Here is a 45,273-nt window from a genome sequence, read left to right as displayed (position 1 = left end):
AGGCGCAACGGACGGCACCCTCCTATGGCGGCGGCCGAAACGGCTACACGCCCACCTACCGGCCATCCGCCAACAAAGGCGGCGGTGGAGGGGGATCCGCGCCCGCGCCCGCTCCTGCGGCTCCGCAAGGCGGCGGCAACAGTGGAGGCATCGATTGGGACAAGTTGATACAGGATCAAAAGCCGATTGGAAATCATGGCTGCAATCCAGATGGATCTTGTGGCATCGGCTGACTGATTAGAAAATTGAAGAATTTGCCAGCGGGACCGGTTGCTTGGCAGGTCTCCTATCCCGCTGGCGTTACTTGTGGGCGGCCATGAGGCCGTCCCCTTCATAGTAGTGGAAGGGAAACATCAATGATGACACCAGGAAAGATCGGACGCTGGGCCGGAAGGCTCCTGCGCCTGGGTTCCCGCTGGGCGTGCAGGGCGGTGGCCATGACCGCCAGGGCCACGTAGTTGTTGAGTCGCCAGCGTGTTTTTCGCAGTAGGATTTCAACCATTCTTTACTGCATTGGCCGGAGAATGCGATGTGGCCCGGCTTAGGTGCAAATGTTGTAGGTAAGGATTCTTTACACTTCACTGGTTCTTCAGGTTCTGTCTGCTTTCTACTAAAAGCTGCAATCCGGAAAAGCCTGGTTAAAGCCAACCGATCGGCCTATGAATCAGAAAAGACCGGACGAAAGACGATTCGTTACTTATGGAGGCACTTACTGATAGGAGTCGAGCGATTAATGCCGGAATTGACTCGCCGTTTGAGTGTGGAAAGGCCATAACCGGAATTATGCAGCCTGCTTTGGCAAGCTTCGAACGTGGGGATCGAGCAATGCGATCAATTTGACACCATTGGGCTGGTCGCATGTGAGCTTGTGCGGATTGCCCTGCTTAATGTCGATTTTCGCAAAGGGGAAGAAGTTCTGCCCGTCGCCTGCTGGATAATTCAAGTTTGAAGAAGAGTGCTGCATGGCTTGTCCATTCACCTTGCACTGCGCGGCCTCTGTCTGCTTAAGGCCGGCCCGTTTTGCAAGTACATACAGGGTTCCCGATTTGTCCGCAGAGATGGTTTTGACGGTGCCGTCACCAGAAACGTCGTATTTGGTCAAAGATGAAAGATAATTGGAGACCTGTTCCACGGACGGCTCTGAACGGTTCGATCCCTGGCAGCCCGAGAACAGGGCCACACTCATCAATACTGCTACGAGGGCAATTATCTGTTTCTTCCAGATAGCCCCAGCCGTTCTTGCCTCGCTACGGAACGGGGCTGACAATGCCGTGAGCCGTCCCATGTGTCCCTGGGGATCCCGCTGATGCGCCTCTGCCGGATCAAAGTCCGTCTGTCCAAAAGCCTTTGTCTTCTTCATCAGTGCTCCTTAGGTAGGTGGGGAGAGTTCACGACGCTGTTGATTAGATTTAAGTTTCATAACCCAGAATAGCGGTTGTTGGTTCAAGCAAGTTTAGCTCTTTATTTAAGATATACAAATATTTGCCGATCGGTATCTGCAGTGGTCGAATGCTGGCCACATTTACCTGGTTGGCCGTCGCTCTTAGCATCACGAGCGCGGTCTCTAACCTCAGTAGGCCTGAAAGCACAACAGGAATTGTGCTCTGCTTTGGGGAAGTCTTTGAAGGTGTGCCATTGCCACAACGTTGTCTTACCGGCCATTTACCGTACAGAAACAGCGGCTGGAAAATTAATATGAGTCTGCCTGCATTCCTGGGTTCTGCGACAAGCTCAGTGAATGTCTTCTGCCCTCTGGCCATTTCTTGCATCCAGCAATACATGCCATTGCGCATCGGCTTGTCCGAATCGTTGATATCCAATTCGATACCCATTTTGAAGAGAAAAAGAAAGTGAAGTGCGCATGGCAGTTCTTTTGTTACCATCACCGAAAATATGGTCCTTTGCCAACATTTCTGCCAACCTGCTTACCTGATTGAAAATGTCAGTGAATTCATATCGCACAGCAGGGCTGATGCCAAAGCAAATGCAGAAGAAAGCAAATGCAGAAGACTATGTAAACAGGAATCAGCAATTTGCTCTCAACTACTAGGTGTTGTTTCTGTTTGCCCCGAATATCAGTTTTACCAAAACCTCCAGTTTGCAGTATTTCCAGCTTGTGCAAATCAAATATTCTGCTGGTTTGTTCTTTGCAACCAACTTCTCATTCTTCATGAGTCCTTCAACAGTTTCAGCGCATTGGGGAATCGCTCATTCACTGCACGAACACCACCTGCCAAGGTCCTTCGCAAATCGGGATGACCGATGCTATCGTGAGAGCTGCGTACGGCTTTTTCAGCGATTGCGTTGTTCTTGCGGGGCTCATTCACCGCGTTCCAAGCTGAACCGTTGCGATGTGAATAGTCCACAAGTTCGAAAGCTGCCAATGGTCCGTATAAATCGACAACCTTTTGAACCACATCCTTTGTGTCTTGGAAGTCCGCTAAGGAATTGGCCTGATGGTTGTCCTCGATACGGCTGGGGCAGTGATTCGATCTGAACCATACTTTTTGAATGCTGTATAAACGCACGGTTCCGCGGGACCGTACTCCCATGTTTGCATAGGTCCATCGAACAGCCTATGCCCATGTGTTCGGAGGCATTCAACCTGTGCGAAGTAAACCAACTTGTTGATTTTTATATTGGTCAGATACAGGTGTGACCGACGATAGTTGATCAGCATGTTGACGATAGTCAATGCATACATGTAATTCTTACCTCCTGTCTTATTGATTTTCGCGTTTAGGCTAGCTGGTTCATATGCCCGCTGTAGTCAAGGTTGACCGGGTTGGTGTTCCAGAGGTAGGTCAGTATACGGATGGATGTCCGCCGCAGGTCGTAGCCGGTCGGATCGTGTTCGCGCAGCTCATTCCTGGTGTTGAGCGGGCCTCGGATGATGTCCCTGTTGTCGTCGGCGCCCTCAGTGGTGTGTTCGATGCTGGCGGCGGAGATGGAAGTGTTCGAGTCGCCAATAATGCCTCCATTGCCTTCGACAGGCCGATCCATGATCTGGGCGCCTCCGCAGTCAGCCGCAGCATGGTCAAACTGCGGGGTGCCTGCCTGGCGAGAGTCTGCAGAGTTGGCTGATGCTGCTCCGTTTTACCGCCAATGGCAACCTGTTCGTCACCTGCCAACCACGGCCACTTTGATTCCTCATTTTGTTATTTCGTTTGGTCCAACCGTGGCGAAAACGAGATAAGGGTTTTCCTGGACGTGGACTGAAGGTCGCCGTCTCTCAAGCGCGCTGCGTTTTCTGAGAACGGTGCAGGGCGGCCAGGATCAGCAGAACCTCCAGGGCGCCGACAATCAATAACAGGGTCAGGGCATGCTGTGAGCCGTTGATGGTGCCCAGCCGTCTGTCTGCGACTGCGGTCTGACCTGCTGCGACGATGGTGGCCGCCAGGCTGCTGCCGATGGCTGCGGCGAACTGCTGGACAGTGTTGAAGATGGCGTTACCGTCGGCCTGTTGCTCCTGGCTCAACCGGTGCAGGCCGTTGGTCATGATGTTGCCGAAGCTCAGCCCGATGCCCAGCATGAAGAAAATATAGACAATCAGGATGGTCAAGGCTGTCAGCTGACGGGCCATCAGGGCAAATCCCAGAAGACCGATCAGGGCGACACAGCTGCCGCTGATGATGGGAATTCGTGGGCCAAGCTGATCGTAGAGCCTGCCGGAGAGCGGGGCCAGAACAGCTCCGATTGCCGCGCCCGGCAGCACCACTAGTCCGGCCTGCAGCGAGGTGCAGCCATCAACCAGCTGCAGGTGGTTGGGCAGGCTGAAAGAGAGGGCCAGGGCGCTGATCTCAATGAGAATATAAGCGCCGACATGCAGGGAGAAGCGGATGTCCGTGAACAAGCGCACGTCGATGATTGGTTGGGTCTGATGCCGGGCGCGAAGGGTGAACGCTGCCAGGGCGATAAGCCCCAGGACCAGGGCACCGCCGAATCTCCAGGAGAGCCATCCTGCCGAGGCGTTGCTGATGCCGAAGATCATACCGGCAAAGCCCAGGACCATAAGGAATATGTCAAGTGGCTCCAGTCCGGCCTGGTTACCATCTGCCGCCACCGGAACCGAGGGTATGCATGCCAGGCCGGTCACCAGTGAGATCAGCAATACGGGGATCAGGATGATGAAGACAAAACGCCATCCGATGGTGGTCGCTATCAGCCCGCCGAAGGTGGGGCCGACGGCTGGTCCGATGGCCGTGATCAGGGTGCCCACGCCCATCATGGTGCCGATGCGCTTTGTCGGAACCTCCTGAAGGATGATGTTGAACATCAGGGGGAGGGCGATGCTGGTGCCCAGACCCTGTATGGCCCTGCCCAGCCGCAGGAGGGGGAAGACCGGAGCCAGCGCGTCGATGACCAGGCCTGCCAGGAAGAGCAGGTTGGCGCACAGAAAGAGGGTCCGGCTGCGGAATCGGCGTTTGAGGGCCGCTGAGAGCGGGGTGATGGAGGCGACGACCAGCAGGTAGAGGGTGGTCATCCATTGCACGCTGGAGGTCCCGATACCGAAATGGCTCATGAGGGCCGGGAATGTGATGTTCATGGCCGTCTCCACAATCACGCCGCAGAAGGACATGATGCCAGTGGCTACCACCGCGCCGATGACCTTGTGGGGGATTGCTGTGCTTTGTGCTTGCGCTGCTCGAGTTGCGCTCATGAGCGAGATTCCTTTCCGGACTGGGAGGAATCATCGGAATTCAAGGCGATGAAATAGGCCAACACGCGGTCAAAGGCACCCAGATCATGCTGATCGAACCGGCGCTCCATGGCTGTTTGTTGGTCGTCTATGTAGGACCGAACCGCTGTCTGCAGGCCACGGGCCTTGGCGGTCAGGGCAATGATGCGTTGGCGGCCGTCCCTGGGGTCGCGTTTGGCGGCGACCAGTCCACCGGCTTCCATTCGCTGCAAAATTTTTGTCGTTGTGGACGGGCGAATGTCGAATTCCATCTCAATGTCCCGCTGGGTGTGGTCCTGGGACTCTCCAAGGTAGTCGATGATGGACATTTGAGTGCCGGTCAGCCCGTACTGGGCCGCATAGACATCCATGGATCGTGACATGAGGTTGGCTGCCCGTTTGATCCGCTTGCCATAGTCTTCGCTAAAGGGCCCTCTTCGGTTAGATTGTTAGCTACCTAATGAATAGTCTCCCAAGTATGGACAAGCCTGCGTATATAGGTCGTCGATGCAATCTCCTGAGGCTCTGCGTTTCTTCCTCGTATTTGCGAAATTCTGTCGGACAGGATCTTTTGTGGACCGAGGTCAAGTTCAATTCGTCTTCAGTTTTGAGTCTCGATGATTATTGCTCCTTATTTGAGCATCAGCAGGCTTTTACAAGCCACGCTGTATTTAGAGCTATCATCGAAATGATCGGTAATTCAGCGGCCGTCATCAGGCCGGTGCAAGGCGGCAAACGATGTGATCCCAGGTCAGGCCAAGCTACCCTTCGAAGTCTACGCTCGGACCGTATTTGCCGACGATGTCGGTTCTGCCTAAACCGACAAGAAGACAGTCCGAAGCAGGGTGTGGATGCCTGGCAGAAGCACCTGAAGAATATGGTGAGCAGCAGGGCTTCAACGTACACTGATTCTATAAAGTAATAGAAATGCTGACGTTGCCTTGTATTGTTTGAGTATGCGGTAACGCATTGCTGTATCGGCAAGGACGATGCCTATAACTGATTTATGCCTTATCTTGTGGTTTCATGTGCAAGGTCGGAGCTGCCGTTTGCTTTCTTTATGGTCCTGAGTTCGTTTGGAGGTCGTCAGGAGCGGCCGTCGTGATTCGTGGGGGAAGTGGTTTGTGCGGAAAGGAGGGTGCATCGTGGCGAAGCCTGCCGAGCACGGCATCGATGCCAATACTTCTGACTTTTTGATTCACACCCCTTCGGCTATTGCGCGAACAACATTTTTCTATCCGCTGCGGGTGGGCAAATTCTCCTATGAACCCGGCTATAGGCTGGAGCGACGATCCTTTGACAGCTATCTGATTATTCATATCGATAGCGGCAGACTGACGCTGAATCTGCCTGAAGGTTCGTTCGTGGCTGAGGAGGGCCGGTTTGCGTTGGTCAACTGCTACGCACGCCATGCCTACGGTACCGATGTCCCGACGACCGCCCAATGGCTTCATTTCGACGGCGTTATGGCCCGGCCCTACTACGACTACATCATCAGGAAGCTGGGCAATGTCTTCATGCTCTCCTCCGAGACCTACGCCTTGGAGCGGATGCGGACCATTACCTCCTGGATGACGGCGGAAAACGGCTATTCGGAAGCTAGGATGTCCAAATACATCACCGACCTGCTCACCGAGTTTGCCGATGAGCAGCCGCGCTCCTTCAAGCGAAAGCAGGAGGAGGTGGTTGAAGACACGATCGCTTATGTGTCCTCCCACTTGTACGAGCCGCTCACCGTCTCCGAGCTGGCCAAGCGGGTCTTTCTCAGCGAGTATCACTTTATTCGTTTGTTTAAGCAGGAAACCGGCATCACGCCCCATGCTTATCTGGTGGATTCCCGTATCCATGCTGTGCAGTATTTGCTGGTAAACACAGGGATGTCCATACGACAGATTTGTCAGCAGTGCGGTTTCACATCCGAATCTTCGCTGTGTGCCTCTTTCAAGAAGCGCACGGGAATGACACCCATGAAGTATCGCAGACTCAAGCAGGGCGGGTGACTGACAGGTATTGATTTGCCTGTCAGCTCCAGAGGCGTATCTGAATAAATTTATCTCTACGATGCGCGCTTTACACATTCACAAAGCCGTCTTTCATCGATTCGTCCCCTGACATTGGCGGAATCGAAGGTGAACGATAATTCGCTATCGCAATTGGGTCTGAGATCCTGCTGTTAGTTTCGTTGTGTAACATATGCTTGGGCGGAATAAGAACAGCAGCAAATCCGCTGGACGGGCTGCCGGGCTAAGCCAGACCATGTCTAAGCCAGACCACGCTCGAACTTACCCTGTCAGGCTTTCTTTCTGGCTACCATCGAGAATGTCAGGGGAATCTGAGGCTGATTTCGGGGCATAATCCAGCCCTTGAGATCAGGGCTGTACTCAAGCATCGGCAGTGACTGCCAGTCATCCACATTATGCTCGCCGATGGCCTCTATAGTCAGTCCCGCACCCAACAGGGCACTGCTTATTTCCTGGAAGTCGTGAGCCCAATTGTGATTGGTGGTGTGCGTAATTCTGGGTGTTGTACCATCTTCGAGCGAGTCGGTTGCCGACGTGTAGCTTTGATCCGTCTCATAAGTCGTTTCTGTCCCGCCAAAATAATCTTGGACTATCGACAAGCCCTCGTTGTTCAATGCGAAAAGCAGGGGATGGTTGTCGCGGATCATGAATATTCCGCCGTCTGCTAGCAGGGAGGCGATTGAACGAGCCCAGTCCTTCAGATCGGGAAGCCAGGTGATGGTTCCGCAGCTGGTGACGATGACATCGAACGAGCCTTTCTGCTCGGGCATGGCATCGGCAGCGCAACGGGCGTCGCTTTGAACATAGGTTATCGTTGCTCCGGCCCTTTCGGATAGCTTCCTGGCATAATCCAGCGAGGTGGGAGAGAAATCCAGGCCATATACGTCTCGTGCTCCCAAGCGCCACCACGAGATGGTATCAGAGCCTATATGGCATTGCAGATGTAAAAGGCGTAACCCTTTAACGCTGTGCTCGGGCAGATGAGGCTTCAAAACCTCCAGATCGCGCACAGTCACGGGCGACAGAGCCGATGGGTCATCCGCAAAAGCGTCCAGGTCTCCATAGCCACCATTGGCATGCACAACTGCTCTGTCATTCCAGTTGAGGAGATTATCCTCTACATCCTCGTTCTGGTGCAAACCTTGAGGCAAGGTGCTCCTTTCTGATGAGGCTTATCAACAGTGATCGAGTTGGACAGTGTCCAAAACAGGTTTTTCAACTGCAGATTTGTGCAGACTCGTAAGTCATGCGCGAATATGCAACTTTTATTATTCTGAATATCAACTTCGTTGGCAAATACAGGGTGCCCCGGATGCGATTCGAACGCACGACACCTTCTTTAGGAGAGAAGTGCTCTATCCCCTGAGCTACCGGGGCAACGGAAACTACTGTACCACGAAGTGAGACTTGGACAGGTCGCTGGTGTGCAGACCAAGGGAAGGCCTTGGTACCGTGCTCTTCTTGGGGAAGTCAGCCTCTTATAGCGGCTCGCTATACTGTCATGGTTTACAATTGCTCAACGGCCGAGCTGACTGTGCATTCCTCGGAAGGGGGACCGGGTTGGCGATGATTTGCTGGAGGAGACCATGGCGAAATTCAGACAGTCCTTCCTGGTGAAGCATGTCTTTGGGTGGACGGCCAGGCTGCTGGCGTTGGCCAGTTTGTTGGCTCTAGCGGCGCGTGCTTGCCCGGAATGGCTGTCGTCGATACCATACCTGCCGGATTTGGCCGCTCTGACGCCCTGGTTCATCCTTTTGAGTCTGCTGGCCCTGATTCTGGCCCTGATGGCTTCAAGATGGTTCACAGCTTTGGTGCTTATCGCCGCCCTGGCTTTGAATGTCTACTGGCAGTATCCCTTCTATCAGGAAGGATCCGAGCTCAACGGGCAGGCTGATCAGCTCATGGCCCTCGAGCATCCCGACCGGTACGACGATGTGGCCCGGGTCATGACGCTGAACGTCTACAAGGGTCAGGCCGATGCCGATCAGGTAGTCAAGACTGTCAGCGACAACCGGGTGGAGGTGCTGGCTCTGCAGGAGGTCAGCAATGATTTTGTGGACCGTCTGCACAAGGCAGGCATCGACCGCTACCTGCCACACGAGCAGCTTTCCACATCTTCGAAGGAATACGGCAACGGTCTTTGGACGGCCGCCCCGATGCAGTCGCCTTCAAGGGACGACGTGGGTTCTCGCTCCTCCATGATGCCGGCGGCCAGCATCGACTTCGGCAGGGGCCAGACCAGTGTCAGATTCGTCTCGGTCCATACCACCTCGCCGCAACCGGGCAGTTGGAATGCCTGGCGACGCAGCGTGTCCGACCTGGGGAAGCTGCGGAAACACGAGCACACTCGATACGTGCTGATGGGCGACTTCAATGCCACCTATGATCATGCCGTTTTTCGAGACATGCTGGGGGAGCGATTCAGCGATGGGGCCCGTCAGGCCGGGCATGGCATGAGCATGACCTGGCCGGCAAACCGAGCCCCATTGCCCAGGTTGGTGGCCATCGATCATGTTGTGGTGGACCGTGACATCAGGGCCAACCGGCTGCAGACCATACCTATCTCGGGGTCGGATCATGCGGCCCTGCTGGCCACGGTGATGGTGGGGTAGGGGACTTCAGGCATCCAAGTTGGATTGTGTTCCGGCCTGGGCCCCGGCGCTGGCCTGCTCCTGCTGGGCGGCATCGAGCTTGGCCCTCACCTGACCGAGGAGTTCCTGGGCGCGCTTGGCCAAAGCCTCGCCAATCTCCCACTGCCGCATGGACGCATCCAGATCCAGCCCGCCGGCCTCCAGCGCCTGAACCGCCTGGATCAGCTGATCGCGGGCTTGCTCATAAGGCAGTTTGGCGATGGCCTCGCGTTCCTTCTGGCTTAGGGCCGAAGCCAGAACTGGCTGTTCCTTGGTCTGCTCCTCGTCGGTGTCGCTCATGCCTGCTCCTCTTTTGTCTGATTCTTATTTGGCGCGTTATCAAATTGCAGATGATGCTGATGATCATCGCGAATGATTATATGTGGCTGACCACGTGGGATTGGTCACTGCCCGCTGACGACCTTGGTCTCGATCCGGCCCTCTTTGACAGTCAGGGTCAGATTCTGATCGACCCGAACCTGCTGGGGGCTGACGACCACCTTCCCGTCCAAGGCCTGCACGACCGCATATCCGCGGTCCAGCGTGGACTGGGGAGAGAGGGCGGTAAGCGAGGATTGGAGCTTTTCCACGGTCAGGGAGGCGTCGTCCACAATCCGCCGAAGGGCGATGTCCAGGCGGACCAAAGACTCGTCGACCAGCCGCTGGGGCTTGTCCAGCATGGTCTGCGGCTTGGTCAGGCTGGGGCGGTTGGCATATCCCTCAATCAAACGTGTCTCGCCTTCGACCATATTTTCGATACGCGCGTTTATGCGCATCCGGGCCTCCTGGATGATTCCCTCCTGCTCGACCAGGTCGGGCACCACCCGCTTGGCTGCGTCGGTAGGAGTGGAGGCGCGCAGATCCGCCGCCAGATCAATCAGGGTCCAGTCGTCTTCGTGGCCGATGGCCGAAACAATGGGGGTGACACAGGCCGCCGTGGCCCGAACCACGGACTCGTCAGAGAATCCCAGCAGATCCTCGAAGCTGCCGCCGCCCCTGGCCACGACGATCACATCCACGGCAGGATCCGCATCCAGCTTCTGGATGGCCTCAACCACCTCGGGCGGGCATTGAGGCCCCTGGACGTGTGCATGTACAACGGAGAATTCGATGGTGGGCCAGCGCAGACGGGCGTTGGTGATTACATCCCCTTCGGCTCTGGCCTTGGGCGCGCAGATCAGGCCGATGCGCCGGGGGAATTCGGGCAGGGGAACCTTGTTCTCCGCATCAAAGAGGCCCTCGCCCTTGAGCTTGCGCCTGAGCTGGTCGATCTGCTCCTTGAGGTCGCCGGTGCCCACACGCTTGATCCGGTCGGCCATGAAGCTCAGACGGGTCTGTTTGATCCACAGGTCGGGTCGCCCGTGTACCACCACCCGGTCGCCCTGGCGGAATTCCCTGGCCTGGGTGGCGAAGGCCCGGAATCCCATGACGTTGATGGAGATGTCCTCGAAGTTGTCGCGCAGGGTCAAATATGCTGAACCGGTCCGGCGGGTGTTGATCTCCACTATCTGACCCTCCACCCAGGCTCCCGGCCAGCGGGCCACCGCGTCGTGGTACTTCTGGCTGAGCACGCTGACCGGCCAGGGGTCTTCCTCGGTGGTATCCCGTGCCAGTCGGGGCAGCTGGTCCAAGGGTTTGGGGGCCAGTTCGGACGAGGCTGAGCCAGCCGGTGCACCCATCGACCCCTGCATGTTCGAACCCATGTATGCTCGCACCTGATGCCTCCTGACCATCGGTTCCGCCAGCCCGACCAACTCATCTGGCATAGCCTGTACAGGATGGTATTCGGGTTGGTCAGCGAAGGAAACGTCCTTTCAGGGTCTCTCAATACGGGGACAATTTCATATGCTCTGCAAATTCCCTACAGGCCCTCTGCCGGCTGCTCCTGAGCCGATTTCGCCGAGGGCACAGCGGCCTTTCTCCCGCCAGCTAGGAGGTTGGGAATGAGGTGAAAGTTGGAGGACAAGGGTTGCAACCAAGGCCTTGATGCACTTGCCCTGGTCTGCGGCTTGCCTGCAACAGAGGCAGTTTTGCCGGCGGCTGTGTCAAAGGAGACAGTCTTGATTCCCTGATATCGCAGAAGTTGTTTACGTTCCGGCGGTAGCATAAATAGAGTAAGCCGGATATGATGTGGTGTCTGCTTTTCGAACCCATCATGCGGCGGTCTCACGGATTGAGGTAGTTTCATGTCTGATGGCGTCGACATAGCGGGTCGATTTAAGGGCACAGGACCGCGGGATCTCCTGCGTGTGGGTTTGGACATCGGTTCCACCACAGTCAAGGCCGTGGTTCTTGGCACAGGGGACAGGCTGGATCAGGCGCTTTTCAGCGACTATCGCCGCCATCACGCCAACGTGCGTCAGTGCGTGGCGGAACTGGTCACCGACATCAAGCTTTCACTGTCCAGGGTCGGTCTGGCCGGCAATCCCATCAGCCTGGTGATCACCGGCTCGGGTGGGCTGGAACTGGCCAGCCAGCTTCAGGCTGAGTTCGCTCAGGAGGTCATTGCCGAGACCGAGGCCATCAACGCCACCTATCCCGAGGGGGATGTGATCATCGAGCTGGGCGGCGAGGATGCCAAGATCACCTATCTGAAGCCCACTCCGGAGCAGCGGATGAATGGATCCTGCGCTGGCGGAACCGGAGCCTTCATCGATCAGATGGCGACCCTGCTCAACACCGATGCTTCAGGCCTGAACGATATGGCTTCCAAGTACAAGACCATTTATCCCATCGCTTCACGTTGCGGGGTCTTCGCCAAATCCGACCTCCAGCCTCTGATCAACGACGGAGCCGCCAAGGAGGATCTGGCTGCATCCATCTTCAATGCCGTTGCCACACAGACCATTTCCGGTCTGGCCTGCGGACGCCCCATCCGCGGCAACGTGATCTTCTTGGGCGGGCCCCTCTTCTTCATGAGCGAGCTCAGGGAGGCTTTTAAGCGGATCCTCCAGGACAGGGTCAGTCGCTACATCATCCCTGAGAACGCGCACCTCTATGTGGCCTATGGCGCCGCCATCATGGCTGGCCGCCACAACCAGGACGATCAGGACAGTGCTGCGCAGGTCAAGACCGACTACTCGCCTGAGTCTGATGTCAACGATCCCTTCGGCCCGGCTTGGGGACTGGACCAGGAGGAGGTCGACCGGGCGCGGTCCGAGAAGGCTTCGAACCTGGACAAGATGGCTCTGCAGGATGCCATGCAGGACGGCCGCACAACCACCTTGGTCGACGGCGAGAAAAAGGTTCCCGCAACGGAAACCGCCAAGGATGCACGCCACGATCAAGACATGCACTTTGATCTGACTTCCTTGGAGGGCGTCCTCTCCGCCCTGAAGGGCCTGGAGAACATGCCCTCGACGGCCAGAACCATCCGGCCGCTCTTCCTGAACGAGGAGGAGCGCAAGGAGTTCAATGACCGTCATGGGGCTCAGATCATCCCCACCGGAGACCTGTCCGGGGCCAAGGGGCCGCACTTCCTGGGCATCGATGCGGGCAGCACCACCATCAAGGCCGTGCTGGTCAACGACGACAAGACCATCGTCTGGTCCACCTACGGGGTGCATAAGGACAGCCCTCTGATCGCAGCCGCCAACATCGTCAAGGAAGTCAGGAAGTCCCTGCCCGAGGGCGCCTACATCGCCCGTGCCTGCGCTACCGGCTATGGTGAGGGTCTGGTCAAGGCAGGCTTGCATGTTGACGAGGGTGTGGTCGAGACCATGGCCCATTACCGGGCCGCCGAGGAGATCAGCCCCGGGGTCACCTCGGTCATCGACATCGGCGGACAGGATATGAAGTACATCGCCGTCAACGACGGGGTCATCGATTCAATCTGTGTCAACGAGGCCTGCTCGGCAGGCTGTGGGTCCTTCCTGCAGACCTTCGCCCAGTCCATGGGCATAAGCATCCAGGAGTTCACCAGGCAGGCGTTGGCCTCCGAGGCCCCGACCGATCTGGGCTCCCGTTGCACGGTCTTCATGAACTCCTCGGTCAAGCAGGCTCAGAAGGAGGGCGCCTCCCCCGAGGACATCGCCGCCGGGCTCTGCTATTCGGTGGTCAGGAACGCCCTCTACAAGGTCATCAAGCTGCGTGATGCCAATGCCCTGGGGCCGGTGGTCGTGGTCCAGGGAGGCACCTTCCTCAACGATGCCGTTCTGCGGGCCTTTGAACTCCTGACCGGTCGCAAGGTGACCAGGCCCAACATCGCCGGGCTCATGGGGGCCTACGGTGCCGCGCTGACGGCCCGCATGCACTGCCCGCAGAATGAAGAGGTCGAGGATCTTACTGCAGCCAACTCCAACATGGCCCACCCTTCACTGAACGTGGTCGACGGGGCGAAGTCCGTGGGCGGCACGCCCACCACCCCCAATTCGGTCCCGGCTTCCACCAAGCCAAAGTTGTCACCGGCCGCCGTCAACAAGATTGCCTCCAAGAATGACCAGGAGTTCAAGACGACTCTGCCCGATCTGAGGGTGGAAGACGGCCATGTGGTCAGCTCCATCCTGGCAGGGGATGATCTGGACAACCTCTCCATGACCACCACCCACGATGTCTGCAAGCTCTGCCAGAACCACTGCAAGCTGACCATCACCGAATTCGAGGACGGCGGCCGCTATGTGACCGGGAACCGCTGCGAGCGTGGTGGAGACAAGAACCGGCAGCGCTCCGACAGGCCAAACCTCTACGATTTCAAGTACAAGCGGGCCTTCGCCTACCGCCGTCTGACCCCGGAAAGGGCCACCAGGGGCGATATCGGCATTCCACGTGTGCTCAACATGTATGAGGACTATCCCTTCTGGTTCACCCTCCTGACCTCTCTGGGCTTCCGGGTCATGATCTCCGGGCGATCCAACCATGAGCTCTTCGAAAGTGGTATGGAATCCATCGCCTCCGAGAACATCTGCTACCCGGCCAAGCTGGTTCACGGTCACATCCACTCCCTGGTCGACAAGGGCATCAAGACCATCTTCTACCCCTGCGTCACCTATGAGCAGGAGCTGGTTCCCGATACGGACAACCATTACAACTGCCCCATCGTGGCCAACTACCCGGTGGTGATCGAGGCCAACATGGCCGAGCTCAAGGAGAACGGCGTCCGCTTCATGCGGCCCTACTTCAACCTCTCCAACAAGGAGAAGATGGTCGAGCGGATCGTCAAGGTCTTCGACTGGGCCAATGTGAGCGAGGATGAGGCCCGGACGGCCGTCCAGGAGGCCTACCGTGAGGATGCCCGGTTCAAGGAGGATGTCCGCCAGGAGGGGCTTCGTGCCCTGGCCTACATGCAGGAGTACGGAGTCAAGGGCGTGGTTCTGTCGGGACGACCCTACCATGTGGATCCCGAGGTCAACCACGGCATTCCCGAGACCATCTGCTCCCTGGGTATGGCCGTGCTCTCCGAGGACTCCATCTGCGAGCTGGACGTGCATAAGCTGCCCAAGCTGAGCGACTACATCATTCCGGCGGCGGGGGAGCGTGCCCTGGCCTCCAACAACCCCACGGCAGCCAAGTTCCGCAAGACTGTGCCGGGCTTCGGCGACGACCATCAGAAGATGCCTCTGAGGGTGACCGACCAGTGGGCCTACCACTCCAGGCTCTATTCCGCCGCCAGGTTCGTTTCAGAGTATCCCGACCTGCAGCTGGTCCAGCTGGTCAGCTTCGGATGCGGCGTGGATGCCATCACCACCGACCAGGTTCAGGAGATCCTGGCCGACAAGGGCGATGTCTACACGCAGCTGAAGATCGACGAGGTCTCCAACCTGGGTGCAGCCAAGATTCGTCTGCGCTCGCTGAAGGCCGCCATGGACGAACGCCACCAGCGGGATCTGGCCCAGGAGGGCAGCGAAGATCAGAAGGAAGCCCCCGTCAAGGTGCAGGTACAAGCGCAGGATTCATCCGACTCTCAGGATTCGCTAGACCTTGCCAGCCATATTGAAGCAGTGGATGCAGATGCGTCTGACAAGCCGAAATCGGAAGGATTCCGGTCCACCAACGCGCAGAAGGTCAACCTGTCCCAGCGCAAGGCCGACATTGTGGCTCTGGCCCGGTTCGTGGCTCTGCACGACAAGAGCGATCAGGGTCTGATAGGCCTTCATCCCATGGGCATCAGGCCCATCCGGGAGACCATGGCATCGCAGCAAAAGCGGCAGGAAGCCGACAATCAGGGCAAGGATGACCAGCCCAGCGGGGCCGCTGCCAAGCCGACCCTGTCCAAGTACGCCACCGAGCATCGCTTCACCAAGGAGATGGGGCACAAATTTACAGTGGTAGCGCCGCAGATGTCCCCCGTGCATTTCTCCCTCCTGGAGGCGGTCTTCTCCAGCGCGGACTATCACTTCGAGCTCCTGAAGCATGCCACGGCGGAAGACATCAACACCGGGGTCAAGTACGTCAACAACGATGCCTGCTTCCCGGCCATCATCGTGGTGGGGCAGCTGGTCAACGCCTTCTTGTCCGGCAGGTTCGACCCGCACAAGTGCGCGGTCATCGTCACCCAGACCGGCGGCATGTGCAGGGCCACCAACTACTATGGCCTTCTGCGCAAGGCCATGGCTGATGCAGGCTATGGCTACGTCCCGATCATTACGCTGAGCGTCCAGGGATTCCGGGCCAACCCAGGTCTTCAGGTAACCCCAGCCTTGCTGCACCGCGCCGTCAAGGCCTTCTACCTGGGCGATGCCATGATCGAGTGCCTGCTCAGGGTCCGTCCCTACGAGCAGGAGCCTGGATCAGCCAACAGGCTCTACAAGCTCTGGGACACGATCTGCAAGGAGACCATCGAGCACCACGGGTACTCCAAGACCGCCAAGAAGGTCTATGGCCACGGCTATCTGCCCTATGGCACCCTGATGAAGCGGATGATCCGTGCCTTCGACCAGCTGCCTTTGCGCAATATTCCCCGCAAGCCGCGAGTTGGCGTAGTCGGGGAGATCCTGGTCAAGTACCATCCCGATGCCAACAACCACGTGGTCGACCTGATTGAGAGCCAGGGCTGCGAGGCCGTGCTCCCCGGTGTCTGCGACTTCATGGTCAACGGCATCTCCAACGCCGAATGGAACGAGGAGATGCTGGGCACCGGCGGCCAGGTGGGTGTCAAGAAGATCGTCCTCAAGGCTGCGGATGTCTACCGTGCCCCCATGATCGCCGGCTTCAAGGCCTCCCATGGAAAGTTCGACATTCCCGCCCACATCAGCGAATTGAGGGACAAGGCCGCATCGGTCACCTCCCTGGGTGTTCAGGCGGGAGAGGGTTGGCTCCTGACCGGCGAAATCATCGAACTGATTCAGTCCGGCGCCCCCAACATCGTGTGTGCACAGCCCTTTGCCTGCCTGCCCAACCATGTAACCGGACGTGGCATGTTCGGCAAGATCCGCAGGACCTACCCCGAGGCCAACATCGTCTCGATCGACTATGATCCCGGCGCCTCGGAGGCCAACCAGCTCAACAGGATCAAGTTGATGATCGCCGCTGCCAAGAAGCCGGGCGACCAGCAAAAGCCCGGCCAGGACCGTAAGATTGGCGCCGGATTCCAAGCAGCGGAATCGACCGGTCTGGATGCGGGGCAGGCAGCACCCGTCCAGGACGAGGAGAAGGTTCTGGAGAGCCTGTAGCCGCCAGGCCGAGGCCGGTGTCCGGAGCCAACGCGCCGGCCTCGGAATTGCTGAACCACGAGGATCAAGGAAAGAGGGGGTTTCCCATGACCAGCCGCGAAGAGATCGAGGCTCTGCTGGACACCGACCAGATCTACATTGCCGATACGCCTGAAATGAAGCAGGTCCAGGATGCTCAGCAGGATCTGGTCTTCGAATTCAACGCCTGCCGTCCTACTCAGGTGGAGAAAAAGCAGGACCTCTGCAGGCGGATGTTCGGGTCATTCGGTCAAGGCAGCTGGATTGAGGGACCGGTGCGGGCAAACTGGGCCTGCAACACCTACTGGGGGAGCAAATGCTATGCCAACTTCAACCTGGTTCTGGTCGACGATGGACGCATTGACATAGGCGACCACACCATGTTCGGCCCCAATGTCACCATCGTGACCACCGGGCACGCCATTCGCCCCGATATACGTGCCTATGGAACGCCCCAGTTCACGGTTCCGGTCAGCATCGGCAGGAATGTATGGATCGGAGCAGGCGCCATCATCATGCCGGGAGTGACCATCGGCGACAATACGGTCATCGGGGCAGGTTCCCTGGTCACCAAGGACATCCCCTCCGACGTGGTCGCCTACGGCCACCCCTGCAAGGTCGTCCGCCCCATCGACGAGCACGATTATGAATACTTCTGGAAGGATCGCCGGTTTCAGCCGCCTTATGATGCCCGGCCCTTCAGGATGGATTAGGCGGGTTGATTGAGGGCTGACTCCCTTGATTCCTCTGCAGGCGGTTTCCGGCATCCGATTGCTGGTTTAACTCCGGTGGGCGTGGTTTTGAATGTTGAACTGTTGATGTGCCTGATTTGATCAGCAATATCCATCCCAGAGCGGAGAGGGGAAGATCAGCGCCTTGAACCGGTCCCACTCTCGGACGTAGTCGATTCTCGGCTCACGCAGCAACCGTATCTGTATGCCGTCCATGACTTCCAGGCTCATTCTCACCTTGCCCTGCATGTCTGTCGCCCACTCTATGCCATCAGGAAGTAGCCAGGGGAATTTGGAATAGTGTTCCCAGACATCTGAAGGCCTGCGGATGAAGTAATCGTGCAGGGGGTGGCTGGTGGAGATGGCCTCGGTTTCCAGGACCGTATACAGCTGAGTGAGTTCAGGCTGTCCCGCGTTGTGGGCGACCAGATAGTCAAAATAGGCAGGAAGATGTGGATGATCGGGGTCGGACCCGGGCAGGCCTGTCTGCACGAATTCCTCCGGGGTGCCATTGACGTCATAGATATCGGTGACCAGGAGGGAGAGCAGGCCTTCCTTGCTGCCGACATAATGGAGGACCCCCGGCTGGGACATCCCCACCATGTCGGCGACGTCTTTGAGCGATATGCCGTTGTACCCATGCTGGCTGATGAGGTGGGCGGCGGCCTCTGTGATTTCAGCCCGCCTCACCTCTGGTGATTTTCTGGTTCGACTCGCCATTGTCTGGTCTTGCGGCTCCTTCTCACTATTTTTGAGCGCCTGGGTGCTGCTGATCTTTTGATACCCATGGTACATGGGGACAAATTCATAAAAGCGTCGGATGTATGGCCCAATAAGGTTTCGTCTCTTACTGGTAAAGGGAAAACAAGCACTGGGTACTAGCTGATCTGCATCGAGTCAATGATTTGACAAAGCTATCGAATAACTGCTAGATATATGATTATCTAATGGATGGTAGATATGGTTGGCTGCCAAACATTGGATGTGTCAGAGAAGACTAGTTGAAAGAGGTCGACACCATGAGCGACTCAACAACCCCGACATCGAAAGATTCTGAACTTCTGCAGGCGCATGAGGCCGCCCTTGCTGCAGCCCAGCGGGATCCGCTCCTATCGCCCGAGACGGGCAAACCGGTTCCAAAAAAGACCCTGTTTCGGTTTGGGGCAAGCTTCCTGGCCTTCGGCATTCTGTGGATGTCAGGCCTGGGCATCGTCAGTATCGTGCTGCTTCCCGAGCACCTCAAGCAGGTCCCGGGCATCGCGCCCGAGGCGCTGATGGGCATAGTCAATGCCTGTACGGCTGTGGCTTCGTTGGTCTCCAACCTGCTCTTTGGCAACTTTTCCGATCGCAGCCGCTCCCGCTACGGACGTCGAACCCCATGGGTCCTGGGCGGTGCAGTCCTGGGCGGCGTAACCCTGTTCCTGACCGGTATGACCACCAACCCGGTCCTGCTGACAATCGTCTACTGCCTCTGCATGTTCGGTCTGAACTGCATGATCGCCCCTATGGTTGCCATCCTGTCCGACCGCGTGCCATCCGGTGTGCGCGGAACCCTGTCCGCTTTCTATGGGGCAGGCTCTACCATCGGTTCGCCCATCGGCTCCCTGATCGGCGCGGCCCTGGTGACTCATATGTTCACCGGCTTTGTTCTCGCCGGCGTACTCATGTTCCTGGGTGGTGTCGTGGCCATTCTGATCATGCCCAAGGAAGGCTCGGCTGCATACCTGCCCAAGGACGAGGGCACCCTCATGGATGTCCTCAAGTCTTTCCAGCCACCGCGCTTCCATGGGGCCCATGACTTCTATAAGGCCTTCGCAGGAAGGCTCTGCATGTTGCTGAGCTATCAGATGATCTCCGCTTATCAGCTCTACATCATCGAAAAGTATGTGGGTCAAACCGTAACCCAGGCTGCCGCCACCATTTCGGTCATGTCCGTCATCACCATGGTGGTTTCCCTGCTGGGTTCGTTGGTCTCCGGGCCTGTCTCCGACCTGATCGGACGGCGCAAGGTGCCGGTGGTCGTCGCCTCCGTCCTCTTCGCCATCGGCATCGCCATGCCCTGGATCAGCCCCACGGTCATGGGCATGTATCTGTATGCCGGCATCGCCGGGTTCGGTTACGGGGTCTATTCGTCCGTCGACCAGGCGCTCAACGTCGATGTCCTGCCCAGCAAGGAGGAGGCCGGCAAGGATCTAGGCATCCTGAACCTGGCCACCACGCTGGGGCAGATGGCCGGTCCTCTGGTCATGTCCTTCATCACGCTGAACTGGGGTTATGCGGCGGCCTTCCCGACTGCTATCGTTTTCGCACTGTTGGGATGCGTCTTTATCCTGATGATCAGAAACGTCAAGTGATCCCGGCCTATGCGGGCATACAGGAAAACTATACAAAGGAGCAGAAGATCCATGAATAGGAATACAGGACCGATTTGGGTTGCAACCACTCGGCGGCAGGCCATGCAGGAGCAGCACTTGGCTGTCTCCGACCTGGAGGCGTCAACCGATCTGGAATGCACCGGTGCCGAATTGCAGGCTCTGCGAGGGTTTGGCGGCTGCTTCAATGAGTTGGGGTGGCTGCCCTTGCAGGAGCTGGGGGAGGAGAAACGTGAGGGGGTCATCCGTGAGCTCTTCAGTCCGGACGAGCTGAATCTGACCTTCAACAGGACGCCGGTGGGTGCCAACGACTTCGCCGCGAGTTGGTACAGCTACGACGAGACCGACGGCGATTATGACCTGGAGCATTTCAGCGTCGACCACGACGAGCGGACCCTGATTCCGTATATCCGCCAGGCTCAGAAGTATCAGCCGAACATGGGACTGTTCGCCAGCCCCTGGAGTCCGCCCACCTGGATGAAACGGCCCAAGGTCTACAATTTCGGGCGGATCGACATGAGCGAGCGCAATCTCACTGCATATGCTCGCTACCTTCTGGAATATGTGCGCGAATATGACCGTCGCGGCATCCACATCGACCAGCTGCATGTACAGAACGAGGTCTTCGCGGACCAGAAGTTCCCCTCCTGCCTCTGGTCCAGCGAGGACATGCGCATCTTCATCCGTGATTATCTGGGGCCCCTCTTCGCCAAAGAGGCACCGGATACGGCCATCTTCCTGGGGACCCTCAATGGTCCCGAGGATATGAAATTCGGCCCCGAAGGCATGATCCTGGAGAACTACAACCGGTACGTGGACAACATCCTCTTCGACGAGGACTGCCGCAGGTATATTGCCGGCATCGGTTACCAGTGGGCCGGCCAGCATGACATCGAGCGCACCCATCAGTCCTGGCCTGAGGTTGAGTTGGAGCAGACCGAGTCCGAATGTGGCATGGGCGGCAACACCTGGGAGTACGCCGAATATATCTTCTCGCTGGTCAACCGTTATCTGCGGGCCGGAGCTACCTGCTACACCTACTGGAACATGGTCCTGGGCCAAGGCATATCCACCTGGGGCTGGCGGCAGAACTCCCTCTTCTCCATCGACACCACCACCGGCCGGGTCAGTCGGAATCCCGAGTACTACGTCATGCGCCACTACTCGCACTATGTACGCCCGGGCGCTCGGCTGCTGGATACTCGCGGTCATTTCAGCTCCATGGCCACAGCCTTCGAAAATCCGGATGGATCGGTTGTTGTCGTGGTCCAGAACGCCCTGGATCGCGCCATGCCCTTCTCCTTCTCCGGGCCGGGAGGGGATAGCGAAAGGAGCCAAGGTTTCCAGGCAACCTTGGAGCCGCGATCCTTCAACACCTTCGTCCTATGAATGTAGACCTGTAGATCGAGATTGGAGTTCATCATGACAGACAATGCAGTCCGAACCAAGGACCATTCGGTTTCGCAGGGCATCACGCGCCTGCCGGACAGGCTCATCTTCGGCTGTGCCTACTACGACGAATACATGCCCTATGAGCGGGTGGACAAGGATATGTCCATGATGAAGTCCGCCGGCATCACCACCATTCGTATCGCCGAATCCACCTGGAGCACTCTGGAGCCCCAGCCTGGCGTATTCGACTTCAGCCATGTGGACCGTGTGCTGGATGCTGCTGAACGCTTCGGCATTCAGGTCATCGTGGGCACACCCACCTATGCCGTCCCCTCCTGGCTGGTCGCCATGCATCCGGATGTCCTGGCGGACACCCCCAAGGGCCACAACCGGTATGGGGCTCGCCAGATCATGGACATCGTCAATCCTTCCTACCGGTACTATGGCGAGCGCGTCATACGCAGGCTGATAAGCCATGTGGCCGACAACCCCCAGGTGATCGGCTACCAGGTCGACAACGAGACCAAGTACTACGACTGCGTATCCCCCGACATACAGCGCCTCTTCGTCAAGGATCTGCGGCGGCGCTTTGACGATGATCTGGACCGTCTCAATGCGGCCTTTGGCCTGGACTACTGGTCAAACAGGATCGACTCCTGGGAGGACTTTCCCGATCTGACCGGGACCATCAATGCATCGCTGGGTTCGGCTTTCGACCGCTTCCGTCGAAGCCAGGTCAGCCGCTACCTGGCCTGGCAGGCTGGCATTGTGCGCGAATATGCCCGCGAGGACCAGTTCGTCACCCACAACTTCGATTTCGATTGGGGTCCTGGCTGGTCATACGGTGTTCAGCCAGCCGTCGATCATTTCGAAGCGGCCGGATGCCTGGACGTGGCCGGTGTGGACATCTACCATCCCACCGAGGACTACCTGACCGGCAAGGAGATTGCCTTCGGCGGGGACATGACCCGCAGTCTGAAGGGTGGCGCCAACTACCTGGTTCTGGAAACCGAGGCCCAGGGGCAGAACGGCTGGCTGCCCTACCCAGGGCAGTTGCGGCTGCAGGCATACAGCCATCTGGCCTCGGGGGCTGACGGGGTCATGTACTGGCACTGGCATTCCATCCACAACTCTTTTGAGACCTACTGGAAGGGGCTGCTTTCGCAGGATATGGAACCCAACCCCACCTATGAGGAGGCCGGCCGGTTCGGCAGGCAGATAGCGCAGAAGGGTGTGGGGGAGCGTCTGATCAACCTCCAAAAGCGCAACAAGGTCGCCATCATGGTGGGCAACGATTCCCTGACCGCCCTGGACTGGTTCTCCCTGGAGACCGGCTTCCCCCGTAAGCAGGGGCAGATCTCCTACAACGATGTGGTCAGACGGGTCTACGACGCCCTCTTCGAGCTCAACATCGAGTGTGATTTCATCAGCGACAAGGCCGACCAGTCCCGGCTGGGCCACTATGCCATGGTCGTGGTTCCCGCCTTGTACAGCACCAATGAGGATACGCTGAAGGCACTGGCCGATTATGTCCGTCAGGGAGGTCACCTGGTGGCCACGCTGCGCTCCTTTGTGGCGGACGAGAACCTCAAGGTCTGGCATGACAAGGCTCCGCACCTGCTGACCGACGTGTTCGGCATCGACTATAACCAGTTCACCCGTCCCGGCAAGGATCTGAGCCTGGATCTGCGTGGGGCCGACCAGGCCGGACCTGCCTGCCAGGGGCTGATTGAGCTGCTGAATCCGCGCCCCGGCACTCAGGTCCTGGCCTCCTATGACCATCCGGTCTGGGGACGGTATGCGGCTGTGACCCGTAATGATTACGGCAACGGGATCGCGGAGTGGATCGGCACCCTGCCCTCGGCCCAGGGCATGCGGATGCTGCTTTCGGATGCGGCGGATGCGGCTGGCTTGAGCGGTCCTGCCCGGGACCTGGCTGGCCTGGTCACCGTGCGGGAGGGCATCAACGCCCGGGGAGAGCGGGTCGCTTACCTGCTCAATTATTCATCCAAGGAGGTCAGGCTGGACACGCCCTACGGGGGGCATCTGCTGGTGGCTGACGGGCAGGCTGATCCTCAAGCGCATGTGGATCAGGGCCAGTCCATGACCATTGGACCCTGGGATCTGGCGGTCATCGTTCGATAGACCGGCTTCAGTCTGACCGGTTTCAGACTGACCGGACGCCAATATGAGCGGATCAGTGCTCAGTAAGAAAGGAAGGTGCCCAGATGGCATCAAGAAAGTTGACGGAGGACCTGCCCTACCGCGATCCCGACCTGAGCGTGGATGAGCGAGTGGCCGACCTGCTGGGCCGGATGACCCGCGAGGAGAAGGTGGGCCAGATGATGCAGGTGGATGCCCGCCAGGGGGTCGACAAGGAGGTGGTGGATCAGCACGCCGGGTCCCTGCTGCATGTCTCTCCGAAGAACATGATCAATGCTGACAAAGCGGTCCACCGCACTCGTCTGGGCATTCCCCTGCTGATCGGCGACGACTGCATCCATGGCCATTCCTTCTTCCGAGGGGCCACCATTTTCCCCGAGCAGTTGGGCATGGCAGCCTCTTTCGACCCTGGACTGATTCAGCGGATGGGGAGGGCCACAGCCCAGGAGGTCGCCACAACAGGCGTCCACTGGACCTTCTCTCCGGTGCTTTGCATAGCCAGGGACACCCGCTGGGGCCGGGTGGATGAAACCTTCGGTGAGGATCCCTTCCTGATCGGCGAGATGGCCTCGGCCATGGTGCGCGGCTACCAGGGCGGATCAGCCATGACCGGAACCCTGCCCAAGGATGCTGTTCTGGCCACGGCCAAGCACTTTGCCGGCTACTCCGAGACCCAGGGCGGGCGTGATGCCTCCGAGGCCGACCTTTCGCACCGCAAGCTGCTCTCCTGGTTCCTGCCGCCTTTCGAGCGCCTGGCCAAGGAGGGAGTAGCCACCTTCATGCTGGGCTACGAGTCCATCGACGGGGTTCCGGTCACCATCAACAACTGGCTGCTCAACGACGTGCTTCGAGGGGAGTGGGGATACCAGGGCACTCTGATCACCGACTGGGACAACGTTGGCCGGATGGTCTGGGAGCAGAAGGTGCAGCCCGACTACACCAGGGCTGCTGCAGCCGCCGTCAAGGCAGGCAACGACCTGATCATGACCACGCCCGGCTTCTACCAGGGAGCCTTGGATGCACTGGATGCCGGGCTTCTGCACGAGGAGGACCTTGACCGGGCGGTCAAGCACATCCTGGCTCTGAAATTCCGCATGGGACTCTTCGAGGATCCGCGGTTGCCCAACCCCGAGGCCCAGAAGGCGGTCATCAATTCACCGGAGCACCAGGAGCTCAATCTTCAGGTGGCCCAGGAGTCGGCGGTTCTTTTGAAGAACGACGGCATCCTACCCCTGTTCGGTGGGGTGGGTGCCGATGGCCGTCCTGGTGATGATTCAGCACATAGCATCGCCTTGGTGGGTCCGCTGATCGATGATGCCCAGAACCAGCTTGGGGACTGGGCCGGCGGCTCGGGTCAGTGCGACTGGATCAAGGACCAGCCGCGGGAGATGATCTCGACCGTGGCCGACGGTCTGCGCCAGGAGTTGCCGGAAAACTGGCAGCTCAGCTGCGAGCAGGGCGTCGACGTGCTCCGTCTGGTTGACGACCCGGCGGGCAAGCTCTTCCCCGACGGCCAGCCCAGGCCCAAGGTGGCGGCCCCGGCAAAAATCGATCAGGCCCGTTTCGACAGGGCTCTGGACCTGGCCGGACAGAGCGACCTGGTGGTTGCCGTGGTCGGCGACGTGGTCCAGCTGGTGGGCGAGGGCCGTTCGACTGCCACACTGGAACTCTACGGTCCTCAGCGCGATCTGCTGGATGCCCTGGCGCAGACGGGCAAGCCCATGGTCATCGTGCTCATGTCCTCCAAGCCGCTGATCCTGCCCCCGTCCGCACAGTCGGCCAGGGCTCTGATCTGGCAGCCCGACCCGGGCATGCAGGGCGGTCGTGCCTTGGCCAGGATACTCACCGGCAAGGTTGAACCCACAGGCAGACTGCCCATCACCTTCCCCAGGCATGCCGGGCAGCTGCCGGTCTACTACAACCAGATCCGGGGCCAGCATGGAGACCGCTATGCAGATCTGACGCAGGATCCGGCCTTCGCCTTCGGTCAGGGTATGGGCTACACCACCTTTGCCTACGGAAAGCCACAGGTCGATGGACCGGATACCGTTGGACCCGAGGATACGGTCAGGGTGACTGTAGACCTGACCAACACCGGCAAGCGGCCAGGCACCGAGGTGGTCCAGGCCTATATCAGCGACCTGGTGACATCAGTCAGCTGGGCTGACCGCGAGCTCAAGGCCTTCCAAAGGATTCAGCTGGATCCAGGGCAGACCCGGAAGGTGGTCTTCGATCTACCGGTGTCCGAGTGGATCCTGGTCGATGCCGACTGCAACCGCAGGGTCGAGCCTGGTCAGTTCCAGGTGCTGGTGGGATCCTCCTCGCGCAGGGAGGACCTGCAGGCCGTGACGGTGACCGTGGACTGACCACCATCCGATAGCGGAACTCCTCGCGTGTTGGTTGCCCAGGGCCCTCGACCGCTCCTACCATGACAGCATGAGGAAAAGCGTAGGCGCTGGGTATGCGCACCTGTTGACGGTTCCAAATCCGCGGCATGTGGACAGCCTGGTCGACTACTTTAGACGAGGATCCAAACCACGTTCCCAGTGGCGTTTCGGTATTGAGATCGAGCATCTGCCGGTCCGCAACGACGGGTCCGATGCCCCGGTTCCCTATGAGGGGGAGCAGGGCATCGAGGCCCTGCTATCGGCCTTGGAGCCTTGCTACGACGGCGATAAGGAATATCGGGAGGACGGTCACCTGGTAGGACTGAGTCGTCAGGGCTGCGTGGTCTCACTGGAGCCCGGGAGCCAGGTGGAGTGCTCCCTGGGTGTGGTGCGGGACAGCCGGGAATTCGAAGACCTCTACCGTCGCTTCCGTGCCGAGGTCGACCCCATCGCCGAGCGGCTGGGGTTCCGGTTGGTCGAGTACGGGTACCGTCCGGCCGGGTCATACGCGGATGTGGGCGTCAATCCCAAGGAACGCTATGCGGTCATGAACACCTACTTGGGTCGCATCGGCCAGTGCGGGCCCATGATGATGCGCAGCACCGCCTCCACCCAGATCAGCATCGACTACCAGGACGAGGACGATGCCATCGGCAAGATTCGTCTGGGCACGGCCATCGGGCCTATCCTGGCCTACTTCTTCCGCAACACTCCAATCTTTGAGGGCAAGCCCAACCGCATGCCCCTGAGGCGTCAGCGGATCTGGGATTGGCTCGACACCCAGCGCACGGGTCTGATTCCTGGGCTGTTCGAGGATGGCTTCGGCTGGGAGGACTATGCCGTGGACATGCTCTCCACTCCGCTCATGGTGGCCGATGTCTCCCACACCCCGGAGGTGGAGGGGCCGCAGGGACAGCAGGTCTTCATAGCCTGGCATGAAAACGCCGGGGAGATCTATCCGGATCGGCGGCTCAATGATGCCGAGATAGCGCACATTTTGACCACGCACTTCAATGACGTCCGCCTGAAGAATTACATCGAGCTCAGGCACTGGGATTCACTGCCCATGAAACGTGCCAGCCGACTTCTTGAGGTCGTTGGTGGCATCTTCTATGACTCGGATCGATTCGCCGGACTTGCCACGCTCTTGGACGGGGTGAGCGATGAGGATGTGCTTGCAGCCAAGGCCGACCTGCAGGTTCGCGGCGGCAAGGCCAGCCCCTATGGTCGTTCCCTGGACTTCTGGCGGCAGGCGCTGGGCGCCGAGGACACCCTTGAAGATCTGCCGGGCGATCCGCGCCATCCCGATCTTTTCCAGTCCTGACGACTGTTTCGTTATGCGAACGGGCGAGACCGGTTTCCTGAGGATGGTATAATCTGGTCACCAATGGGCCTTGATCCGTCATCAGCGGGGAGCCCTCGGAAGAACAGGATCGCCTGCGGCGGTCCTCAGTAGAACCGACGGGTGGGCCCGCATAGCCCAGATCAAGCGGTCCGGCGCGGGTCATTGGCCGGGCAAGCGAGGTGGTACCGCGGTGGGCCCCATGTGTCCCTCGTCCTCGACATGGCGATATGAACGACCAGCGAGGAGCGTGAACGGTGAATCAGACCACTGATACCTCAGATGCGACAAGTCGGGATGGCGAAGTCTATCCCAAGGCGGTGGTGGACCCGGCTCTGGCCAAGGTGACGCCCAATCCCTCCTTCCCCCACATGGAGGAGTCCGTGCTGGACTACTGGGATCATGACGACACCTTCAACAAGTCGGTGGATCGTCGCCCGTCCGGTGATCACGCCGACAACGAGTTCGTCTTCTTCGACGGCCCGCCCTTCGCCAACGGCCTGCCCCACTACGGGCACCTGCTGACCGGCTACGTCAAGGATGTCATTCCCCGCTATCAGACCATGAAGGGCCACAAGGTCAACAGGGTCTTCGGCTGGGACACCCACGGTCTGCCCGCCGAGCTGGAGGCCCAGCGCGAGCTCGGCATCGACAGCGTGGATCAGATCGAACAGATGGGCATCGAGAAGTTCAATGACGCCTGTCGCGCCTCGGTGCTCAAGTACACCAGCGAGTGGAAGGACTACGTCCACCGTCAGGCTCGCTGGGTGGACTTCGACCATGGCTACAAAACCCTGAATGTCTCTTATATGGAGTCGGTCATGTGGGCCTTCAAGACCCTGTATGAGAAGGGCCTGGCCTACGAAGGCTACCGGGTGCTGCCCTACTGCTGGAAGGACCAGACGCCGCTGTCCAACCACGAGCTGCGCATGGATGCCGATGTCTATCAGGACCGGCAGGACACCACTGTTTCCGTGGCCGTCAAGCTCAGGGACGAGGATGCCTATGCGGTCTTCTGGACCACTACTCCCTGGACCGTGCCCACCAACCTTGCCATCGTTGTCGGCGCTGACATCGAGTACTCGGAGGTCAGTCCGGTGTCCGGACCATTTGCCGGCAAGCGCTTCTACATCGCCACGGCCCGTCTGGGCGACTACGCCAAGCAGCTGGGGGAGGACTACCAGGTGGTCCGCACCCTCAAGGGGTCACAGATGGAGGGCTGGCGGTACTGGCCGGTCTTTCCCTACTTCGCCGGAGAGCAGGCCGAATCCGAGGGCGGCACCCCCGGCCCCAATGCCTATACCATTTACACGGCCGACTACGTCGACACTGTGGAGGGCACCGGCCTGGTCCACCAGGCTCCCTATGGCGAAGACGATATGAACACGCTGAATGCCAAGGGCATCCGCAGCGTGGACGTCCTCGATGCTGGTGCTGTCTTCACCGAGCAATGCCCCGATTATCAAGGCATGCAGGCCTTCGATGCCAACATGCCCATCGTCCGCAACCTGCGTGCAGGCGACGGCCCCTTGGCACGGATTCCTGCCGAGCACCGCGCTCTCCTCTTCCAGGAGAAGAGCTACGTCCACTCCTACCCACACTGCTGGCGTTGCGGCACCCCGCTGATTTACAAGCCGGTCTCCAGCTGGTTCGTCTCCGTGACCAAGATCAAGGACCGCCTGCTGGAACTCAACCAGCAGATCAACTGGATCCCCGAGAATGTCAAGGACGGCCAGTTCGGCAAATGGCTGGCCAACGCCCGCGACTGGTCCATCTCCCGCAACAGGTTCTGGGGCTCGCCCATACCGGTCTGGGTCTCGGACGATCCCAAGCACCCCCGGGTGGATGTCTATGGGTCCCTGGATGAGCTCAAGCAGGACTTTGGCCGTTACCCGACCGATGACAAGGGGCAGATCAACATGCATCGGCCTTGGATCGATCAGCTGACCAGGCCCAACCCCGACGATCCGACCGGCAAGTCCACCATGCACAGGATCACCGATGTGCTGGACTGCTGGTTCGAGTCGGGCTCCATGCCCTTCGCGCAGTTCCATTACCCCTTCGAAAACAAGCAGTACTTCGAAGACAGGGATCCCTGCGATTTTGTGGTGGAGTACATCGGTCAGACCCGTGGCTGGTTCTACACCATGCACATCATGTCCACGGCCCTCTTCGACCGGCCGGCCTTCAAGAACGTGATCTGCCACGGCATCGTCCTGGGCTCCGACGGCCAGAAGATGAGCAAGCACCTGCGCAATTACCCGGATGTGAACGAGGTCTTCGACAAGTACGGATCCGATGCCATGCGCTGGTTCCTGATGAGCTCTTCCATCCTGCGCGGCGGCAACCTGGTCGTCACCGCCGATGGCATTCGCGACACGGTCCGTCAGGTCATGCTGCCGGTCTGGAGCTCCTACTACTTCTACACGCTCTACGCCAACGCGGCCAACAAGGGTGCCGGCTACCAGGCCCAGGCGCTGACGCCGGACCGGGTGGCGAGCCTGCCGGAGATGGATCGCTTCCTGCTGGCACGCACCCGTCGGCTGATCCAGTCGGTGCAGAAGGCCCTGGACGACTTCGCCATCTCCGAGGCCTGCGATGCGGTGACCGACTTCATCGATGTGCTGACGAATTGGTACATCCGCAACAATCGCGATCGCTTCTGGAGCGAGGATCACCAGGCCTTCGACACCCTCTACACGGTCCTGGAGGCTTTCTCCCGTGTTCTGGCCCCCCTGGCGCCCATGGAAGCCGAGCAAATCTGGCGGGGTCTGACCGGCGGCGAGTCGGTCCACCTGGCCGACTGGCCCTTCCTGGCCGACGAGGCCACCGGGCAGGAGACCCAGCTGGGACAGGTCCTGCGCGACGATCCTGCTCTGGTAGCCGCCATGGAGAAGGTTCGCGAGGTGGTTTCGGCCACCCTGGCCCTGCGCAAGGCCGAGCAGATCCGCGTCCGCCAGCCCCTGTCCCGGCTGACCGTGGTGGTTCGTGACCCCGATGCGGCCCGCCCCTACGTGGATGTGCTCAAGTCCGAGCTCAACATCAAGGATGTGGAGTTCTGCACCCTGGATCAGGCCGGCCGGCATGGCCTGCAAATCATCCACGATCTCAAGGTCAATGCCCGTGCGGCCGGACCCCGGCTGGGCAAGCAGGTCCAGTTCGTCATCCGTGCCTCCAAGCAGGGCGACTGGTCAGAGCAGGACGGACATGTGGTCGTCACTACCCCCGATGGACCGGTGGCCCTGGAACCTGGCGAATACGAGCTGGACAACCGGATCGAACAGGAGGATGGCTCCCAGGCCGACAGGTCGGCCTCCGCAGCTCTCCCCACTGGGGGTTTCGTCATCCTCGACACCCAGCTGGACGACGACCTCTTGGCCGAGGGCTATGCCCGCGATCTGATCCGCCAGGTTCAGGATGCCCGGAAGACCGCTGGTCTGGACATCGCCGACCGGATCCGGTTGACCTTGACTCTGCCTGCTGAGGATGCCCCCAAGGCCCAGCAGTTCAGCGACCTGATCGCTCGCGAGACCCTGGCCACCAACCTGACCGTCAATGCCGGCAATCTCGACCAGCCGCAGGTGGACCTGGTCAAGGCCTGATCATCGTTGCATACAAAGGGCTTCCATCCTGTATCGGATGGAAGCCCTTTGCTATAAGCTCTGCCTGGCTCGGTGCTCGTCTGCACCACGCTTGGCCATGCTGCCGGCAACCGCGATGGAGTACCGGCTGCTGATCAGCCTTTGACCTTGTCGCTGACCTGGTCCAAGGTCTGCATATCCTGGTCGCTCAGTTTCAGATGGGCAGCGGCCAGAAGGGCCGGCAGCTGCTCGGGGGTGCGTGCGGAAGCGATAGGGGCTGCAATCCCAGGCCTATGGTTGAGCCAGGCCAGGGCTACGGTGGCCAGTTCGACCCCGTGGGCCTTGGCGATGCCGTCCATGGCGGCGACCACATCCAGTCCCTCCTGGGTGAAGAAGTCCTTGACCATGCCCTCGCGCTTCTTGCCCTTGAGGTCGTCCAGGGTCCGGTACTTGCCCGTCAGGAAGCCCGAAGCCAGCGAGAAGTAGGGGAAGACCGCCAGATCCTCGTCCTTGGCAACCTGCATGAGGCCATTCTCATAGGTCCTGCGATAGACCAGATTGTACTGGGGCTCCAGGGCCACCGGCAGGGTCAAGCCCTCCTTGCGTGCAATGCTGAACCATTCACGAATCCGGTCCGGGGTGTAGTTGGACACTCCAATGGCCCGGACCTTGCCCTCCTTGACCAGTTTGTCGAAGGCTGCCGCAGTCTCCTCCAGGGGGGTGGAGCTGTCGTCGAAGTGGGCGTAGTAGAGGTCGATCACATCCAGGCCCAGCCTGAGCAGGGAGGCGTCGGCGGCGGCCTCAATGTTCCTGGCTGACAGGCCGGAGTACTGGGGGTGCTGGCTGACCTTGGTGGCCACCAGGACCTTGTCGCGGTTGCCGTTCTTGGACAGCCAGCGGCCCATGACGATCTCGGACTCACCGCCGGAGTGGCCGGGGGCCCATGCCGAATAGACGTCAGCTGTATCGATCAGGTTGCCTCCGGCTTCCGTGTAGGCGTCCAGGACCCGGTCAGATTCGGATTCGTCGCTGGTCCATCCGAAGGTGTTACCGCCCAGCACCAGGGGGAAGATTTCGGCGTCGATGCCGCGTAGTTTTGCCATGTTCATCCTTTCGAGTTGAAGCCTTGTTAAGCCGAGTCTATTACCGCTGGTGTGCCCGAACCGGTTATTCAGACGAGTCCATCATGTATGGTGAGGGGAGGAAAGGCCGGAATGGGGCGGTTTTAGGTCCGGCATCCAAGGGTTTTAAGCTCGAAGGAGAACACTCATGCATCTAGGCATCGCCATTGTGATCGCCGTGCTGGTTCTGGCGCTGATCATCTTCCTCCTGGGGATCTTCGTGGTGCCCCAGCAGCAGGCGGACGTCATTGAGCGCTTCGGCAAGTACCATCGGGTGGTGCTGGCGGGCATCCACGCCAAGATCCCCCTGGTGGATCGGATCGCCGCCAAGACCAACCTGCGGGTCAACCAGTTGAACGTCAAGCTGGAGACCAAGACCAAGGACAACGTCTTCGTCACTGTGGAGGTCTCCGCACAGTTCCGTGTGGAGGCGGCCAACGTGTCTACGGCATACTACGAGCTGGTCGACCCGGCGGGCCAACTGCGCTCTTACATGGAGGATGCCCTCAGGTCGGCCATTCCCGCCCTGAGCCTGGATGACGCCTTCGCCCGCAAGGACGACATCGCCTCAGACGTGCAGAAGACTGTGGGGAAGGAGATGCAGCGCTTTGGGTTCTCGGTCATCAAGACCCTGGTCACCGCCATCGACCCCTCCACCCAGGTCAAGCAGGCCATGGACTCGATCAACGCGGCCCAGCGCGAGAAGGAGGCCACCAAGGAGCGTGCCGAGGCCCGTCGGATCGAGATAGAGACCCAGGCCAGGGCCGATGCCGAGAAGACCAGGATGCAGGGCGAGGGCCAGGCCAACTACCGGCGTGAGATCGCCAACGGCATTGTGGACCAGATCAACAGCCTGCGGGCAGTGGGCATGGATATCGACGCCGTCAACAATGTGGTGCTCTTCAACCAGTATCTGGATGTGATGCGCTCGCTGGCCGAATCCGGCAATGCCAAGACCCTGGTCCTGCCTGCGTCAACCCCCGGTGGATACAACGAGCTCTTCAATCAGATGACCGCAGCGCTGATGACCGCACAAAGCACCCAGGGCAGCGCGGATCCCCGCCACGGCCGCAGGAGTGCGGGCACAGAGGGCGGGACCGGTACGCCGGTTCTGTAAGATCCAGTGAAAAGGAACAACTCCCCGCAAGGCAGAACCTGCGGGGAGTTGTTCAGCTTTCCAGGAAGTCGGCTATGGCCTCGGCGGCCCGATAACCTTTGTCGTACATGGCGTTGAGTCCCTTGAGCGACTTGCTCAGGGTGGTCAGTCCGCACAGGCTGTCCGGGGCCAGGATGAGGACCCGACCCTCCTTTTCGGCCTGTTTGGCCAGGGCCACCTCGTCGTTGTAGGTGCGGTAGCGCTCCATCAGGCGCTCGCCGGCCGCCGGATAGGTTCTGGCCAGGATTCGGGCGGGCAGGACATCCTTCTTCTGCTCTCGCAGAATATCCCTCTGGCGGGTCAGTACCAGGACAATGCGTTCATAGCCCTCATCCATGGCTTTGCGGACCGGGACAGGGTCGGCGATGCCGCCGTCCAGATAGGGCACGCCATTGATCATATAGGGCTTATTGGCCACAGGCACTGTGGATGAGGCCTTGAGGATGTCATAGTTGTCCTGGGCCAGGTCTGACTTGTCAAAGTAGACGGTGGATCCATCGGTGGCCTTGCAGGCCACTACGGTGAACAGGGCCGGGTTGGCCTTCAGCGCCTGGTAATCCAGCGGGCATTCCCCGTCATGGGCCGACAGTTTGCCGTAGACGTAGTCCAGGTCGACGAAGGTGTGCTTGGTCAGGAAGTTGCTCACGCTCGCGTACTCCTTGCGGGAGGAGTATACGGTGTAGAAGCGGTAGCAGCGTCTGAGCTGGCCCGACAGGAACGAAGCCAGATTGGCGCTGCCGGCCGAGACCCCGTAGCAGTGATCGAAGGTGATGCCCTGCTCCATGCAGAGGTCGAAGACGCCGGCGCCGAAGATGGACCGGTAGCCGCCGCCTACGTCAATGACGGCTGTTCCTTTGCGTGCCATGAGCACCTCGATTCCAGACAGATTCCGCGCTTGATGACAGCTTATGCGCGGACGTAGGACAAGCCGTTCAGGGGCGGCAGGAGGCCAGCAGCCGCTCGGACAGATCCAGCATTTCCGGTGAGGAATCGGAGTTGGCGATCTGTACCCTGCCCGGGTCGGGGCCTTGGTTGAGGGCATCGGCGTGGAGCAGCAGATCCTTGAGGTGGCGGGCCGTCCCAGGGTTGCCGTCGATCAGCGCAAGCTCCGGCGGGCAGATACGGGCGATGGATTGACGGAAGAAGACGAAGTGGGTGCAGCCCAGGACCAGGGCATCCAGGGTCTGCAGATCATAGGGGTCCAGGTAACGGTGCAGGGTGGCATCGACCAGTGCCTGGTCGTTCAGTCTGTCGGACTCCACAATGGTCACCAGGTCCGGGCAGGGCTGGGTGAGGATGGTGTGCCTGCCGGAGAACCGAGCCATCAGACGCGAGAACTTGGCCTCCTTCAAGGTCAGCGGGGTGGCGGTGACCAAAACCCGCTGGGGTTGGCCCCCGCCTCGTGTACAAGCCAGTTTCAGGGCCGGCTCCATGCCGATGACCGGGACCGGGTAACGTCGGCGCATCTCATCCACGCAGACGCTGGTGGCGGTGTTGCAGGCGATGACCATGGCCTTGACGCCCTGGTCCATGAACCGGTCGCCGATGACCTGGCAGCGCTGGGCGATCTGTTCCGGCTCCTTGGTGCCGTAGGGGGCATAGGCGGAATCGCCGAAGTAGAGCAGATTTTCTTGGGGCAGCAGGTTCTGAATGGCTGCGGTGACGCTCAGACCGCCCAGCCCGGAGTCGAAGATCCCGATCGGTGCATCTGATGCCATGTGATCCGCTCCTTTCGCAGCCGAAGAACCAGCCTAGTCTGTCGCCGAAGGGCCGTACGCTACAAGCATGAGTATTCCCCGGACTGTTTACAAAATGCAAGCCACCGGCAACGATTTCGTGGTCTACGCCGATCCCCGGGGGGATTTGGAACCTACGGCCGATCAGGTGCGATGGCTGTGCGACCGGCATTTCGGGGTCGGAGCCGACGGGGTGATCCGGCTGACCCACCCGGCCGATGTCAGCGACCTGAACCAGGAGCAGGTGGATGCCTGCGACCGCTTCGGCTGTCAGTGGTTCATGGACTACCGCAACGCGGACGGTTCCTTGGCTCAGATGTGCGGCAACGGGACGCGGGCCGTCACCCTCTTCGCCCAGAAGCAGGGGCTGACGCCGACCATGGAGGGCTCCTCCTTCCTGCTGGGGACCAGAGCCGGGGTCAAGCGGATCGTCTCGTGCAGTCCGATGAAGTGCGATGGCGATCATGTGTTCAAGGTCAAGGTCGGGGCATGGCGGTTGGGCCCGGTGGGGCAACAGCTGGTCGACGGCGGTGCTTTAGGCGGCTCGGCTCCCGGCACCATGGTGGATATGGGCAATCCCCATGCAGTCGTTCTGGCCTCAGCCGCTGCCGAATTGGAGGCTGGGGTGCTGCCCGGAACCGTGACCGACCTGTTAGCCAGAGCTGATCTGCCTGACCTGGCCAATCTGGATCTGTCGGCTCCCCCGCAGGTCAGGCCCGGGCTGGCTGAGGGGCAGAATGTGGAATTCCTACGTCTGGATGCCCTGGATGCCGACAATGGCAGCGGTCGGGCCACCATGAGGGTCTATGAGCGTGGAGTGGGCGAGACCTTGTCCTGCGGGACCGGTCTGTGCGCCAGCGGCGTGCTGCTTCGAGCTTTGACCGGTGTCGATCACTGGATCATTCAGGTAGGTGGAGGCTGTCTGAAGGTGGACGTGGATTCGCAGGATGCATGGCTGACAGGACCGGCCAGAATGGTGGCCCGTCTGACCCTGGAGCATGTGACCCTGGAGCATGTTCCCGGCTGCTGATTAGCCGAAGAGGGCGGATCCTTCCACAGCCAGGACGATGGTTGCCAAGGCTACCAGCCAGATCAGGTCGACCATCAGGTCGAAGTGCCGCTGGTAGTACGTCTGCAACCATCCTGGCCGCTTGTGCGGCAGATCCTGCTGGATGACCGTGGCGTGGCTGAAGGCCATGAATTGCAGGCTGGTGGCGAAGATCATGACCAGGCACCAGGGGCAGAGGGCGTGGATGACGAAGAGTGACTGGGTGAACAGCCAGAGTGCATAGGCCAGCGCAGCAAGCGAGGCCAGCCAGGTTCCCGCTGCCAGCAGCGTGGGCATCTTGATCCTGCACAGGCCAACTACCGCCAGCGTCAGGAAGACGGACTCGGCCATCAGTCCCAGAAAGGCGTTGGGGACCGGCAGTGTGCCCAAGCGAATCAGCTCGGCCTGGGGGGACTGGGCAACGGCGGAGCAGGAGACCACCGAGTTGATGTCACAGCTGAGCTGGCCCTGGGGGTGACGTGCCAGCTGGAGCGTTTCCGCTGACAGGACCAGGCTGGCGTAGAGCGTTGCGAGAGAGGCCAGGGCAGCAATCAGATAGCTGTAGAAGGATCTGGCCTCCTGCCGGGGTGGGGCTGACGATGTCGGTTCGCTCATGGGGTCCATCACCTCGATGGTCAAGAAGGTTCTCTGAGACGTGAACTCGTTCACGAGTTTAGGATGGAGGCATGACGCATGAGGATACTGCCACGGTTTCCGGCTGGGATCTGCACTGCCACACCGTGTTCTCCGACGGCACCGTGACGCCCAGGGGGATGGTTGAGCAGGCACAGCAGCTGGGTCTGGAAGGTCTGGCCATCACCGACCATGACACCAATGCTGGCTGGGATCAGGCTCGTCAGGCGGCCCAGGACCTGGCGATGCCCCTGCTGCCGGGCACCGAAATCACCGCGCAGGATGGTCATGTATCGGTTCACATGCTGGCCTACCTTTACGATCCCGAGGATCCGGTCATCGCCGGGCTTTTCGTCAGGACCAGGGAGGCCAGGTTGAGCAGAACCAGGACCATGGTCGAGCGGATCTCCAAGGATTACCCAATCACCTGGCAGGATGTGCTGGACCAGGTCAAGGAGGGTTCGAAGACCACGGTGGGCCGTCCGCATATCGCCGATGCCCTGGTCAAGGCCGGTGTCTATGCCGACCGGAGTCAGGCCTTTGCCGGGGTATGTTCATCCAGAAGCACCTACTACCTGCCTACGCCCTCGCCGACCACCCACCAGGTGCTGGCAGCGGTCAACCATGCAGGCGGTGTCTTGGTCATCGCACACCCCGGTGCGGTCAGTCGCAACCCCGTTCTGCTCTCCGACCAGCAGATCGCTGCGCTGGCCAGGGAGGGGCTTGGCGGCCTGGAGGTCTGGCACCGGGACAATCCGCCCGATCAGCGTCGACGGTTGCTGGCTCTGGCCCAACGCTGGGGGTTGCTGGTGACCGGAGGATCGGACTGGCACGGCCAAGGCAAACCCAATCGCATGGGGGAGAACAGCACCACTGATGAGGTTGTGGCCCGAATCGTAGACAGGGCCCGGGGGAGCCGCCCGGTGGCCTGGGCGGGTTAGCGGAACGAATCGGGGGCGGTCGGACCACAAGGACCCGACCGCCCCCATCAGGCGATCACAGCCTCAGTCGGAGGCGCCTCCCAGGACTCCGAAACCGACCGGATGGGTCGTATCTGAACCAATCACTGCATAGCCCAGGGACTCCTTGGGAACAATGATGTGCCGACCCTTGTCGTCTACCAGATCGATGGGTCCGCCCTCGTTCAGGGCCTGAGCGATGTGGGCAGCCACCTCGTCCGCCTTGTCGTTGGTGGTGAAGTTAACGGTGCGGGCCACGTTCTTGATGCCGAATTCGATATCCATTGCTACCTCCAAGGTTTTTCTCCGATGCCCAGACCTGCCGGTCCACGGATCTTCCGGTCTCATTATTCGCTGACCCCGGTGATTACGCTCTAAGCGTCTCCCTGATGCTTCTCCTGGGGAGAGCCGGTTTCCGGCGGTGATGCCGATGCCTGTCCGTCTGCAGTGAGCGTGGGGGTCTGCTCAGGCAGGGGCTTTCTGGGAAGGACGATGGTCTCTGCCTGATCGCTCGCAAGAGCCTGAGCTGATGAGGCATCATGCGGCTGGGAAGCAGCCGAAGGCTGACCGTCTCCGGACAGGCCTACGGATGAGCCGCTTGTTGTAGCCTTCGGATTCGCTTCGCCATTTGCATCCTCGTCGCTGGTGGCTGGGTGGCCGATGCCGCGGAAGTGATCGCTCAGGCCTGATTCCTCCTCCTGGGCAATAGGAGCAACAGCTGGGGGCTTGGACTTGTCATCGCTGTCAAGGTCTGTGGTCCGGTCCTGTCCGATGGGCTTATTCACGGCCTCGGAGTGGTCCATGGCGGTCTGGGCCAGAGCCAGGTCAGCCATTTCCACCCTGCTGATGGCGATGGTGGCCGAGCTTTCATCCAAGGCTTCTGTCGAGGCGGGGTCCGGCTCTGGCGCCTGATTCTCATGTACCTTGGCTGCGGAGGGGTCCTCAGCTTTATCATCGCCCAGCAGAGTGCCCACAGTGATGGTGGAGGGTGCGCCAGCGGGTGACGGACTGGGTGTCTGCTGCTGGCGACGGGCGCGCCGGTCCTGCTCGTGGTCGCCCAGCTGCTGGGCCAGACGTTCCACCTGTGCCTTGAATTGGATGATCCGCTCGTTGTCCGCATGATCCAGGGCGGTGATGAACTCGCCCACCTGCTCCATCTGCAGCCAGAGATTGGCCCGGAGCATGATCAGGTCGTCCAGCCGGGCCCCCATCATCCTGCCGTAGGCTGCAATGACGGCGTTGCGGCGGGACCCGTCCAGCTTGGCGAAGATCCAGGCCAGGTCGCGGGCAGGATCGTTGACCTGCATGTCCTGCCATCCGTAGACCCCGCTGAGTCCGGAGCCTGAATAGAGTAGATCGCCGTCGGAGAAGCCTCCGTGCACGGTGCAGGTTTCAAAGGACCAGAGTCCGTCGGTCGCCACGATGGAGGCCCAGGAATCGGTGATTTCCTTGGGCACGTGGCCGTCCATGCGCAGCCGTTTGATCCATCCGCGCAGTTGGGCCGCAATCTGGGCAGTGGAGAAGGCCGGATAGCCGTGGGTTTTCAGAAAATCAGGGCGTACCCGATGGATGGCGCCGATGGCGGTGCCTGCGGCGGTGCATTCGTTCAGGGTCAGCAGGTGGAGGGGACGGATTCTGCCCGGGCAGTGGGTCATGACGGCAACAGCTGTGGTGCCGGTCGGACTGTCGGCCCTCTCGCCGGGCTGATAGGCCAGGATGCGCTCGACCCGGAAGCCCATGGCCGCCATCTCCTTGGCATCGGCCAGGGCCTGAGCCGCCTTGACCCGAGCGGCCAGACGGCGCTTGCCGGCCTCCGAGCCGGTGGCCCAGACGTCGTAGACGTTGCCGGTCGCGTCCTGGACCACGGCACAGTCCACGCCCTGTGCACGGTCCAGGCTGCTGAGCTGGTCACAGTCCCGTGCGCCGGTCATGGGCACCTCGGGCATGGCGGCCGACGCCAGGGCGGCCAGGGTCAGCTTCGTTCGTTCACTCACATTCCCAAGGATAATACAAGGACTGCTGTGGATAGGGTTGCCCACTTGACCACGTGGGCACGCCGCTGTCGGTTCCGGTACCGCCCTTTGACACAATGGAGTTGTGCATGAGGATGAGGAACGATTGCTGGAGGGTCTGGATCCCGCCCAGCGGCAGGCTGCTACCGTGCTTGACGGGCCTGTGCGGATTGTCGCTGGGGCCGGGGCTGGCAAGACCAGGACCATCACCCGGCGGATGGCCTATGCCTGCGCCAGCGGCAGCTGGGAGCCATCCAGAACCCTGGCAGTGACTTTTTCGGTCCGTGCTGCAGCCGAGATGCGCGATCGACTGACCAAGCTTGGCGTGTCGGCCTCCCTGCAGGCGGCGACCTTTCATTCGGCGGCCCTGCATCAGCTCAGGCGGGTCTGGCCCCAGGTCAGCGAGACCTACCCTCCCGATTTGATTGAGGATGTGGGTCCCCTGGTGTCCTCCGCCTACCAGCGGGTCTGCGGGCAGGAGGCCGACCCGGGGCAGGTCAGGGACCTGACTGCGGAGATCAACTGGGCCAAGGTAGGGCTGATTGCCCCCCAGGACTACGTACGGGTCTGCTCAGCCAGTCACCGCCTGCCACCGGCCGGTCTGGAGGCTGATCGGATGGCCGATCTGTACACGGTCTTCGAGAGATCCAAGGCCGCTCATAATCAGATGGACTTCAACGACATTCTTCTGCTGGTCTGTCACATATTGGAAGAAGGTGGCCAGGCTGCTGCAGACATCAGAGACCGAATCGGCTGGCTGACCGTGGACGAGTACCAGGATGTCTCGCCCCTGCAGCACCGGCTGCTCAAGCTCTGGCTCAACGGCAGGCAGAACCTGTGCGTGGTGGGTGACCCGGCCCAGACCATCTACTCTTTTGCTGGGGCCACCTCCTACTACTTGCTGAACTTCCCCCAGGAATTCCCGGACATCAAGGCTGATCTGGACTTGTCCACCGACTACCGGTCGACGGGTAGGGTGGTCCATTACGCCAACGGCATTCTGGCGCGCTCGCCGGTGCGTGATGACTATCTGAAGCTGACCTCGGCCCGTCCGGAGGGCAGCAGGGTTGCAATGACCCGTTACGAGGACGATGGCGATGAGGCCGGGGCCGTGGCCTCCCGTATATCCTCCATGATCAAGAAGGGGGCCCGGCCCGGCCAGTTTGCAATCCTGACGCGGATCAATGCCCAGCAGACCCTGGTCTGCCGTGCCCTGCACGAACGTGGAATTGGTTACCGGGTACGCACGGAGTCTGGCTGGCAGAACCAGTCGGTCAATCTGAGCAAGCAGGAGGTGCTGGAGCAGCTGGAGGGCGGTATGGGCCAGGGTAGGGTCACGGTCTCCACCATTCACGCCGCCAAGGGGTTGGAGTTCACCCATGTCTTCATCGTGGGCTGTGCCGAGGGGCTGATTCCCTTTGGTTCACCGCCGGAAGGGGATGTCCTGGAGGAGGAGCGCCGTCTCATGTACGTAGGGGTGACCCGGGCCGAGGACACACTCCACCTCTCCTATGCGGAGCACAAGGATGGCAGCGCTTTCGTCCGACGCACCCCCAGCCGATTCATTCACCGCTGAGTGCCATCGCCTCGGCCTTCGCATCGTAGTGGAGAGGGAGTGCGATTCAGGCTTGGTTCTTGCCTGAATCGCCACTGTCTGAGTCGTTCCGATCCGGGTGGCCGTCGTCGGTGTCCTGGGAATCCGTGCCAGCGCTCATCTGATTGCCGGGAGTCTCGTGGTCTGAATGCTCCTGGTCATTGGAACCGTCGGAGTCTGCAGGGGCGGTCGGATCGGTAGAGGGCTCCTTCTCCTCGTCATTCAGCAGTTTGTCCAGCTCGGCATCCCAATCCACCGAGGTGGTGGGAGTGTCGGCCTTCTGCTCGGATTGCCCCTCTGCAGAGATCGGTGCTCCACCCTCGTCGGCTTCCTCCTTGATGGGCAGGGAAGGCAGCAGATCAGGATGGGACCAGTGGTCGTCACGGCCCTGTACCCCCTCGTCGGCGGTGATGCGCTCCCAGAGATCGGCAGCCTCGCGCAACCGCTTGGGATGAAGATGCAGGCCCAGCAGGGACTCGAAGGTCTGTTCGGCCGGCCCTCCCACGGCGCGCTCGCGTCGGGTCATTTCCCGCAGTTGCTCCAGATGGGGCAGGTGGGCCATGCCGGCGTTCCAGACCACACAATCCACCCAGCCGTCCACCAGGGCCAGCAGGTCGCCCAGGCTGTGCAGGGCCTCCTTCTGCTCAGGGGTGTCCTCGATGCCGACGTTGCTGAGATTGATGGCACCGGCGATGGATTCGGGGTTGATTTGCTCAGCATCGCGCAACTGATCCTCCACAGCGTCCAGGTCGATGGAGACACCTCGGGCATACTTGCCGATCAGGGCCTCGAAGCGCGGCATCAGCCAGGGGACGGCGGCGTAGAGCCGGGCGTGGGCGGCTTCCTTGAGGGCCATATAACGGGTGACTTCGTCCAGATCCAGATCCAGGGATTTGGCATAAGCCTTGATGTTCTGTGGGATAAGGGCTCCGGCGGGGTTCTTCAGCAGCGGGATGCCCTGGTCGAATCCTCCGCGGACCTCCTTGGCCAGCTCGCCGGCGGCCTGCCCCAGCTGCATGGCGAATGAGGTGTTCCCCAGCAGTCTCATCAGCGTAGTCGGATCCTTGAGATTATCGGGCAGGGGGATGGGCACAGGTCCGGCGAACATCCCCGAAATCTCGCCCTGGTCGAAGCCCTGGAAGCGCTGGCTTATGACGGAGGTCAGCGCCTCGCTGACCGCCTGGGCAACCGGCGAGGCGAACTGAACCCAGGCGTCGATGCTGCCCTCGATCCATCCGGCACGGGTCAGAGCTTCGGTTTGGCCTGGGGCGGGGTCAAAGGCGCAGACGGTATCCAGCCAGAGGTTGGCCTCGCTCATGACCCGGGCCACCCGGTCGCTGTCCTCGGCTGTGACTGTGGTATCGGACTGGTCGACCCTGGTGCGCCCCAGGGCGATGTTCTTGGCCAGTGAAACGTTGATGGGCCCCTGGTCGGCCTGGGCTTTCATGTCGGCCGGGGTGTTCAGCCCTCCAGCAGTGAAGGCCTGAATCAGGGCCTGGACCTCGGCGGGTTTGGGCAGCTGATCGGCTCCCTGGGCCGCCATCTGGGAGCGGATGGACTCAGGCAGCTGCGAGAACTGACTCCAGGCCAGCTCGCCCTGCACCGGGCCGAAGCACTCGATGAGCCATTGGTGGATTGCATTCTCGTCCATTGCTTTGTTTCCAGTCCTCGCCAAGGCAGGTCGTTCGCCGTCAAGGTTGGCGCCTGCCGGGATTATCGTCTTCATCAACCATAATATTGGAGCTATGACACTTCCGCACGGGAAATCGGATCACTGCGCCACAGGCGCACCCGAAAGGCAAATCGGGACGCTTGGCGGACCCACCCGCAAAATGCTGGTCGGCGGTCTTCTGGTCATTCTGGCTATCTTGGTGCTTTTCCTTCCCTCGCCTTATACCATCGAGACGCCCGGCCCCACCCAGGATGTGCTGGGAAGTTCAAAAGGCTCACCGGTCATCAAGGTGAAGGGCGGCCAGGTCCACCATGACAGGGGCCGCCTGCTGATGACCACGGTCAATGCCCGCGGAATCCCCGGCTACCCGGCTTCCAACCTGGATGCCCTGGTGGGCTGGGCCGACCCCCACGCCACGGTTCTTCCCCAGGAGGCTGTGGTCCCTCCCGGACAGAGCGTTGAGGAGTACAAGCGTCAGGAACAGGGCGATATGCATGGCTCACAGCAGGCCGCATCGGCCCAGGCTCTGGCCTTCCTCAAGGCCCGAGGATATGACGTTTCAGGCCTGCAGTTCAGCATGAGGGTGGCCGACATCGGCGGTCCCTCGGCCGGGCTCATGTACACCCTGGGGGCCATCGACAAGATCACACCCGAACAGGAGACCGGAGGTCTGACCATCGCCGGAACCGGCACCATGGATCAGAAGGGACGGGTCGGGGCCATCGGCGGCATCCAGCTGAAGATGTTGGGCGCCAGGCGAGACGGCGCCACCTGGTTCCTGGCCCCGGCGGCCAACTGCTCACAGGTGACAGGCCATGTGCCACAGGGGCTGCGCGACGTGCGGGTGTCCACCTTGGACGAGGCTTACAAGGCCCTGGTGGCCATCGGCCATGGCCAGGGGGAGGGGCTGCCCCGCTGCACAGCCACCAAAGGCAGATAAGACAAGGCCGGCCCAATTGGTGAATTCCGGCAGTCTTGTTATGCTGAAGCCGTGGCTGAGACTACAACCTATACAGCGGAAGAGTTCGGTTTTCATCCCGGAGATATCGTCCAGGAATGGATGTGGGACGACGATGTCGACGACGGAATCCGGACCAGGATCGAGGATCTGACCGGCGAGGAGCTGGTGGACGAGGACTATGACCAAGCCGTGGATGGGGTCATCATCTGGTGGCGGGACGGCGATGCCGAGGACGATCTGGCAGATACCATCATGGATGCCTCGGCCATGGTCAACAAGGGTGCACCGTTCTGGGTGCTGACCCCCAAGCCCGGAAGACCGGGTACATCGGCGCCTGGGGTCGTCTCCAACGCGGCCAAGACCGCTGGGATGAACGCCCTGATGCCCACCACCGTCAGCAAGGATTGGAATGCCACCCAGCTGCGGGCTTTCGGCAAGGGCAAGTAAGACTTTAGGCTCTACCGGCGTTTACGGCGGCTAGACATATCGCATAAGAGCCGATGAAGGGGGTGGTGGGCATCGGAATCACCCGATGCCCACCACCCCCCTGTCATTCATGGACAATCCCGGAGGAATTCGTCTGGCGGGCGACCTTTACCGCTCGCCCCTGTCAGCAATGGCAGGAGCCGCCGTCTTGGCTTTGTTCTGATATTCGGCCAGCAGGGTGCGCGAGCGGATGTCGCAGAGGTTGGCCACCAAGGCCATAATCAGGATGACCAGGCCCACCAGGAAGATCCAATGCAGGCCGTCGAAGACGATGGTGCGGGCCGGTCCCAGCAGGCGTGAAGGGATGCTCCCTGCTGTGGCCGGGTTGATCATGCTGTTCATCATGTCCTCGGTCAGTCCCTTATGCTGAGGCACCTCGCGTGCGATGACCGTGTTCATGACGATGCCGAAGATGGAGACCATCAGGGTCTGTCCAAGGGAACGGGCCAGCGTGTTGAAGCTGGTCGAGGCACCCACATCGCCGGCCGGTACCACGCTCTGGGCGGTGATGGTCGAGGTGGTGATGGTCAGGCCGAAGCCGAAGCCGACCACGGCAGAGATGACCAGGAAGACCCAGTAGGCGGTGGCCTGGGGGACGGCTATGTAGCAGATGCAGGCCGTCAGGATGAAGGCCAGGCCGATGTTGGTGGCCCGGTGCGGCGGGTGGTGCATGGTCAGTGGTCCGGCAAGATAGGCGCCAAGGAGCCAAAGAATGGAGGAGGGGGTGACCACAAAGCCGCCCAACGAGGGGTTCATCCCCAGCACAGACTGCATCCAGATGGGCATGTAGGTGTCGAAGCCCATGAGGAATCCGGCCACCAGCAGCATGCAGATGTTCTGGATGACGAAGGTCCTGATGCGGAAGAGTCTCAGGGGCAGGATGGGATCCTCCTGCCGGCCCTCCACATGAAGAAGCAGGGCAAAGGTGACCACGGTGGCCGCAGCCAGGATCAGGGTGAGCCGCGTATCGCCC

Annotated in this window: 35 protein-coding genes, 1 tRNA gene and 1 pseudogene (1 of these 37 only partly in view); 17 read left to right on the top strand and 20 right to left on the bottom strand. The window is 60.3% G+C overall.

Going from position 1 to position 45,273, the window contains the following annotated elements; translation table 11 throughout:
- A pseudogene (locus H3T89_RS07455) lies at window positions 1-233 on the top strand (hypothetical protein); the annotation flags it as partial.
- Window positions 234-781: 548 nt separating this feature from the next.
- Here H3T89_RS07455 and H3T89_RS07450 read toward each other — a convergent pair.
- The 7 genes from H3T89_RS07450 to H3T89_RS07425 form a co-directional block, all read right to left on the bottom strand.
- Window positions 782-1,360: a hypothetical protein gene (locus H3T89_RS07450; RefSeq protein ID WP_198216665.1), complete on the bottom strand. Its 579-nt coding sequence runs from the start codon at window positions 1,358-1,360 to the stop codon at window positions 782-784.
- 371 nt (window positions 1,361-1,731) lie between these two features.
- Window positions 1,732-1,911, bottom strand: a complete 180-nt coding sequence (locus H3T89_RS09220; RefSeq protein ID WP_415873478.1) for a hypothetical protein — start codon at window positions 1,909-1,911, stop codon at window positions 1,732-1,734.
- 257 nt (window positions 1,912-2,168) lie between these two features.
- Window positions 2,169-2,552 carry a hypothetical protein gene (locus H3T89_RS07440; RefSeq protein ID WP_232348545.1) on the bottom strand — a complete coding sequence of 128 codons (384 nt, stop codon included), beginning with the start codon at window positions 2,550-2,552 and terminating at the stop codon, window positions 2,169-2,171.
- Entirely contained in the window at window positions 2,441-2,680 is a 240-nt protein-coding gene (locus H3T89_RS09025) for a Panacea domain-containing protein (protein ID WP_232348544.1), read from the bottom strand. Before H3T89_RS09025 ends, H3T89_RS07440 begins: the two co-directional genes overlap by 112 nt.
- 59 nt (window positions 2,681-2,739) lie before the next feature.
- A complete protein-coding gene (locus H3T89_RS07435) occupies window positions 2,740-3,003 on the bottom strand; it encodes a hypothetical protein (protein ID WP_198203733.1) in 264 nt (87 codons plus the stop codon).
- Between the two features lie 229 nt (window positions 3,004-3,232).
- Complete coding sequence (locus H3T89_RS07430) at window positions 3,233-4,660, bottom strand: MFS transporter (RefSeq protein ID WP_198216663.1); 1,428 nt, start codon at window positions 4,658-4,660, stop codon at window positions 3,233-3,235.
- On the bottom strand, window positions 4,657-5,061 hold the full coding sequence (locus H3T89_RS07425) for a MarR family winged helix-turn-helix transcriptional regulator (RefSeq protein ID WP_198216662.1): 405 nt from the start codon (window positions 5,059-5,061) through the stop codon (window positions 4,657-4,659). Before H3T89_RS07425 ends, H3T89_RS07430 begins: the two co-directional genes overlap by 4 nt.
- A 762-nt stretch (window positions 5,062-5,823) precedes the next feature.
- Here H3T89_RS07425 and H3T89_RS07420 point away from each other — a divergent pair.
- Entirely contained in the window at window positions 5,824-6,678 is an 855-nt protein-coding gene (locus H3T89_RS07420) for a helix-turn-helix domain-containing protein (protein WP_015021493.1), read from the top strand.
- Between the two features lie 290 nt (window positions 6,679-6,968).
- Here H3T89_RS07420 and H3T89_RS07415 read toward each other — a convergent pair whose 3' ends face one another.
- A complete protein-coding gene (locus tag H3T89_RS07415; protein WP_198216661.1) occupies window positions 6,969-7,850 on the bottom strand; it encodes a class I SAM-dependent methyltransferase in 882 nt (293 codons plus the stop codon).
- A gap of 153 nt (window positions 7,851-8,003) precedes the next feature.
- A tRNA-Arg gene (locus H3T89_RS07410) sits at window positions 8,004-8,076 on the bottom strand.
- A 209-nt stretch (window positions 8,077-8,285) separates the two neighbouring features.
- On the opposite strand from H3T89_RS07410, the gene H3T89_RS07405 reads away from it, so the two are divergent.
- The gene (locus H3T89_RS07405; RefSeq protein WP_198216660.1) at window positions 8,286-9,311 is read left to right on the top strand and encodes an endonuclease/exonuclease/phosphatase family protein; all 1,026 of its coding nucleotides are present in this window, start codon (window positions 8,286-8,288) and stop codon (window positions 9,309-9,311) included.
- A 6-nt stretch (window positions 9,312-9,317) separates the two neighbouring features.
- Here the strand turns inward: H3T89_RS07405 and H3T89_RS07400 are convergent, their stop codons facing one another.
- Both H3T89_RS07400 and xseA read right to left on the bottom strand, forming a co-directional pair.
- Window positions 9,318-9,629 (bottom strand): exodeoxyribonuclease VII small subunit, encoded by a 312-nt coding sequence (locus H3T89_RS07400; protein ID WP_198216659.1) that lies wholly within the window; start codon window positions 9,627-9,629, stop codon window positions 9,318-9,320.
- A gap of 104 nt (window positions 9,630-9,733) precedes the next feature.
- On the bottom strand, window positions 9,734-11,020 hold the full coding sequence (xseA, locus tag H3T89_RS07395; protein ID WP_415873477.1) for an exodeoxyribonuclease VII large subunit: 1,287 nt from the start codon (window positions 11,018-11,020) through the stop codon (window positions 9,734-9,736).
- 495 nt (window positions 11,021-11,515) lie between these two features.
- On the opposite strand from xseA, the gene H3T89_RS07390 reads away from it, so the two are divergent.
- Window positions 11,516-16,936, top strand: coding sequence for an acyl-CoA dehydratase activase-related protein (locus H3T89_RS07390; protein ID WP_198216657.1), 5,421 nt, complete (start codon window positions 11,516-11,518; stop codon window positions 16,934-16,936).
- An 86-nt stretch (window positions 16,937-17,022) separates the two neighbouring features.
- Window positions 17,023-17,667, top strand: coding sequence for a sugar O-acetyltransferase (locus H3T89_RS07385; RefSeq protein WP_198216656.1), 645 nt, complete (start codon window positions 17,023-17,025; stop codon window positions 17,665-17,667).
- A gap of 120 nt (window positions 17,668-17,787) precedes the next feature.
- Here H3T89_RS07385 and H3T89_RS07380 read toward each other — a convergent pair whose 3' ends face one another.
- Window positions 17,788-18,405 carry a TetR/AcrR family transcriptional regulator gene (locus tag H3T89_RS07380; RefSeq protein WP_198216655.1) on the bottom strand — a complete coding sequence of 206 codons (618 nt, stop codon included), beginning with the start codon at window positions 18,403-18,405 and terminating at the stop codon, window positions 17,788-17,790.
- A gap of 299 nt (window positions 18,406-18,704) precedes the next feature.
- Between H3T89_RS07380 and H3T89_RS07375 the strand changes: the two genes are divergently transcribed.
- The 6 genes from H3T89_RS07375 to ileS all read left to right on the top strand — a co-directional run bounded on the left by H3T89_RS07375 (window position 18,705) and on the right by ileS (window position 30,943).
- A complete protein-coding gene (locus H3T89_RS07375) occupies window positions 18,705-20,039 on the top strand; it encodes an MFS transporter (RefSeq protein WP_015021501.1) in 1,335 nt (444 codons plus the stop codon).
- 51 nt (window positions 20,040-20,090) lie between these two features.
- On the top strand, window positions 20,091-21,446 hold the full coding sequence (locus H3T89_RS07370; RefSeq protein WP_415873473.1) for a glycoside hydrolase family 30 protein: 1,356 nt from the start codon (window positions 20,091-20,093) through the stop codon (window positions 21,444-21,446).
- Window positions 21,447-21,479: 33 nt separating this feature from the next.
- Window positions 21,480-23,594 carry a beta-galactosidase gene (locus tag H3T89_RS07365; RefSeq protein WP_269749212.1) on the top strand — a complete coding sequence of 705 codons (2,115 nt, stop codon included), beginning with the start codon at window positions 21,480-21,482 and terminating at the stop codon, window positions 23,592-23,594.
- Between the two features lie 83 nt (window positions 23,595-23,677).
- A complete protein-coding gene (locus H3T89_RS07360; RefSeq protein WP_198216654.1) occupies window positions 23,678-25,978 on the top strand; it encodes a glycoside hydrolase family 3 N-terminal domain-containing protein in 2,301 nt (766 codons plus the stop codon).
- A 70-nt stretch (window positions 25,979-26,048) separates the two neighbouring features.
- The gene (locus H3T89_RS07355; protein WP_198216653.1) at window positions 26,049-27,323 is read left to right on the top strand and encodes a glutamate-cysteine ligase family protein; all 1,275 of its coding nucleotides are present in this window, start codon (window positions 26,049-26,051) and stop codon (window positions 27,321-27,323) included.
- Between the two features lie 275 nt (window positions 27,324-27,598).
- Entirely contained in the window at window positions 27,599-30,943 is a 3,345-nt protein-coding gene (ileS, locus tag H3T89_RS07350; protein ID WP_198216652.1) for a mupirocin-resistant isoleucine--tRNA ligase, read from the top strand.
- Window positions 30,944-31,077: 134 nt separating this feature from the next.
- Here ileS and H3T89_RS07345 read toward each other — a convergent pair whose 3' ends face one another.
- Entirely contained in the window at window positions 31,078-32,025 is a 948-nt protein-coding gene (locus H3T89_RS07345; RefSeq protein ID WP_015021507.1) for an aldo/keto reductase, read from the bottom strand.
- A gap of 166 nt (window positions 32,026-32,191) precedes the next feature.
- On the opposite strand from H3T89_RS07345, the gene H3T89_RS07340 reads away from it, so the two are divergent.
- Complete coding sequence (locus H3T89_RS07340; RefSeq protein ID WP_015021508.1) at window positions 32,192-33,160, top strand: SPFH domain-containing protein; 969 nt, start codon at window positions 32,192-32,194, stop codon at window positions 33,158-33,160.
- Window positions 33,161-33,212: 52 nt separating this feature from the next.
- On the opposite strand, the gene H3T89_RS07335 is transcribed toward H3T89_RS07340, so the two are convergent.
- Together H3T89_RS07335 and murI are read right to left on the bottom strand one after the other, a co-directional pair.
- Window positions 33,213-34,064, bottom strand: coding sequence for a patatin-like phospholipase family protein (locus H3T89_RS07335; RefSeq protein ID WP_198216651.1), 852 nt, complete (start codon window positions 34,062-34,064; stop codon window positions 33,213-33,215).
- Window positions 34,065-34,131: 67 nt separating this feature from the next.
- Window positions 34,132-34,917 (bottom strand): glutamate racemase, encoded by a 786-nt coding sequence (gene murI, locus H3T89_RS07330; RefSeq protein ID WP_198203748.1) that lies wholly within the window; start codon window positions 34,915-34,917, stop codon window positions 34,132-34,134.
- 67 nt (window positions 34,918-34,984) lie between these two features.
- On the opposite strand from murI, the gene dapF reads away from it, so the two are divergent.
- Window positions 34,985-35,965, top strand: coding sequence for a diaminopimelate epimerase (gene dapF, locus H3T89_RS07325; RefSeq protein WP_198203749.1), 981 nt, complete (start codon window positions 34,985-34,987; stop codon window positions 35,963-35,965).
- Here the strand turns inward: dapF and H3T89_RS07320 are convergent, their stop codons facing one another.
- Window positions 35,966-36,598, bottom strand: coding sequence for a vitamin K epoxide reductase family protein (locus H3T89_RS07320; RefSeq protein WP_198216650.1), 633 nt, complete (start codon window positions 36,596-36,598; stop codon window positions 35,966-35,968).
- 71 nt (window positions 36,599-36,669) lie between these two features.
- Between H3T89_RS07320 and H3T89_RS07315 the strand changes: the two genes are divergently transcribed.
- Window positions 36,670-37,557: a PHP domain-containing protein gene (locus H3T89_RS07315; RefSeq protein WP_198203751.1), complete on the top strand. Its 888-nt coding sequence runs from the start codon at window positions 36,670-36,672 to the stop codon at window positions 37,555-37,557.
- A gap of 63 nt (window positions 37,558-37,620) precedes the next feature.
- On the opposite strand, the gene H3T89_RS07310 is transcribed toward H3T89_RS07315, so the two are convergent.
- Both H3T89_RS07310 and H3T89_RS07305 read right to left on the bottom strand, forming a co-directional pair.
- Entirely contained in the window at window positions 37,621-37,860 is a 240-nt protein-coding gene (locus H3T89_RS07310; RefSeq protein WP_015021514.1) for a DUF3107 domain-containing protein, read from the bottom strand.
- An 89-nt stretch (window positions 37,861-37,949) separates the two neighbouring features.
- Window positions 37,950-39,569, bottom strand: a complete 1,620-nt coding sequence (locus H3T89_RS07305; RefSeq protein ID WP_198216649.1) for a phosphotransferase family protein — start codon at window positions 39,567-39,569, stop codon at window positions 37,950-37,952.
- A gap of 103 nt (window positions 39,570-39,672) precedes the next feature.
- Between H3T89_RS07305 and H3T89_RS07300 the strand changes: the two genes are divergently transcribed.
- A complete protein-coding gene (locus tag H3T89_RS07300; protein WP_332461015.1) occupies window positions 39,673-41,163 on the top strand; it encodes an ATP-dependent helicase in 1,491 nt (496 codons plus the stop codon).
- A 46-nt stretch (window positions 41,164-41,209) separates the two neighbouring features.
- Here the strand turns inward: H3T89_RS07300 and H3T89_RS07295 are convergent, their stop codons facing one another.
- Window positions 41,210-42,832, bottom strand: coding sequence for a zinc-dependent metalloprotease (locus H3T89_RS07295; RefSeq protein ID WP_198216648.1), 1,623 nt, complete (start codon window positions 42,830-42,832; stop codon window positions 41,210-41,212).
- 94 nt (window positions 42,833-42,926) lie between these two features.
- Between H3T89_RS07295 and H3T89_RS07290 the strand changes: the two genes are divergently transcribed.
- Window positions 42,927-43,793 (top strand): S16 family serine protease, encoded by an 867-nt coding sequence (locus H3T89_RS07290; protein WP_110416937.1) that lies wholly within the window; start codon window positions 42,927-42,929, stop codon window positions 43,791-43,793.
- A 51-nt stretch (window positions 43,794-43,844) separates the two neighbouring features.
- Complete coding sequence (locus H3T89_RS07285; protein WP_033510967.1) at window positions 43,845-44,261, top strand: DUF3052 domain-containing protein; 417 nt, start codon at window positions 43,845-43,847, stop codon at window positions 44,259-44,261.
- 147 nt (window positions 44,262-44,408) lie between these two features.
- Here the strand turns inward: H3T89_RS07285 and H3T89_RS07280 are convergent, their stop codons facing one another.
- Window positions 44,409-45,273, bottom strand: partial view of an MDR family MFS transporter gene (locus H3T89_RS07280; RefSeq protein WP_198216647.1) — the 3' portion only. 680 nt of this gene lie beyond the right edge of the window; the window shows 865 of its 1,545 coding nt (coding positions 681-1,545); its start codon lies beyond the right edge, outside the window — the gene reads right to left on this strand; the stop codon is at window positions 44,409-44,411.

The organism is Bifidobacterium sp. W8114, assembly GCF_016101165.1.
In the GTDB taxonomy this organism is placed as follows: domain Bacteria; phylum Actinomycetota; class Actinomycetes; order Actinomycetales; family Bifidobacteriaceae; genus Bombiscardovia; species Bombiscardovia asteroides.
This window is presented reverse-complemented; position numbering and strand designations above follow the sequence as displayed.

What these genes read in the sequence shown, in the direction of transcription:
- H3T89_RS07370 (WP_415873473.1), top strand. Translation starts at nt 20,091, where the DNA reads ATGAATAGGAATACAGGACCGATTTGGGTTGCAACCACTCGGCGGCAG.
- H3T89_RS09025 (WP_232348544.1), bottom strand. Translation starts at nt 2,680, where the DNA reads ATGCTGATCAACTATCGTCGGTCACACCTGTATCTGACCAATATAAAA.
- H3T89_RS07365 (WP_269749212.1), top strand. Translation starts at nt 21,480, where the DNA reads ATGACAGACAATGCAGTCCGAACCAAGGACCATTCGGTTTCGCAGGGC.
- xseA (WP_415873477.1), bottom strand. Translation starts at nt 11,020, where the DNA reads ATGCAGGGGTCGATGGGTGCACCGGCTGGCTCAGCCTCGTCCGAACTG.
- murI (WP_198203748.1), bottom strand. Translation starts at nt 34,917, where the DNA reads ATGGCATCAGATGCACCGATCGGGATCTTCGACTCCGGGCTGGGCGGT.
- H3T89_RS07320 (WP_198216650.1), bottom strand. Translation starts at nt 36,598, where the DNA reads ATGAGCGAACCGACATCGTCAGCCCCACCCCGGCAGGAGGCCAGATCC.
- dapF (WP_198203749.1), top strand. Translation starts at nt 34,985, where the DNA reads ATGAGTATTCCCCGGACTGTTTACAAAATGCAAGCCACCGGCAACGAT.
- H3T89_RS07450 (WP_198216665.1), bottom strand. Translation starts at nt 1,360, where the DNA reads ATGAAGAAGACAAAGGCTTTTGGACAGACGGACTTTGATCCGGCAGAG.
- H3T89_RS07315 (WP_198203751.1), top strand. Translation starts at nt 36,670, where the DNA reads ATGACGCATGAGGATACTGCCACGGTTTCCGGCTGGGATCTGCACTGC.
- H3T89_RS09220 (WP_415873478.1), bottom strand. Translation starts at nt 1,911, where the DNA reads ATGTTGGCAAAGGACCATATTTTCGGTGATGGTAACAAAAGAACTGCC.
- H3T89_RS07310 (WP_015021514.1), bottom strand. Translation starts at nt 37,860, where the DNA reads ATGGATATCGAATTCGGCATCAAGAACGTGGCCCGCACCGTTAACTTC.
- H3T89_RS07430 (WP_198216663.1), bottom strand. Translation starts at nt 4,660, where the DNA reads ATGAGCGCAACTCGAGCAGCGCAAGCACAAAGCACAGCAATCCCCCAC.
- H3T89_RS07355 (WP_198216653.1), top strand. Translation starts at nt 26,049, where the DNA reads ATGAGGAAAAGCGTAGGCGCTGGGTATGCGCACCTGTTGACGGTTCCA.
- H3T89_RS07385 (WP_198216656.1), top strand. Translation starts at nt 17,023, where the DNA reads ATGACCAGCCGCGAAGAGATCGAGGCTCTGCTGGACACCGACCAGATC.
- H3T89_RS07295 (WP_198216648.1), bottom strand. Translation starts at nt 42,832, where the DNA reads ATGGACGAGAATGCAATCCACCAATGGCTCATCGAGTGCTTCGGCCCG.
- H3T89_RS07435 (WP_198203733.1), bottom strand. Translation starts at nt 3,003, where the DNA reads ATGGATCGGCCTGTCGAAGGCAATGGAGGCATTATTGGCGACTCGAAC.
- H3T89_RS07375 (WP_015021501.1), top strand. Translation starts at nt 18,705, where the DNA reads ATGAGCGACTCAACAACCCCGACATCGAAAGATTCTGAACTTCTGCAG.
- H3T89_RS07405 (WP_198216660.1), top strand. Translation starts at nt 8,286, where the DNA reads ATGGCGAAATTCAGACAGTCCTTCCTGGTGAAGCATGTCTTTGGGTGG.
- H3T89_RS07380 (WP_198216655.1), bottom strand. Translation starts at nt 18,405, where the DNA reads ATGGCGAGTCGAACCAGAAAATCACCAGAGGTGAGGCGGGCTGAAATC.
- H3T89_RS07340 (WP_015021508.1), top strand. Translation starts at nt 32,192, where the DNA reads ATGCATCTAGGCATCGCCATTGTGATCGCCGTGCTGGTTCTGGCGCTG.
- H3T89_RS07345 (WP_015021507.1), bottom strand. Translation starts at nt 32,025, where the DNA reads ATGGCAAAACTACGCGGCATCGACGCCGAAATCTTCCCCCTGGTGCTG.
- H3T89_RS07440 (WP_232348545.1), bottom strand. Translation starts at nt 2,552, where the DNA reads ATGGGAGTACGGTCCCGCGGAACCGTGCGTTTATACAGCATTCAAAAA.
- H3T89_RS07390 (WP_198216657.1), top strand. Translation starts at nt 11,516, where the DNA reads ATGTCTGATGGCGTCGACATAGCGGGTCGATTTAAGGGCACAGGACCG.
- H3T89_RS07400 (WP_198216659.1), bottom strand. Translation starts at nt 9,629, where the DNA reads ATGAGCGACACCGACGAGGAGCAGACCAAGGAACAGCCAGTTCTGGCT.
- H3T89_RS07425 (WP_198216662.1), bottom strand. Translation starts at nt 5,061, where the DNA reads ATGTCACGATCCATGGATGTCTATGCGGCCCAGTACGGGCTGACCGGC.
- H3T89_RS07335 (WP_198216651.1), bottom strand. Translation starts at nt 34,064, where the DNA reads ATGGCACGCAAAGGAACAGCCGTCATTGACGTAGGCGGCGGCTACCGG.
- H3T89_RS07290 (WP_110416937.1), top strand. Translation starts at nt 42,927, where the DNA reads ATGACACTTCCGCACGGGAAATCGGATCACTGCGCCACAGGCGCACCC.
- H3T89_RS07360 (WP_198216654.1), top strand. Translation starts at nt 23,678, where the DNA reads ATGGCATCAAGAAAGTTGACGGAGGACCTGCCCTACCGCGATCCCGAC.